51 protein-coding genes (2 of these 51 cut by a window edge) are annotated in these 56,539 nt (G+C 71.8%); 18 read left to right on the top strand and 33 right to left on the bottom strand.

Annotated elements, in window-relative coordinates:
* Both OG622_RS39935 and OG622_RS39930 read right to left on the bottom strand, forming a co-directional pair.
* Positions 1 to 848 carry the 5' portion of a hypothetical protein gene (locus OG622_RS39935; protein WP_371581515.1) on the bottom strand. 676 nt of this gene lie to the left of the window's left edge, so the window shows 848 of its 1,524 coding nt (coding positions 1-848); its start codon is at positions 846 to 848; its stop codon lies beyond the left edge, outside the window.
* 201 nt (positions 849 to 1,049) lie between these two features.
* Positions 1,050 to 1,454: a DUF5997 family protein gene (locus OG622_RS39930; RefSeq protein ID WP_371581514.1), complete on the bottom strand. Its 405-nt coding sequence runs from the start codon at positions 1,452 to 1,454 to the stop codon at positions 1,050 to 1,052.
* A gap of 201 nt (positions 1,455 to 1,655) precedes the next feature.
* On the opposite strand from OG622_RS39930, the gene OG622_RS39925 reads away from it, so the two are divergent.
* A complete protein-coding gene (locus tag OG622_RS39925) occupies positions 1,656 to 2,408 on the top strand; it encodes a LysR substrate-binding domain-containing protein (protein WP_371581513.1) in 753 nt (250 codons plus the stop codon).
* A 64-nt stretch (positions 2,409 to 2,472) separates the two neighbouring features.
* Here the strand turns inward: OG622_RS39925 and OG622_RS39920 are convergent, their stop codons facing one another.
* From OG622_RS39920 to OG622_RS39905, 4 genes are all read right to left on the bottom strand, one after another.
* Positions 2,473 to 4,956, bottom strand: a complete 2,484-nt coding sequence (locus OG622_RS39920; RefSeq protein WP_371581512.1) for an alpha-L-arabinofuranosidase C-terminal domain-containing protein — start codon at positions 4,954 to 4,956, stop codon at positions 2,473 to 2,475.
* Between the two features lie 452 nt (positions 4,957 to 5,408).
* On the bottom strand, positions 5,409 to 5,984 hold the full coding sequence (locus OG622_RS39915; RefSeq protein WP_371581511.1) for a histidine phosphatase family protein: 576 nt from the start codon (positions 5,982 to 5,984) through the stop codon (positions 5,409 to 5,411).
* Between the two features lie 106 nt (positions 5,985 to 6,090).
* Positions 6,091 to 6,537: a GNAT family N-acetyltransferase gene (locus tag OG622_RS39910; RefSeq protein ID WP_371581509.1), complete on the bottom strand. Its 447-nt coding sequence runs from the start codon at positions 6,535 to 6,537 to the stop codon at positions 6,091 to 6,093.
* 17 nt (positions 6,538 to 6,554) lie between these two features.
* Positions 6,555 to 7,997 carry a PLP-dependent aminotransferase family protein gene (locus OG622_RS39905; RefSeq protein ID WP_371581507.1) on the bottom strand — a complete coding sequence of 481 codons (1,443 nt, stop codon included), beginning with the start codon at positions 7,995 to 7,997 and terminating at the stop codon, positions 6,555 to 6,557.
* Here OG622_RS39905 and OG622_RS39900 point away from each other — a divergent pair.
* Both OG622_RS39900 and OG622_RS39895 read left to right on the top strand, forming a co-directional pair.
* Positions 7,996 to 9,054, top strand: coding sequence for a DMT family transporter (locus tag OG622_RS39900; protein ID WP_371581505.1), 1,059 nt, complete (start codon positions 7,996 to 7,998; stop codon positions 9,052 to 9,054). The genes OG622_RS39905 and OG622_RS39900 overlap by 2 nt on opposite strands.
* Positions 9,055 to 9,155: 101 nt before the next feature.
* Entirely contained in the window at positions 9,156 to 9,353 is a 198-nt protein-coding gene (locus OG622_RS39895; protein WP_351405586.1) for a DUF1918 domain-containing protein, read from the top strand.
* A 28-nt stretch (positions 9,354 to 9,381) separates the two neighbouring features.
* Here OG622_RS39895 and OG622_RS39890 read toward each other — a convergent pair whose 3' ends face one another.
* Positions 9,382 to 10,620 (bottom strand): glycoside hydrolase family 10 protein, encoded by a 1,239-nt coding sequence (locus OG622_RS39890; RefSeq protein ID WP_371581502.1) that lies wholly within the window; start codon positions 10,618 to 10,620, stop codon positions 9,382 to 9,384.
* A 193-nt stretch (positions 10,621 to 10,813) separates the two neighbouring features.
* On the opposite strand from OG622_RS39890, the gene OG622_RS39885 reads away from it, so the two are divergent.
* Entirely contained in the window at positions 10,814 to 11,674 is an 861-nt protein-coding gene (locus tag OG622_RS39885; protein ID WP_371581501.1) for a 3-hydroxybutyryl-CoA dehydrogenase, read from the top strand.
* A gap of 220 nt (positions 11,675 to 11,894) precedes the next feature.
* Complete coding sequence (locus tag OG622_RS39880) at positions 11,895 to 12,152, top strand: hypothetical protein (RefSeq protein WP_371581499.1); 258 nt, start codon at positions 11,895 to 11,897, stop codon at positions 12,150 to 12,152.
* Positions 12,153 to 12,180: 28 nt separating this feature from the next.
* Here the strand turns inward: OG622_RS39880 and OG622_RS39875 are convergent, their stop codons facing one another.
* The 10 genes from OG622_RS39875 to infC all read right to left on the bottom strand — a co-directional run bounded on the left by OG622_RS39875 (position 12,181) and on the right by infC (position 23,340).
* On the bottom strand, positions 12,181 to 12,726 hold the full coding sequence (locus OG622_RS39875) for an NUDIX domain-containing protein (RefSeq protein ID WP_371581497.1): 546 nt from the start codon (positions 12,724 to 12,726) through the stop codon (positions 12,181 to 12,183).
* 98 nt (positions 12,727 to 12,824) lie between these two features.
* Positions 12,825 to 14,165, bottom strand: coding sequence for a transcriptional regulator (locus tag OG622_RS39870; protein WP_371581495.1), 1,341 nt, complete (start codon positions 14,163 to 14,165; stop codon positions 12,825 to 12,827).
* A 210-nt stretch (positions 14,166 to 14,375) separates the two neighbouring features.
* Positions 14,376 to 15,362: a PP2C family protein-serine/threonine phosphatase gene (locus tag OG622_RS39865; RefSeq protein ID WP_371581493.1), complete on the bottom strand. Its 987-nt coding sequence runs from the start codon at positions 15,360 to 15,362 to the stop codon at positions 14,376 to 14,378.
* A gap of 322 nt (positions 15,363 to 15,684) precedes the next feature.
* Entirely contained in the window at positions 15,685 to 18,198 is a 2,514-nt protein-coding gene (gene pheT, locus OG622_RS39860; protein WP_371581491.1) for a phenylalanine--tRNA ligase subunit beta, read from the bottom strand.
* Positions 18,198 to 19,319 carry a phenylalanine--tRNA ligase subunit alpha gene (gene pheS, locus OG622_RS39855; protein WP_371581489.1) on the bottom strand — a complete coding sequence of 374 codons (1,122 nt, stop codon included), beginning with the start codon at positions 19,317 to 19,319 and terminating at the stop codon, positions 18,198 to 18,200. Before pheS ends, pheT begins: the two co-directional genes overlap by 1 nt.
* A gap of 152 nt (positions 19,320 to 19,471) precedes the next feature.
* On the bottom strand, positions 19,472 to 20,608 hold the full coding sequence (locus tag OG622_RS39850) for an ATP-binding protein (RefSeq protein WP_371581487.1): 1,137 nt from the start codon (positions 20,606 to 20,608) through the stop codon (positions 19,472 to 19,474).
* A 53-nt stretch (positions 20,609 to 20,661) separates the two neighbouring features.
* Positions 20,662 to 21,504, bottom strand: coding sequence for a TrmH family RNA methyltransferase (locus OG622_RS39845; protein WP_371581485.1), 843 nt, complete (start codon positions 21,502 to 21,504; stop codon positions 20,662 to 20,664).
* Between the two features lie 276 nt (positions 21,505 to 21,780).
* A complete protein-coding gene (rplT, locus tag OG622_RS39840) occupies positions 21,781 to 22,164 on the bottom strand; it encodes a 50S ribosomal protein L20 (protein ID WP_057580434.1) in 384 nt (127 codons plus the stop codon).
* A 113-nt stretch (positions 22,165 to 22,277) separates the two neighbouring features.
* On the bottom strand, positions 22,278 to 22,472 hold the full coding sequence (gene rpmI / locus OG622_RS39835; RefSeq protein WP_037701701.1) for a 50S ribosomal protein L35: 195 nt from the start codon (positions 22,470 to 22,472) through the stop codon (positions 22,278 to 22,280).
* Between the two features lie 130 nt (positions 22,473 to 22,602).
* Entirely contained in the window at positions 22,603 to 23,340 is a 738-nt protein-coding gene (infC, locus tag OG622_RS39830; RefSeq protein ID WP_371584366.1) for a translation initiation factor IF-3, read from the bottom strand.
* A gap of 372 nt (positions 23,341 to 23,712) precedes the next feature.
* Between infC and OG622_RS39825 the strand changes: the two genes are divergently transcribed.
* Positions 23,713 to 24,069, top strand: a complete 357-nt coding sequence (locus tag OG622_RS39825; protein WP_371581482.1) for a DUF1844 domain-containing protein — start codon at positions 23,713 to 23,715, stop codon at positions 24,067 to 24,069.
* 16 nt (positions 24,070 to 24,085) lie between these two features.
* Here the strand turns inward: OG622_RS39825 and OG622_RS39820 are convergent, their stop codons facing one another.
* Positions 24,086 to 24,817 (bottom strand): SseB family protein, encoded by a 732-nt coding sequence (locus tag OG622_RS39820; protein WP_371581481.1) that lies wholly within the window; start codon positions 24,815 to 24,817, stop codon positions 24,086 to 24,088.
* Positions 24,818 to 24,966: 149 nt separating this feature from the next.
* Here OG622_RS39820 and OG622_RS39815 point away from each other — a divergent pair, with 149 nt between their 5' ends.
* Entirely contained in the window at positions 24,967 to 26,061 is a 1,095-nt protein-coding gene (locus tag OG622_RS39815) for a serine hydrolase (protein ID WP_371581480.1), read from the top strand.
* Positions 26,062 to 26,070: 9 nt separating this feature from the next.
* Here OG622_RS39815 and mycP read toward each other — a convergent pair whose 3' ends face one another.
* The gene (mycP, locus tag OG622_RS39810; protein ID WP_371584365.1) at positions 26,071 to 27,288 is read right to left on the bottom strand and encodes a type VII secretion-associated serine protease mycosin; all 1,218 of its coding nucleotides are present in this window, start codon (positions 27,286 to 27,288) and stop codon (positions 26,071 to 26,073) included.
* 89 nt (positions 27,289 to 27,377) lie between these two features.
* A complete protein-coding gene (locus OG622_RS39805) occupies positions 27,378 to 29,201 on the bottom strand; it encodes a hypothetical protein (protein WP_371581478.1) in 1,824 nt (607 codons plus the stop codon).
* Positions 29,202 to 29,978: 777 nt separating this feature from the next.
* Between OG622_RS39805 and OG622_RS39800 the strand changes: the two genes are divergently transcribed.
* The gene (locus tag OG622_RS39800) at positions 29,979 to 31,181 is read left to right on the top strand and encodes an amino acid deaminase/aldolase (RefSeq protein WP_371581477.1); all 1,203 of its coding nucleotides are present in this window, start codon (positions 29,979 to 29,981) and stop codon (positions 31,179 to 31,181) included.
* Between the two features lie 114 nt (positions 31,182 to 31,295).
* On the opposite strand, the gene OG622_RS39795 is transcribed toward OG622_RS39800, so the two are convergent.
* The 4 genes from OG622_RS39795 to OG622_RS39780 form a co-directional block, all read right to left on the bottom strand.
* Positions 31,296 to 32,234: a DUF2510 domain-containing protein gene (locus OG622_RS39795; RefSeq protein WP_371581476.1), complete on the bottom strand. Its 939-nt coding sequence runs from the start codon at positions 32,232 to 32,234 to the stop codon at positions 31,296 to 31,298.
* Positions 32,235 to 32,277: 43 nt separating this feature from the next.
* Positions 32,278 to 33,060: a 3-oxoacyl-ACP reductase gene (locus OG622_RS39790; RefSeq protein ID WP_371581475.1), complete on the bottom strand. Its 783-nt coding sequence runs from the start codon at positions 33,058 to 33,060 to the stop codon at positions 32,278 to 32,280.
* Positions 33,057 to 34,451, bottom strand: a complete 1,395-nt coding sequence (locus OG622_RS39785; protein WP_371581474.1) for an aldehyde dehydrogenase — start codon at positions 34,449 to 34,451, stop codon at positions 33,057 to 33,059. The genes OG622_RS39790 and OG622_RS39785 overlap by 4 nt, the downstream gene beginning before the upstream one ends.
* Before the next feature lie 141 nt (positions 34,452 to 34,592).
* Positions 34,593 to 35,951 carry a glutamine synthetase family protein gene (locus tag OG622_RS39780; RefSeq protein ID WP_371581473.1) on the bottom strand — a complete coding sequence of 453 codons (1,359 nt, stop codon included), beginning with the start codon at positions 35,949 to 35,951 and terminating at the stop codon, positions 34,593 to 34,595.
* A gap of 105 nt (positions 35,952 to 36,056) precedes the next feature.
* On the opposite strand from OG622_RS39780, the gene OG622_RS39775 reads away from it, so the two are divergent.
* The 3 genes from OG622_RS39775 (at position 36,057) to OG622_RS39765 (ending at position 39,207) form a co-directional block, all read left to right on the top strand.
* Complete coding sequence (locus OG622_RS39775) at positions 36,057 to 36,803, top strand: FadR/GntR family transcriptional regulator (RefSeq protein WP_371581472.1); 747 nt, start codon at positions 36,057 to 36,059, stop codon at positions 36,801 to 36,803.
* 135 nt (positions 36,804 to 36,938) lie between these two features.
* Positions 36,939 to 38,378 (top strand): ethanolamine permease, encoded by a 1,440-nt coding sequence (gene eat, locus OG622_RS39770; RefSeq protein ID WP_371581471.1) that lies wholly within the window; start codon positions 36,939 to 36,941, stop codon positions 38,376 to 38,378.
* Positions 38,379 to 38,514: 136 nt separating this feature from the next.
* A complete protein-coding gene (locus tag OG622_RS39765) occupies positions 38,515 to 39,207 on the top strand; it encodes a gamma-glutamyl-gamma-aminobutyrate hydrolase family protein (protein WP_371581470.1) in 693 nt (230 codons plus the stop codon).
* A gap of 107 nt (positions 39,208 to 39,314) precedes the next feature.
* Here OG622_RS39765 and OG622_RS39760 read toward each other — a convergent pair whose 3' ends face one another.
* Entirely contained in the window at positions 39,315 to 40,241 is a 927-nt protein-coding gene (locus OG622_RS39760) for a LysR family transcriptional regulator (RefSeq protein ID WP_371581469.1), read from the bottom strand.
* Positions 40,242 to 40,404: 163 nt separating this feature from the next.
* Between OG622_RS39760 and OG622_RS39755 the strand changes: the two genes are divergently transcribed.
* Positions 40,405 to 41,652 (top strand): TDT family transporter, encoded by a 1,248-nt coding sequence (locus tag OG622_RS39755; protein ID WP_371581468.1) that lies wholly within the window; start codon positions 40,405 to 40,407, stop codon positions 41,650 to 41,652.
* Here the strand turns inward: OG622_RS39755 and OG622_RS39750 are convergent.
* Both OG622_RS39750 and OG622_RS39745 read right to left on the bottom strand, forming a co-directional pair.
* Complete coding sequence (locus OG622_RS39750) at positions 41,579 to 42,331, bottom strand: helical backbone metal receptor (protein ID WP_371584364.1); 753 nt, start codon at positions 42,329 to 42,331, stop codon at positions 41,579 to 41,581. The genes OG622_RS39755 and OG622_RS39750 overlap by 74 nt on opposite strands.
* A gap of 7 nt (positions 42,332 to 42,338) precedes the next feature.
* A complete protein-coding gene (locus OG622_RS39745) occupies positions 42,339 to 42,920 on the bottom strand; it encodes a helix-turn-helix domain-containing protein (protein ID WP_371581467.1) in 582 nt (193 codons plus the stop codon).
* Positions 42,921 to 43,846: 926 nt separating this feature from the next.
* Between OG622_RS39745 and OG622_RS39740 the strand changes: the two genes are divergently transcribed.
* The 3 genes from OG622_RS39740 (at position 43,847) to OG622_RS39730 (ending at position 47,800) form a co-directional block, all read left to right on the top strand.
* Positions 43,847 to 44,776 carry a 5'-3' exonuclease H3TH domain-containing protein gene (locus OG622_RS39740; protein ID WP_371584363.1) on the top strand — a complete coding sequence of 310 codons (930 nt, stop codon included), beginning with the start codon at positions 43,847 to 43,849 and terminating at the stop codon, positions 44,774 to 44,776.
* A 173-nt stretch (positions 44,777 to 44,949) separates the two neighbouring features.
* The gene (locus tag OG622_RS39735) at positions 44,950 to 45,795 is read left to right on the top strand and encodes a siderophore-interacting protein (RefSeq protein ID WP_371581466.1); all 846 of its coding nucleotides are present in this window, start codon (positions 44,950 to 44,952) and stop codon (positions 45,793 to 45,795) included.
* A gap of 391 nt (positions 45,796 to 46,186) precedes the next feature.
* Positions 46,187 to 47,800: a serine hydrolase gene (locus OG622_RS39730; RefSeq protein WP_371581465.1), complete on the top strand. Its 1,614-nt coding sequence runs from the start codon at positions 46,187 to 46,189 to the stop codon at positions 47,798 to 47,800.
* Here the strand turns inward: OG622_RS39730 and OG622_RS39725 are convergent.
* Positions 47,787 to 48,587: an N-formylglutamate amidohydrolase gene (locus OG622_RS39725; protein ID WP_371581464.1), complete on the bottom strand. Its 801-nt coding sequence runs from the start codon at positions 48,585 to 48,587 to the stop codon at positions 47,787 to 47,789. The two genes, OG622_RS39730 and OG622_RS39725, sit on opposite strands and share 14 nt — an antisense overlap.
* A gap of 259 nt (positions 48,588 to 48,846) precedes the next feature.
* Here OG622_RS39725 and OG622_RS39720 point away from each other — a divergent pair, with 259 nt between their 5' ends.
* The 3 genes from OG622_RS39720 to OG622_RS39710 all read left to right on the top strand — a co-directional run bounded on the left by OG622_RS39720 (position 48,847) and on the right by OG622_RS39710 (position 52,976).
* Positions 48,847 to 50,397, top strand: a complete 1,551-nt coding sequence (locus OG622_RS39720; RefSeq protein ID WP_371581463.1) for an amino acid permease — start codon at positions 48,847 to 48,849, stop codon at positions 50,395 to 50,397.
* A gap of 458 nt (positions 50,398 to 50,855) precedes the next feature.
* A complete protein-coding gene (locus OG622_RS39715) occupies positions 50,856 to 51,941 on the top strand; it encodes a hypothetical protein (RefSeq protein ID WP_371581462.1) in 1,086 nt (361 codons plus the stop codon).
* Between the two features lie 93 nt (positions 51,942 to 52,034).
* The gene (locus OG622_RS39710; RefSeq protein WP_371581461.1) at positions 52,035 to 52,976 is read left to right on the top strand and encodes an RluA family pseudouridine synthase; all 942 of its coding nucleotides are present in this window, start codon (positions 52,035 to 52,037) and stop codon (positions 52,974 to 52,976) included.
* A gap of 71 nt (positions 52,977 to 53,047) precedes the next feature.
* Here the strand turns inward: OG622_RS39710 and OG622_RS39705 are convergent, their stop codons facing one another.
* The 5 genes from OG622_RS39705 to OG622_RS39685 form a co-directional block, all read right to left on the bottom strand.
* Entirely contained in the window at positions 53,048 to 54,520 is a 1,473-nt protein-coding gene (locus tag OG622_RS39705) for a cytochrome P450 (protein WP_371581460.1), read from the bottom strand.
* 125 nt (positions 54,521 to 54,645) lie between these two features.
* Entirely contained in the window at positions 54,646 to 55,296 is a 651-nt protein-coding gene (locus tag OG622_RS39700) for an ATP/GTP-binding protein (RefSeq protein WP_371581459.1), read from the bottom strand.
* Positions 55,277 to 55,705 (bottom strand): DUF742 domain-containing protein, encoded by a 429-nt coding sequence (locus OG622_RS39695; protein WP_371581458.1) that lies wholly within the window; start codon positions 55,703 to 55,705, stop codon positions 55,277 to 55,279. Before OG622_RS39695 ends, OG622_RS39700 begins: the two co-directional genes overlap by 20 nt.
* Positions 55,702 to 56,109 carry a roadblock/LC7 domain-containing protein gene (locus tag OG622_RS39690; protein ID WP_037701766.1) on the bottom strand — a complete coding sequence of 136 codons (408 nt, stop codon included), beginning with the start codon at positions 56,107 to 56,109 and terminating at the stop codon, positions 55,702 to 55,704. The genes OG622_RS39695 and OG622_RS39690 overlap by 4 nt, the downstream gene beginning before the upstream one ends.
* Positions 56,106 to 56,539, bottom strand: the end of a protein-coding gene (locus tag OG622_RS39685) for a sensor histidine kinase (protein WP_371581457.1). Its footprint extends 1,219 nt past the window's final position; 434 of the gene's 1,653 nt are visible here — the last part of the coding sequence; its start codon lies off the right edge, out of view; its stop codon occupies positions 56,106 to 56,108. Before OG622_RS39685 ends, OG622_RS39690 begins: the two co-directional genes overlap by 4 nt.

The following is a 56,539-nucleotide window of genomic DNA, read 5'->3' as shown; positions in this document are numbered from 1 at the left end:
TTCTCGGCGAGGTCGGCACGGGCACCGGGCGTGGGATCCACGGCGAGCCGCGCGTACGCCTCCGGGGGCAGACCGGGACGGGCGGCGAGCACCCACCGCAGCCGCATCGACGGGTGGTCGGCGAAGCCCGCGACCGCCTGGGCCGGTGTGGCCGGGTTCTCCAGGGCCGCCCACAGCATGTCGTGCGCGGTGGATTCGTGGGAGCCGTCGCAGGAGGCGCCCGGCCGCAGATCGCAGTCGGGCCGCACGCAGTCCGGGCTGTGCGTGAACGGCGGCTCCTCGCGGTCGCAGACCAGGCAGCGCCGCGCGGGCGGCAGCCCCTCGCCGCTGACGAGCGCCGCCAGCACGTCCGGCGGCGTCGCCTCGTTGACCGCCACGGCCCGGCGGACCTCGGCGTGCGGATGTTCCGCGAGCCGGGCGGCCACGTCCGACGCGGCCCACAGGGCGAGTTCCGCGACGACCCGTACGTCCGGGTCCGCGGCGAGTGTCTCCACCACCTCCGGAGGCAGGCCGGGGCAGGAAGCCAGCTTCTCCCGGTGCTCGACCTCCGGATCCGCCGCGAGGAGGCGAGCCCACTCCGGGGGGCCGACGCCCTCGTCGAGCAGGGCCAGGGCGACGCGCGGCTGTGCCGTGGGATCGACGTCAGCGGCGGTCAGTCTGCCCGTGTACGCCAGCAGCACACCGTTCCCCTCGTCCCGCGAGGCCAGCGTGACCGCCTGAACCCGGCTGAGGTCGGCACGGCCGGCGAGGTCGTGGTCGACGTCGGCGTCCGCCACCGCGATCAGCCGGTCGACCAGCTCGGACGGCAGGGCGGGGTTGGCGGCGAGTCCGCACAGGAGATGGTTCACGCAGGGCATCCTGCCCGGCCCTCCGGCCGCGCGGCTCATGGATTTTCGCCGGACGACAGTCATGGCGGGCGGCTCGGGCGGGCGGCTCGGGCGGGCGGCTCGGGCGGGCGGCTCGCCCGAGGCGGGCGTTCAATTCGCCGGGTGCGGGCGTTCAGTTGGCCAGGTGCCGCCGAGTGTCCCGGCGGAACTCGGTGGACCGGGTCAGGAACGGCGGTCGTCCGACTGGGCCGACCGCTCCGCTTCGCGCTGCTTGAGGCGGGCGCCTTCCTTGCGGACCTCGGCCTGGGTGGCGCGCTCCTTCCGCAGCCACTCGGGGCTGTCCTGCCTCAGCGCCTCGATCTGCTCGGTGGTGAGGGCCTCGGTGACTCCGCCGCGCGCGAGCCCGGCGATGGAGACGCCCAGCCTCTCGGCGACCACCGGGCGGGGGTGCGGGCCGTTGCGGCGCAGTTCCTCCAGCCAGGCGGGCGGGTCCGTCTGGAGCGCGGTCAGCTCGGCGCGCGTGACGACGCCCTCCTGGAACTCGGCGGGGGTGGCCTGGAGGTACACACCCAGCTTCTTCGCCGCGGTGGCGGGCTTCATGGTCTGGGTGGTCTGGTGCGACGTCATGAGGTCAAGGGTATCGACCATGTGCCCGACCGCCGACCACGACCGCCGACCGGGCCGTCGCCGCACCCGTGGCAGACGCCGTACCCATGACCGTCCACCGGCCGTCGCCGGCACCAGGCCGTCGCCGTACCGTGGCCGACGACCGGGGATCTGGCCGCCCGCGATGACCGAGCCCGTGTCCCCGCCCGTTAGCCTGGTCATGTGACAGGTTCGGAAGCATCCCCTTCGTTCCGGCTCGCGTACGTCCCGGGAGTGACGCCCACCAAGTGGGTGCGGATCTGGAACGAGCGGTTGCCCGACGTCCCCCTGACCCTCCTCCAGGTGTCCGCCACCGAGGCGTTCGGCGTGCTGCGGGGCGGCGGTGCCGACGCCGGTTTCGTACGGCTGCCGGTGGACGACACCGACCTCAGCGCGATCCCCCTCTACACCGAGACCACGGTGGTCGTGGTCCCCAAGGACCACGTCGTCGCGGCGGTCGACGAGGTGAGCGCCGAGGACCTGGCGGACGAGGTCGTGCTGCATCCGCTCGACGACACCCTCGACTGGGAGCGTCCGCCGGGAGAGCCGGCGTTCGAGCGTCCCGCCACCACGGTGGACGCGATCGAACTGGTGGCGGCCGGGATCGGGCTGCTCGTCGTCCCGCAGTCGCTCGCCCGGCTCCATCACCGCAAGGACCTCACCTACCGCCCGGTCACGGACGCCCCCGAGTCCCGCATCGCCCTGTGCTGGCCGCAGGACGCGACCACCGACCTGGTCGAGGACCTCATCGGCATCGTCCGGGGCCGCACGGTCAACAGCTCACGCGGCCGTGCCAAGGCCCCGGAGGAGAAGCAGCCCCCGAAGGCCAAGCACCCGCGCCGGCCCACGACGGGCAAGCCGACCGCCCGAAACCCCCGCAGCGGCAAGAACCCGAAGAGCGGCGGCAAGGCCGGAAAGCCCCGCCGCCGCTCCTGAGCCGGCGGCCCCTGACGGGGCCGCCGGTCCGACCTGGCTCACCGACCCCGGGCCGCCCCGAACATCACCGCTCTCTGATCCGCAGGAACGTCACAGAGTTGGCCGGAAACGTGTAGCTGAACTCCCCGGCCACCCCGCTGAACGTGGACGTCACCGGCGCAACAGGCGTGGCCGTCTCCGTGTTCACCGCGTCCGGCGCAGCCGAAAGCGTGGTCACCCGGGCCTTGGAGCGCACCTTCGCATCCCCGAGGTCGATCGCCGTACGCGCCGCCGAGGCCTGCGCGTTGACGACCTTGACGATGAGCTCACCCGTCTCGGCGTCACGCGTCACCACCTGCCGGAACGGCTCCGCCGGCTTGTCGTCGGTGAAGCTGCCCCACTCCTTGCCGTCGAGGAGCAGGGTCACCTGCCGCCCCCGCACCTTGACCTCGACGTCGTACGTGCGGCCCGTCTCGATCGTGCCCGGCTTGGAGATCAGCGAGGACTTGCCGCCGTCCACGGCCTGCTCGACCGCGCTGGTGGTGTTGTTCCAGCCGCCGAGGTTCCACCAGTAGTAGTTGCCCGTGTCCTTGACACCGAAGGCGACGAGGAAGCCCTCCTTGCCGGACTTCTTGGTGGCCTTCACCTTCAGGTCGTAGTCGTGCCAGGCGGTGTCACCGGCCGAGACCATGGTGTTCTCGGCGGCCACGTCGGTCTGCACGTACTGTCCGTCCTGGATGCTCCAGCTGCCCCTGCCGGTGTGGGTCCACTTCGAGGCGTCACCGCCGAAGTCGTCGGTGAGCAGGCTCGCGCCGTCCGCCGAGGTCACCTTCACGTCGTCGTACGCCGCCGTCGTCGCCCAGGTGGAGAGACCGACGGCTCCGGTGATCGGGCCGGAGAGGGCCGGCGTGCCGGTGGCCGTCGACGGCACGACGCGGTCCCCGACGTTGTTCATGAAGAGCTTCTGGGTCTCGTAGTTGGCGGAGTTCCACGACGCCTGGTTGTTGAACCAGATCATGTCGGGGCTCCACTGCACGTAGTCCTCGTTGGCGAGGAGCGGCGCGTAGGAGGCGAGCTTCACGATGTCGGCGTTGCGCTCCAGGCCGGTCATGAAAGCGGCTTCGGAGAGGGCGTTCTTGAAGGCGTTGCCCTGGGAGGCGTACTCGCCGAGGAAGACCTTCGGGCCGCTTCGGTCGTAGGAGTCGTAGCGGTCGTTGTTCTGGAGGAACCACTGCGGGCTGTTGTAGTAGTGCTCGTCGACCAGGTCGACGTTCGCCTCGCGGTTCAGCTTCCACGCGGTGTCGAAGGTGGTGCCCGTGTCGTCGGGGCCGGAGTTCGAGACCACCGTGATGTCGGGGTACTTCGCCTCGATGGCGGCCCGGAACTTCTGGAAGCGGGCGAAGAACTCGTTCGGCAGGTTCTCCTCGTTGCCGACGCCGAGATGGGTGAGGTGGAAGGGCTCCGGGTGGCCCATCTGCGCCCGCTTCTTGCCCCATTCGCTGGTCACGGGCCCGTTGGCGAACTCGATGAGGTCGAGAGTGTCCTGGATGTGCCGCTGGAGCAGGGCCTCGTCGTCGGTGGCCCTGTTCTGGCCGCAGCCGGTGACGAGGGCGGGCACCACGGGCAGCGGCATCGCGCCGATGTCCTCGGAGAACTGGAAGTACTCGTAGTAGCCGAGGCCGTAACTCTGGTTGTAGCCCCAGAAGTTGGAGTTCGTGGCGCGCGTCTCGACCGGGCCGATGGTGTCCTTCCACTGGTACGAGCGCTTGCGCTCCCAGTTCGAGGCCGCGCTGTAGTCCTGCATGGAGCCGGTGTTGACGAGGCAGCCGCCGGGGAAGCGGACGAAGCCCGGCTTCAGCGCGGCGATCTTCTCCGCGAGGTCCTCACGCAGACCGTTCTTGTGGCCCTTGTAGGTGTCGCGCGGGAAGAGGGAGACCTCGTCGAGGGCGGCGGCGCCGGCGGAGGAGACGGTCAGACGGCCGTCGGAGCTGGTCCGCGTCGCCTTGAAACGGGCCTTGTACTTGGCCCAGCCGCCGTTGACCGCGACCTGGTGGGCCTCGGCCAGCGTGCCGTCGGCGTCCTGGAGGGTGACGGTCAGCGTCGTACGGCTCTCGGCGCGCGCCCACACCGAGAAGTTGTACCTCTTGCCCTCTTCGACGCGGACCCCCGTGTTGTAGCCGGCGTTGGTGACGGAGGCACCGGCGCCCAAGGAGAGGTAGTTGCGGTTGCGCTCGTTGAGGCGGCCGGTGTCGTTCACCACCTGCGCGGTGCCGTCGACGGACCAGGAGGTGAGAGGGGTGTAGGCACGGTTGTCGGCGGTCGAGTACTCGAAGGACCGGTTCTGCACGAGTTCGGCGTACAGACCGCCGTCGGCGGCCCGGTTGATGTCCTCGAAGAAGACGCCGTACATCGTGTCGTCGATCTTCGCGCCGTCGGCGGACGGGTCGACGGTGATCGCATAGTCGGTGACGTCCTCGGCGTGCGCGGGGGCCGGGACGGAGGCGGTCGCCACCAGGAAGGCGGTGGCGGTGAGGCCGAGTCTCCAACGGGTGCGGGTGCTGCGTGACATGGATACTCCGCGGCTCGGGTGAGGTCTGGCGTAGTTCGAAATATCAGACAATGATCAGCACATCGAACGGCAACATAGGGAGGTGACCGAGACAGCGTCAACGGGTCGCACAGCACCGAAAGTGTCGGAAGTGAAGGACGGGTGGATGCTTTCCTGCCAGTTCCCGATGCACCGGCGCACCTCCCCGGAGGGTGGCGGGTCCAGCGGTCCGTGCGGGGTCCCGCGAGCGGGCGGAAGGGGAGGTCACGGGGACGTCCGTTTTCAGCCAGTCGGGCGCCGGCGGTCTCCTCCACCGGGAACCTGAACTTTCACCTGGCGAAGCGTCCCCGCACCCCTCCGATCGCGCCGGTCACGCCGGTCACGCCGGTCACGCCGGTCACGCCGGTCACGCCGGTCACGCCGGTCACACACACGAACGCAGGCGAACGCAGGCGTCGAGAGCTTGGGCCGACCTACTGCGCGGTCCCCAGCCGCAGGTTCCAGCGGCCCGCGTGGCCCGCGACCGTGACCGTCGACAAGGGGCGGATGTCCATGTTCCAGTACGACGACGGCGGGGCCTTGAGCGCGTAGACGAGGGCGGCGCGCAGCACGGACGGCTCGGCCACGGCGACGATACGGCCGCCCTCGCCCACGGGTCGGGTTTCGAGCCAGTCGCCTATGCGGGAGATGAAGGCGATCAGCGACTCGCCGCCGTGCGGATTGGAGCGCGGGTCGGCGAGCCAGGCGTCCACGGCCGAGGGCTCCCGGGCCATGGCCTCGCCGAGCGTGAAGCCGCGCCAGCGGCCCATGTCGCAGTCCCGAAGCGCGGGCTGGCCCAGCGGCGCGTAGCCGAGGGCGTCACCGGTGGCCCGGCTGCGGGGTGTGGGTGAGCAGTAGCGCAGCTCGGCCGCCGCCAGCGGCACCAGCTCATGGGCGACGCGCTGCACTTCGTCCCAGCCGGCCTGGTCCAGCGGCCGGTCGTCCTCGAAACGCTCCGCGAGCAGCGAGGAGCAGCGCGCGGCGGCGACGAACGTGACCCGAAATGGCATGCCGCGATGGTGGAACGGTGGACTGCGCAGGTCAAGAGGCGTCACTCAGGAGTTACCCGGGGTATCCGCCGCTCACCGCGGGTACTCGTCGCCGCACCCGGCACCCTCATTCGAACACGAGCGCCATCCACTGGTCCGGCTTGGCGAGCGGCTCGAACCCGAGCTTCGCGTAGACGCCGTGCGCGTCGTGCGTGGCGAGCAGGACGCGCCGCAGCCCGTACGTCCGCAGGTGCTCGCGCACTGCCGCGACCAGGGCGGTGCCCAGCCCCTTTCCGCGCGCCGACGGGTCGACGTACACATCGCAGAGCCACGCGAACGTGGCCCGGTCGGTCACCACCCGCGCGTACGCCACCTGCTCCCCCGAACCCGCCTCGTACACCCCGAAGTTGAGGGATCCGCGGATCGCACTCTCGTGCTTCTCGCGGGAGCGATCGAGGGCCCAGTACGCGTCGGTGGACAGCCAGTGGTGGACCCGTCCGACGTCGATGCGGTCGGGGTCGTCGGACATCTCGTAGCCCTCGGGCAGGCCGGGCAGGGTCGACTCGTCGCTCATGGCTGGACGCTCGCAGGTCAGAAGCCCGCTGTCGAACCCTTTACGGCCGCCCTCAGCCGCCCTACCCCTTCCGCGATCTCCCCCGCGCCCGCGACACCGGCGAAGCTCAACCGGAGGTGTCCGGCCGGGGGTTCGGCACTGAAGTAGGGGCGACCGGGGGTGACCGCCACGCCCGCGCGGAGCGCGGCGGCGACCAGCGCGGGCTCGTCGGTGCCGTCGGGGAGGCGCAGCCACAGGTGGTAGCCGCCCGAGGGGATGTGGGGCAGGGCGAGTTCGGGCAGGCGCATCCGAAGCTCGGCGGTCAGCGTGTCCCGGCGGTTCCTCAACTCCCTGGAGACCGCCCGGAGATGGCGGGGCCAGGCGGGTGAGCCGACGAGTTCGAGGGCGGCCTCCTGGAGGGGGCGCGGTACGAAGAAGGTGTCGACGACCTGGATGGCGCGCAGCCGTTCCAGAACCGGGCCCCGGGCGGCCAGGGCGCCCACCCGGAAGCTGGGTGAGGTCGCCTTGGTCAGGGAGGAGACGTGCACGACCACGCCGTCGGGATCGTCGGCCGCCAGCGGCCCGGGCAGCGGTCCGGCGTCCTCGTGCACGAGACGGCGTACGAAGTCGTCCTCCACGACGAAGGCCCCCGCCTCGCGGGCGATCCGCAGCACCTCACCCCTGCGGTCGGCCGACAGGACGGCACCGGTGGGGTTCTGGAAGAGCGGCTGGCAGACGAAGACCCGGGCGCCGGACGCCCTGAACGCGTCGGCGAGGAGGGCGGGTCTGACCCCGTCCGCGTCCACCGGCACCGGAACGGGCCGCAGCCCGGCCGCCCGTGCGATCGCCAGCATGCCCGGGTAGGTGGGCGACTCGACCAGGACGGGCGCCCCGGGCGGCGCGAGGGCACGCAGGGCGGTGGTCAGGGCGGACTGGCCGCCCGCCGCGACGATCACCTCGGCGGCGGTGATCGCCCCGCCGATGCTCCGCGCGAACCACTCGCGCAGCTCCGGCACGCCCTCGACCGGCGGTCGCGCCCACACCCCTGGCCGCCGTCCGGCTCTCGACAGAGCCGCGCCCATGGCCTGTTCCGGCTGCAGCGACGGGTGCAGATAGCCGCTGTTGAACTCGATCACGCCGGGTGGCGGAGAGGCGAGCGAGACCAGCACTCCGGAGGCGTCCACCGTGCGGGGCGACGGCTCGGCGCTGCCGTCCGCGCTCAGCGCGACCTCCTGCCAGGACGTGTCCCCCACGGCCGCCCGGCCCTCACGTGGCCGCGCCCGGAAGGCGCCCGCCCCCGGCCGGGTCACCACGAGCCCCTCGGCGGCCAGCTGCGCCAAAGCCCGCGAGACGGTCACCGGGCTCACCCGGAAACGTTCGACGAGCGCCCGGCTCGACGGCAGCTTTCCACCGGGTGAGTAGCGGTTCAGCTCGCTCCGCAGCTGTTCCGCCAGTTCTCTGCCACTGCTACGCTCTTGCATGAGAGTAGAGAGTAGCGCTATCGCCCGAGGTTCAGTAGCGGTGGACAGCGGCCCGGAGGGCAGCGGGCCGCGACCGGCGCATACCGGGCCACGACCGGTCACCTCCGGAATCCGCCCCTCCGACGCCACCGGCGCCAGCCCGGCCGCGCCCGGGACCGACCACCGCGCCCGCACCGGCGGCACTCTCCAGGCAGCCCTCGGCGTCACCGCCTTCTCCCTCACCTTCCCGGCCACCGCCTGGGGCCTGGAGGGTTTCGGCCCCTGGTCCCTCGTCGCCGTGCGCAGCGTCCTCGCCGCCGTCATCGCGGGGATCTGCCTGCTGGCGGTGGGGGTCCCCTCGCGCGGGCGCGGCCGACCGTGGAGGGTGCGACCGCCCGGCCGTCGGCACTGGGCGGGACTCGCGGTCGTGGCCGCCGGTGTCGTGGTGGGCTTCCCGCTGCTGACGACGCTCGCGCTGCAGACCTCGACCACCGCGCACGCCGCCGTCGTGGTCGGCCTGCTCCCGCTGACGACCGCCCTGTTCTCGGCGCTGCGCATGGGCACCCGCCCCTCGCGCACCTTCTGGACCGCCGCCCTCGCCGGGGCCGCCGCCGTCCTCGCGTTCACCGTGACACAGAGCGGCGGCGCCCTCACGAAGGCCGACCTCTACCTCTTCGTCGCCCTGCTGGTGTGCGCGGCCGGCTACACCGAGGGCGGCCGGCTGGCCCGGGTGATGCCGGGCTGGCAGGTCATCGGCTGGGCCCTGGTGCTCTGTCTGCCGCTGAGCGTGCCGGGCACCCTGCTGGCCCTGTCGTACGAGCCGGTCCAGCTGACCGCGCACAGTGTGGCCGGGCTGCTGTGGGTGGCGGCCGGGTCCCAGTTCCTGGGGCTGGTCGTCTGGTACCGGGGCATGGCGGCGATCGGCATACCGAAGGCCAGCCAGTTGCAGCTGGCGCAGCCGCTGCTCACACTGGTGTGGGCGGTGCTGCTCCTCGGTGAGCAGCTCACCCCGGCCGCGCCCCTGACGGCCGCCGCCGTGCTGGTCTGCATCGCGGTCACCCAGCGCTCCTCCGCCTGAGAGCGTCTGAGAGCCCGTTACGCACACCGGTTCAACCGGCGCCGCCCGCAATAGACTGCGGTCACGGATTGCCACTCTTGTGCGAGACGAGGAGGCCCCCGATGCAGGCAGCTGTAGGCGACACCCTGCTGGTGCACGGCAGGACCGTCGGGCACCACGACCGGACCGCGCAGGTCCTGGAGGTGCTCGGCCAGAACGGGAACCCGCCCTACCGGGTCAGGTTCGAGGACGACGGGCACGAGGCGCTGATGGCCCCGGGCCCGGACACCGTCGTCCGTCACCCCGGGGACCCGAGGTAATCACCCCGCGTCCCTTCACCCGGTCTGGTCAGCGTGGTGGTTCCGCCGGCCGCTGATAGTGGTCGGCGACCACCCGTGCCATCGCACCGATCCCGTCGAGCCCCACCTCCTTGGCCGAGAAGAAGACATGTCCGCGCGCCTCCGGGACGTCGCGGGCCAGGGTGAGGTGCGCCGACAGCTCGGCCGGGTCCTGCCAGGCAGCGGGCTGCGCCGGGTCGCCCGCCTTGTACAGGGCCTCCCCGATGTACAGCCGCGTCCCGCTGCCCCGGGCGGTCTCGGCCCACCAGGGCAGCAGCTTGGCGTAGTCGGCGGCGGCGAAGCCGATGTTCCAGTACAGCTGCGGCACGAGGTAGTCGATCCAGTTCTCCTGGACCCATTTCCGTGTGTCCGCGTACAGATCGTCGTACGTCTGCACGCCCGCCCGGGTGTCCGAGCCGCGCACGTCGGTCGCGGCGTTGCGCCACACACCGAAGGGGCTGATCCCGAACTGTGTGCCGGGGCGGATCACCTTGATCTCCGCCGCCGTCTCCCGCACCAGTTTGTCGATGTTGTCACGCCGCCAGGCCGCCCGGTTGGGGAAACTCCCGCCGTGCCCGTCGTAGGCCGCGTCGTCGTTGAAGACCTGGCCCGCCACCGGGTACGGGTAGAAGTAGTCGTCGAAGTGCACGGCGTCGACCGGGTACTTCCGTACGGCGTCGAGCATGGCCTCCCGCACGAAGGCGCGGACGGCGGGGATGCCCGGGTTGTAGTGGAGCTTGCCACCGTAGGGGACGACCCAGTCGGGGTTCTTCCGGGCCGGGTGCGAGGCGACGAGACGGCTCGGGTCGGTGTGGAGGGCGATCCGGTACGGGTTGAACCAGGCGTGCAGTTCGAGCCCCCGGGCGTGGGCCTCCTCGACCGCCGTGCCCAGCGGGTCCCAGCCGGGGTTCTTGCCCTGAGTACCGGTGAGGTACTGCGACCAGGGCTCGTGCGGGGAGGGCCAGAGCGCGTCGGCGGTGGGGCGGACCTGGAAGATCACCGCGTTGAGGCGGCGGGCCACTGCGGTGTCGAGGTGGGCCAGGAGTTCGGCGCGCTGCTTGGCGGCGGACAGACCGGGCGCGGAGGGCCAGTCCCGGTTGACGACGGTGGCCAGCCACATGCCGCGCATCTCGCCCTCGGCAGCCCTGCGGCGGGGACTCGGCTCCCCGCCGGCGATGGCGGTACCGGCCACACCGCCGGCCGCCACGAGTGTCGCCGCCGCGGTCGCCCAGAACGCCCGTCGTGACATCCGTGGCTTCCTATGCATCGCCGTCCTCCGCGTACGCTTCCCACGCGTCCGCCCCGTCGCGGACCGCTCCCCGGCCAGCCTTCCATGTGACACCCGGAATACTGATCAGTAGGCGTCGCGGGTAACGTGCAGGTTTGGCACAGGCCCACACCAGGGGTGTCTGCCAGGGACGTAGACCAGCGAAAGGGACGATGTGACCGACATCGAGCGAGTCGGAATCGTGGGCTGTGGCCAGATGGGGGCGGGTATCGCCGAGGTGTGCGCCCGCGCCGGACTGGACGTGAAGGTCGCCGAGACCAGTGGCGAGGCCCTGGAGATCGGCCGTACCCGGCTGTTCAACTCCCTGTCCAAGGCGGCCGAGCGCGGCAAGATCACCGAGGCGGAGCGGGACGAGACGCAGGCGCGCCTCAGCTTCACCACCGACCTCGGCGAGTTCGCCGACCGTGACCTCGTCATCGAGGCGGTCGTGGAGAACGAGCAGGTGAAGACCCAGATCTTCCAGGTGCTCGACCAGGTGGTGACCCGCCCGGACGCGATCCTCGCCTCGAACACCTCCTCCATCCCGCTGGTGAAGCTCGCGGTCGCCACCTCGCGGCCCGACCACGTCATCGGCATCCACTTCTTCAACCCGGCCCCGGTGCAGAAGCTCGTCGAGCTGATCCCGGCGCTCACCACCTCCGAGGGCACCCTCGGCCGGGCGCAGCTGTTCGCCGAGAAGGTGCTCGGCAAGCACTCCGTACGCGCCCAGGACCGTTCGGGCTTCGTCGTCAACGCGCTGCTCGTGCCGTATCTGCTCTCCGCGATCCGGATGTTCGAGTCGGGCATAGCGGGCCGCGAGGACATCGACAACGGCATGGAGCTGGGCTGCGCCCACCCGATGGGCCCGTTGAAGCTCTCCGACCTGATCGGCCTGGACACCGTCGTCTCCATCGCCAACTCGATGTACGAGGAGTACAAGGAGCCGCTGTACGCCGCTCCCCCGCTGCTCCAGCGCATGGTGGACGCAGGGAGGCTCGGCCGGAAGTCGGGGTCGGGTTTCTACTCGTACGCCTGATCAGTCGTCCGCCTGATTCCCCAAAGGCCGTTACGGACGGTCAGTTGTTTCCTCGAACGGGCCCGGCACCGGAGAACGATGCCGGGCCCGTCGTATTCACACACCGTGTGCGCGGCGGACACGCATATGCCTTCCGCACACTCTCCCCACACGCCCACCAGGCGAGTTGACTTCACGTGCGCATGCAAGGGATGGAACAACTACAGAAAGGAGCGGACTCGTGGCCATCGACCCCGAGCATCCCGTGCACCACGGCGAACTCGCAGAGTTACGCCGCCGCCTGGATGTGGCGCACACACGCGTCGAAGGAGGGCTGACCCTGTTGAGCCACCGCGCCGAACAGAGCGCCAAGGAACTGGACGACCTGAACACCCGGGTCGTCACCCTGGAGCACTCCCGCTGGCCTCTGCCCGCGGTGGCGGCCCTCACGGCCCTGGGCGCCCTGGTGGTGTCCGTCTGGCAGGTGCTGGGCCGCTAGCTTCGCCGGGCGGGACGCGAGGGGGCGTTCAGAGCCTGGCGTCCTGCCCGAGACGCAGATGGTGCAGCAGGAGCAGGGCGGCCGCCATGTTGGCGGCCGGGACCTCGCCGCGGGCGACCATGTCGGGAACGAGCTTGAGGGGAACCCATTCCCTGCGGTCCGACTCGAAGTCGTCCACCGGGTGACCGACATACGCGCCCTCGTCGGCCCAGTAGATGTGGTGACGGGCGTCGGTGAGCCCGTTGGAGGGCTCGACGCTCAGCAGGTGGCGCAGAGGCCCCGGCCGCCATCCGGTCTCCTCCTCCAGTTCGCGGGCGGCCGCCTCGGCGATGGCTTCGCCGTCCTCGACGACGCCCGCCGCGAGCTCCCACCCCCAGCTGTCGGTGATGAAGCGGTGCCGCCACAGCAGCAGCACCTCGTTGGCCTCGTTGATCACGGTGGCCACGGCCACGGGCCGCAGCCGTATAAGGAAGTGATCGAGGCGCCGCCCGTCCGGCAACGCGACATCTGCGAGATTGACGCTGAACCAGCGGTTCGAGTACACAGTTTGTTCGCTCTGTTTCGTCCACTGCATGGTTCTGCCACCTTCCGCCGAGTAAGTGGCAATATCGCAGCAGGAGCTGGGTGACAGCAGGCGCACAGCCGGTGCACGGCCGCACCCGGCGCACGGCGTCAGAGCGGTACGCGCAGTGCTCCGTCGATGAGTTCGGCGGCTTCGGAGGTCCCCGCGCCGCCGCTGCGCACGAGGTGTTCGCGTACCGCCCGCAGTCTGTCACGCAGGCGCATGGACTCCATTCCCCGTGCCCGCTCGGCCATTTCCACGGCGGTGGCCACCGCCTTGTCCGCGTTGCCCTGCCGCAGCTCGATCTGGCTGAGCATCGCGAGCCGGTGCACGCGCCCCCGGTCGTGCGCCGGGGTGTCGACGGCGGCCACGGCGTGCTCCGCCGCGGCCGTCAGGTCGCCGAGGCTGAGCAACGCCTCCGCCACCTGGACGTTCACCAGGCCCGGCTGGACATAGCCGGTCTCATCGGGTTCATGACCGCGCCGGATGTGCTCGGCGGCCTGCTCGGCCCGCCGGATGCAGGACAGGGCACTCGTGCCGTCGCCCAGGTGCGCGTACGCCTTCGCCTGCATCGCGTAGAGGTCGGAGGCGAGCGCCGGGGTGATGTGCTTGCCCGCGGTGCGCAGCGCCGCCTCGGCGAAGGCGACGGCCTGCCGGTGCTCCCGCATGAACAGCGACTGGTTGACGAGCAGCGCGATGACGTACGCCCCGAGCCCTCGGTCCCCGCTGGCCTTCGCCAGCCGCAGCGCCTGGTGGAAGTAGCGCTGGGCCAGCCCGTGGGCGTCGGAGTCGTACGCGCAGATCCCGGCGATCGCCACCAGCCCGCCGGTGGCCCGGTGCAGTTGGCGTCCGGTGGCGTCGGTGTAGCTGCCCCGCAGCAGCGGCGCGGCCTCCGCGTTGAGGAACCCGACGATCCGGGTGCGGGTGGCGACGCCCCCGGCCTTGCGGTACATCTGCTCGTAGTGCGTACGGGCCGAGCGCAGCATCTCGATGTCGGCCATGCTGACGCGGTGCCGTCCACCACGGGACACATCGACGTCCTCCGGCGGGTTCTCCCACTCCCAGACGGGCATCACGGCGGGCGTCCCGGTGACGGCGGGCGCACCGAGGACGTGCGCGCGCTGCTGTTCGTCGGAGCGCCACAGGGCGGTGGCGCGCTCCACGAAGCCGGAGAGCCCGGCGCCGTGCTGGGAGATCAGCTCGCCGGGCACACCGAGCCCGATGTCGTCGAGGGCGACCGTCCGGTGCAGCCGCCCGGCGAGCACCTCACAGATCAGGTCGGGCACCTGGCCGCGCGGCCGCTGCCCCTTCAACCACCGGGCCACGGCGGTGTGTTCGTATCTCAGCGCCAGCCCACGGGCCCGCCCCGCCTGGTTGACGTGTGCGGCGAGACCGGCGTGGGAGATACCGGCCTCGTCGAGGATCGCGTCGAGCAGGGTGTTGGGCTGCATGGAGGCCCTCCGGTGGCTCGGTGCCGGCGAGTGGCAGCGTAGCGCCTCCCCTTTCACACGGGGTGTGAGCGGAATACCCGAATTCGGGCCGTGTGCGCGCTGTCGCGGAGAGTGTCGGACCGGTTGACTGAAATGCCTCGCAAGAGGCCGGCCGGGCCGTCGGCTCCCCCTCCTACAGCGCGGTGGCCCGGCCGGGCGGACCGGGGGCGACTACGGGGCCGGAGCGACGGGTGGACTGTCGGCCGTCGGCGCGTGGGGGCTGATCGCGCCCCGCGGCGGAGCCGCGGATTGATGCAGCCCCGCGCCCCGAAGAACCGGAGTACGGCTGATGAGGCGGTCGTTGCGAAGCACCAGTATCGCGATGTCATCCTTGGGCCTGCCTCCTGCGTGGCGGAGGAGTTGGGTGAACACCCCTCGCAGTACGGAGTGGGGGGAGATCGGCTGGGCCCTCACCGCGCGCGTCAACGCGGTCGCCAGGGGGAAGAAGCGGCCCTGCCCGTCCCTCGCGTCCTCCACCCCGTCCGTGTGGAGGAACAGGGCCTCGCCCGGGAGGAGTTGACCGCAGGCGGTGACGGGGAGCTCGGCGGGCAGCGGGAAGAGGCCGAGCGGGGGCATGGGGTCGGCGCAGGCGACAGGTGCCGCCCGGCCGACGCCGAGCAGGTAGGGCCAGGGGTGGCCGCAGTTGAGGGCGTGGAGTTCGCCGTCGGGGGCGATCTCCAGGAGGAGGACGGTCACGAAGTCCTCGGTGTCCTCGGTGTCCTCGGTACGGGCACGGTCGCGGAGGTGCCGGGCGAGGGAGCGGTCGAGACGGGCCAGGACCCCGGCGAGTTCGGCCTCGTCGTGGACGGCCTCGCGGAAGCTGCCCAGCACGGCGGCGACGGTGCCGACGGCGGCGAGGCCATGCCCTCGTACGTCACCCATCACCACCCGCACGCCGTGCTCGGTGGCGATCACCTCGTACAGGTCGCCGCCGACGCTCGCGCCCCGGTCGGCGGAGAGCTGCGCGGCGGCGGTGGCCAGCCCGTCGATCCGTGCGGGCAGTGGCCGCAGCAGCAGGCTCCGCGCGGCGCCCGCGACCTCGCGCGCCTGCCGCACTTCCCGCAGCATCACCTGCCTGACGTGCAGCAGCAGCCCGGTGCCGACCGCGAGGCACACGGCACCGCCGGCGATCCGGGCACCGATCAGCGCCCTCCGCACGGACCGCCGACCGGAGAGACCACGCCCCCGGTACGGCGCCCGCCGAGGAGCCCCAGCCCTGATTCGAATCATGCCGTTGGCCCCCCATCAGGCCCGGACAGCGTGTACGGCCCCGAAAGGCCGGTCCGATTCTGTCCACCGCATGCCCGGATTGGGGAGATCACCCGCAGTTGTCACTCGAATGAGTGAGGTGTCTGCGGAGAGGGCTCGTTGGGGGGCGTGGAGGACTTGCCCCCCTCACAAGGGGCGTGGGGAACCGCGCGACCAGCCACGACGAACCCGCAGCCGCCCTCAACGCGCAGTCCCCCACCCCCTGGGCGCCCTAACTACGAAGCACGGCCCCCGTACGCTCGCCCGCGAGGGCGACCGCCGCGTCCCGGGCCGCCGAAGCCTCGTCGACGGTCAGCGTGCGATCCCCGGCCCTGAAGCGGAGGGCGTACGCCAGCGACTTCCGCCCGTCACCCAACTGCTCCGCGTTCTCGTAGACGTCGAACAGCCGGATGCCCTCCAGCAGTTCACCCGCACCCTCACGCAGCGCGGCCTCCACGTCGGCGTGCGGCACGAACGCGTCGACCACCAGCGCGACATCCTGCGTGGCGACGGGGAACGACGAGATGCTCGGCGCCTGCGGGGTGCTGGCCCCCACCTGCTCCAGCGCGTCCACGTCGATCTCCATCGCGGCGGTACGGGCCGGCAGCCCGAGCGCCTTGAGCACGCGCGGGTGCAGCTCACCGGCGTGGCCGACGACCCGCTCGGTGCCGTCCACGACGACCACGAACTCGGCGCACCGGCCCGGGTGCCAGGGACCGTACTGCCCCTTGCGGACGACCAGTTCGGCACCGGCCTCGCGCGCGATCGCGCGCCCCGCCTCGACGGTGTCGGCCCAGTCCGCCGGACGGCCCTTGCCCCACCAACCGGCCTGCTCACGGGCTCCGGCGACGACGACGGCGACGTGACGCGGCTGCTCGGGCAGCGCGGCGTTCAGCGTCGCGATCTCCTCGTCGGTGGGCCGGCGGTCGACCGGCAGCGCGACGGCGACGCGCTGCTCCGCGCGCGGGAGGAACACCAGCCCGGTCTCGAACAGGGCCAGGTCGTGCGAGCCCCGCCCGTCGTTGCGTCGCAGCGCACCGAGCAGGCCCGGCAGCAGCGTCGTACGGAGCGCGGGCTCCTCGTCGTTGAGCGGGTTGGTCAGCTTGACGACACGGCGGGCCGGGTCGTCGGCGTCCAGGCCGAGCTGGTCGAAGACCTGCTCGGCGATGAACGGGTAGTTGGGCGCCTCGACGTATCCGGCGCCGGCCAGCGCCCGGCCGACCCGGCGGTGCAGCCGCTGCCGGTGGGTCAGGCCACGGCCCGAGGGGGGCTTGGGGAGCGTGGAGGGCAGGTTCTCGTAGCCCTCCAGACGGATGACCTCCTCGGCGAGGTCGTTGACCTCGGCAAGGTCGGGCCGCCAGGACGGCACGGTGACGATCAGGTCGTCCTTCCCGTAGACGTCGCAGCCGACCTCCTGGAGGCGGCGTACGACGGTCTCGCGGCCGTAGTCGACGCCCGCGACCCTGTCCGGGTGGTTCGCCGGGACGGTGATCGTGTGCGGCGCGGACGGGGCGGTCACCTCGGTGACGCCCGCGTCGGCCGTGCCGCCCGCGAGGAGCACCAGCAGGTCGACGGTGCGCTGGGCGGCGGCGGCCGCTGCCAGCGGGTCGACGCCGCGCTCGAAGCGGCGGGACGCCTCCGAGGACAGCTTGTGCCGGCGGGCCGTGCGCGCGATGGCGACCTGGTCGAAGTGGGCGGCCTCGATGACGACGTCGGCCGAGGCGTTCTCCAGATCGTCGTGGTCGGCGATCTCGGTGTTGGCGCCGCCCATGACCCCGGCGAGGCCGATGGGGCCGCGCTCGTCGGTGATCACCAGATCCTCGGCGTGCAGGGTGCGGGTGGTGCCGTCGAGGGTGACGATCTTCTCGCCCTCCTCGGCCCGGCGCACACCGATCGTGCCCTGGACGAGGGAGCGGTCGTAGGCGTGCAGCGGCTGGCCCAGCTCCATCATCACGTAGTTGGTGATGTCGACGGCGAGCGAGATCGGGCGCATGCCGACCTTCTGCAGTCGGCGCTTGAGCCAGATCGGGGAGCGCGTCTCGGGGTCGAGCCCGGTGACGGTGCGGGCGGTGAAGCGGTCGCAGCCGAGCGGGTCGGCGACCTGGACGGGGTGGCCGAACGCGTTCGGGCCCGGCACGTCCAGGAGCGCCGGGTCACGCAGCGGCAGACCATAGGCGATGGCTGTCTCGCGGGCGACGCCCCGGATCGACAGGCAGTCGCCGCGGTTGGCGGTGACGGCGATGTCGAGGACCTCGTCGACGAGCTCCAGCAGCTCGACGGCGTCCTTGCCGACCTCGGTCTCCGGCGGCAGCACGATGATGCCCTTGGTGCCGTCGTCGCCCATGCCCAGCTCGTCGCTGGAGCAGATCATGCCGTGCGAGTTGCGGCCGTACGTCTTGCGGGCGGAAATGGCGAAGCCGCCGGGCAGTTCGGCGCCGGGGAGGACGACCACGACCTTGTCGCCCACCGCGAAGTTGCGCGCGCCGCAGACGATCTCCTGCGGCTCGCCGGTGCCGTTGGCGGTGCCGACGTCGACGGTGCAGAAGCGGATCGGCTTCTTGAACTCCGTCAGCTCCTCGATGGTCAGCACCCGGCCGACGACGAGGGGGCCCTTGAGGCCGTCGCCGAGCTGCTCGACCGACTCGACCTCCAGGCCGGCGGAGATGAGCTTGGCCTGGACGTCACGGCCGGTCTGGTTGGCCGGCAGGTCGACGTACTCCCGCAGCCAGGAAAGCGGGACCCGCATCAGATCTCCATCCCGAACGGCCGGGTGAACCGGACGTCACCCTCGACCATGTCTCGCATGTCTTCGACGTTGTGGCGGAACATCAGCATCCGCTCGATGCCGAACCCGAAGGCGAATCCGCTGTACTTCTCGGGGTCGACGCCGCAGGCGGTGAGCACCTTGGGGTTGACCATGCCGCAGCCGCCGAGTTCGATCCAGCCCTCGCTGGAGCAGGTACGGCAGGGGCGGTCGGGGTTGCCGACGGACTCGCCGCGGCAGACGTAGCACACCATGTCCATCTCGGCGGACGGCTCGGTGAACGGGAAGAAGTTCGGCCGCAGCCGGGTCTTCATGCCCTCGCCGAACAGGGCCTGGACCATGTGGTCCATCGTGCCCTTGAGGTCGGCCATGGTGAGGCCCTCGTCGACGGCCAGCAGCTCGACCTGGCGGAAGACCGGGGTGTGCGTGGCGTCCAGCTCGTCGGTGCGGTAGACGACGCCGGGACAGATCACGTACACCGGCAGCTCGCGGTCGAGCAGGGAGCGGATCTGCACGGGCGAGGTGTGGGTGCGCAGCACGACGCCGGACTCGGTGCCGCCCTCGGGGCCCTGCACGAAGAAGGTGTCGGCCTCGCCCCGGGCCGGGTGGTCCGGGCCGATGTTGAGGGCGTCGAAGTTGAACCACTCGGCCTCGACCTGGGGGCCCTCGGCGACCTCGTAGCCCATGGCCACGAAGATGTCCTCGATGCGCTCCGACAGGGTGGTGAGCGGGTGGCGGGCGCCGGCCGGCACGCGGTCGTACGGCAGCGTGACGTCCACGGCCTCCTCGACGAGCACCCGGGCGTCGCGCTCGGCCTCCAGCTCGGTCTGGCGGGCGGCGAGGCCCTTGTTCACCGCGCCCCGGGCCTGGCCGACCAGCTTGCCCGCGGTGGCCTTGGCCTGCGGGGGCAGGGCGCCGATCTCGCGGTTGGCGAGGGCCAGCGGAGAGGTGCCGCCGGTGTGGGCGACCTTGGCCTCCTGGAGTGCGTCGAGGGAGTCCGCGGCGGTGAAGGCGGCGAGCGCCTCGTCCCGCATGCGCTCGATCTCTTCCGGTTTCAAGGCCTCGACCTCTACAGGGTCGTACGACTTATTCGGTGCCGACATCTCTTCCCGTACTTCCGGTTGGCTGGCTGAAGGTCCCCGTCACAGCGACTCGCGGACGACCCGTCTCCGCTGTTGGGACACGTTTGTGGGACGCATAGGTGCCAAAGGCCGAGTCTAACGGGGTGGGGGGTGAACGAACGCGCCCGTGGTGCTCAGGCCAGATAGGCCGGGGCCGCCACGGGCAGCGTAAATCGGAACTCGGCGCCGCCGACGGGGGCGCGTCCGACCGTGATGGTGCCGCCGTGGGCTTCGACGATGCCCTTGACGATGTACAGCCCGAGGCCGGTGCCGCCGCGCTTGCTGCCCCGCCAGAAGCGGGTGAAGACGCGGTTCATGGACTCCTCCGGGATGCCACTGCCCTCGTCGCTCACCGTGACCGACGTACCGGTGTCCTCCCCCTCCCGGGGGGACGCCGTGGGCATGACGTCAATCGTGACGGTTCCCTCGCCGTGCCGCACCGCATTTTCCAGCAGGTTGCTGAGCACCTGGTCGATCTTGTCCGGGTCGGCCCACAGGGCGGGCAGCGGCTGCTCGATCCGCAGCAGGAACCGGTCGGCGGGCTGGCCCGCGGCGACGTACGCCTGGATGTGCCGTCCGACGGCCGCGCCTATGTCCACGGGCTGCCTGCGCACTTCGAGCCGCCCGGAGTCGATCCTGGAGATGTCCAGCAGTTCGGCGATGAGCCGCGTGACCCGGTTGGCGTCGGCGTCCACGGTCTCCAGCATCAGCTTCTTCTGGTCGTCCGTGAACCGCTCCCACTTGGCGAGCAGCGTCGCGGTGAACCCCTTGACCGACGTCAGCGGCGACCGCAGTTCATGGGCCACGGTGGCGATCAGTTCGGCGTGGCTGCGCTCGGTGCGGCGCCGGGCCTCGGTGTCGCGCAGGGAGACGACGACCCGGCGGACGGGGCCCTTCGGCTCCGTCCGGATGTAGCGGGCCGACACGAGGATCTCGCGCGCCCCGGGCAGGAGCAGGTTCCGCTCGGGCTGTCCGACCCGGATCGCGAGCCCCCCGTACGGGTCGGTCAGCTGCCACCAGCGGCGGCCTTCGAGGTCTTCTAAGGGGAGGGCCCATTCGAGGGGGCGGCCGAGGGCCTCGGCGGCGGGGGTGGCGGTGATCCGGGCGGCGGCGGCGTTGAAGCAGATCACGCGGCCGTTCTCGTCGGCCACGACCAGTCCGTCGGGGAGGTCGTCGGGGTCGATACCGAGCTCGGCGAGATCATCCTGCCGGGCCGCGGAGGTGGCGAGCACGTCCCGTGCCCCCAGTGCGCTGCTCGTGCCGACCCTCATCCCCGTACCCCACCTCTCGCGTTGTGCAGTGGGCCCCCGAGCCCGTCACCCTACTAGCTGGGCGTGACGGTGCGGCACCCTCCGAAGGCGCGCTGTGCACGGGCGGACGCGTAGAGACATACGGCGGCGGCGGTCGCCAGGTTCAGGCTTTCCGCCTTTCCGTGGATCGGTACGCGTACGACGGCGTCGGCCAGCTCCCGCGTCTCCTCGGGCAGCCCCCACGCCTCGTTCCCGAACACCCAGGCCGTGGGTCCGCCCATGGTCCCCTTGTCCAGCTCGTCGTCGAGGTCGTCCTGCCCCGCACCGTCGGCGGCGAGAATGCGCACCCCGGCGTCCTTGAGCCCCGCCACGGCCTCCTCGACGGGCACACCGACGGCGACGGGCAGGTGGAACAGCGACCCGACAGAGGCGCGCACGGCCTTGGGGTTGTAGAGGTCCACGGACGCGTCGGTGAGCACGACGGCCTCGGCCCCGGCGGCGTCGGCGCAGCGCAGTACGGTGCCGGCGTTACCGGGGTCACGGACGTGGGCGAGCACGGCGACGAGCTTGGGACGGCTCTTCAGGATCTCCTCGAAGGGGGTGTCGAGGAACCGGCAGATCCCGACGAGGCCCTGCGGGGTGACGGTGGTGGAGATGTCGGCGACGACCGCCTCGTCGGCGAGGTGCACGCGGGCGCCGGCCGCGCGGGCCACCGCGACGATGTCGGCGTACCGATCCGCGGCCTCGACCGTGGCGAACAGCTCGACCAGTGTGTCCGCGTGCCCGGCGGCCTCCCGCACGGCCTGCGGCCCCTCCGCCAGGAACAGGCGGTCCTTCCCCCGGGAGTTCCGCTTCGCGAGCCGCCGGGCGGCGGAGACACGGGCGGAGCGCGGGGAGATCAACTCGGGGGCGGGCATGGGTCACCTTTTGGATCGGAGAGCTCGGGGGGTTCGTTTCGTTGGCGAGCGCGGGTCCGGTGGTGGCTGGTCGCGCGGTTCCCCGCGCCCCTGAAGGACAACGGCCCTGGCGGGCCGAAAAGCGCGGGCGCAGCCCCGCTTTTCAGGGGCGCGGGGAACTGCGCGAGAAGCCCCACGCACCCGCACCCGACAACGCACCCAGAACGCCCGGACCCGCAGGCGGCGAGCACCTGCGGGTCCGGTTCACAACACACGCGGCTCGAGCCGGCGCGAGCGTCACGCAGCCTTGGGCGCGTTCACGTCCGCAGGCAGTGCCTTCTGCGCCACCTCGACCAGCGCGGCGAACGCGGTGGCGTCGTTGACGGCCAGCTCCGCGAGGATCTTGCGGTCCACCTCGATGTTGGCGGCCTTCAGACCCTGGATGAGGCGGTTGTACGTCATGCCGTTCTGGCGGGCCGCAGCGTTGATGCGCTGGATCCACAGCTGACGGAAGTCGCCCTTGCGCTTCTTGCGGTCGTTGTAGTTGTAGACGAGCGAGTGGGTGACCTGCTCCTTGGCCTTGCGGTACAGGCGCGAACGCTGACCGCGGTAGCCGGAGGCGGCTTCGAGAATCGCCCGGCGCTTCTTGTGGGCGTTGACTGCCCGCTTGACGCGTGCCACTTTTTGACTCCTTGTAGCGGGGCCGTGGTGTCCTCACACGACCCGAAATCGATTGGGTCCCGGTCCTGACGTACGTACGGCGCGCTTCGATCGGTTGATCAGGCGCCGTAGTGTCACTTGCCGAGAAGCTTCTTGATCTTCGCGGCGTCGCCCGGGGCCATCTCGGCGTTGCCGGTGAGGCGACGCGTCACGCGGGACGACTTGTGCTCGAGGTAGTGGCGCTTGCCGGCGCGCTCACGGAGCACCTTGCCGGAGCCGGTGATCTTGAAGCGCTTGCTGGCACCGCTGTGCGACTTGTTCTTCGGCATAGCGCCGTTCTCTCCTCGTCAGTGGCGTTCCGGTGCCCGGTCGCGAAACCGGGCACGACGGAACGTCATTTCTATCGGTTGACACCCTGGACGGTGTCCAGGGTTTCCCCCGGACTCGCGTCCTGGGGACTTACGCCTCGGCAGGCTCCTCGGCCGGCGCCTCGGCCTCGACGTGCTCCACGTCGGTGTCCTCGGCGTCGGTGTCCTCGGCGTCGGTGAACTCGGCGTCGGCGAACTCGCTCTCGGCGGCGTTCTGTGACTTGCCGGGGTTGGCCTTCGCTTCCGCCTTGCGGGCTTCCTGCGCCTGCCGGGCCTCGGCCATCGCCTCGGTCTTCTTCTTGTGCGGACCGAGAACCATGATCATGTTCCGGCCGTCCTGCTTCGGGTTCGACTCGATGAACCCGAGGTCCTCGACGTCCGTTGCGAGCCGCTGCAGCAGTCGGTAGCCCAGCTCGGGCCGGGACTGCTCGCGACCACGGAACATGATCGTGATCTTGACCTTGTCGCCCTGCTTGAGGAACCGGACGACGTGACCCTTTTTGGTGTCGTAGTCGTGCGGGTCGATCTTCGGCCGGAGCTTCATTTCCTTGATGACCGTGTGCGCCTGGTTCTTGCGCGCCTCACGGGCCTTCATGGCCGACTCGTACTTGAACTTCCCGTAGTCCATGAGCTTGCAGACCGGCGGGCGCGCGCTCGCCGCCACCTCGACCAGGTCGAGGTCGTACTCCTGCGCAAGCTCCAGGGCCTTGGCAAGCGGAACAATCCCGACCTGCTCGCCGCTGGGACCGACAAGTCGCACTTCGGGAACGCGAATCCGGTCGTTGATGCGGGGCTCGGTGCTGATGGATCCTCCTCGGTAGCACCACACGCCGGTCTGGCGGACCGCCGTGTTATGTCTGGTTGACATAGAGACCAACCGTCAGGAGCCATGAAAAATGCCCCGGACGGGACACAGGCGGGGCTCCTTGTACTGCCGGAGCACCGCCGCGGGTGTACCGCGGGGCGCAAACTCGGACGACTCCACCGTCCGTACGGAACGGTGGGGGCCGTCTGACCGGGTGACCTGCCGTCCCGGGGGGACAGTCAGGTGGGAGTTCGGAGCCTCCACTTGCGGGCCGGACACACAGGTGTCCAGCCGGTCGTTGGCACCACCATACCGGGTTGAAACCTGACGTGCCAATCGGAGTGCGGTGGGCTCCCGCAGGTCGGGGCGGACGCGCCGGGGCCTATCGTGTGGGGCATGAGTGAGACCCCTCCTGAGAACCCCGACTTCGACTCGATGACCCGCGACATCGCCGAGGTCCCCGCGGTCGAGGTGATCGTGACGGTCGCCGTCAACCTGATGAGCGCCGCCGCGGTGAAGCTCGGCCTGACGGAGGAGGGCGACAAGTACAAGGACCTGGACGAGGCCCGCAAGCTGGTCGCCGCCCTCGCCGGTCTGCTGGACGCGTCCGCGACCGAGATCAGTTCCTTCCACGCCGCCCCGCTGCGCGACGGTCTGAAGTCGCTGCAGCTGGCGTTCCGCGAGGCGTCGGTCGTCCCGGACGAGCCGGGTCAGGGCCCGGGCGAGAAGTACACGGGTCCGGTCTACGGCTAGGCCTTCGGTCCCGCTCTCACTGGCGTACGTACAAGGGCTCGCCCGGTGGCGTCGCCCCGGCCGGCAGCAGTGCCAGGTCGAGGCCGCGTACCAGGCGGGCCCGCAGTGTCTCGTCGGCGGCGAGGCGGCCCGCCACGGACCGCGCGGCCTCGGCCGGGCCCGCGGACGGGTCGAGGACGAGGGCGAGGGTGCCGTCGGCCTGGCCGGGGCCGAGGTGGGCGCGGAGCACGGCCGGTTCGGCGGCGACGGCGGAGCGTACGGCGTCGAGGACGGCGGGATCGGCGAGCGGGTCGGTGGTGGTGCGTCCCTCGGCGAGCGCGAGCAGGGCACGGCCGGTCAGCTCGTAGGGGACGGGGCCCGCGAGGTCGAGGACGATCGTGTCGGCCTTCTCGTGCGCCGCGGCCTGCAGGGCCTGGTGCAGGGGTACGGCGACGGGGCGGGCGGCGGGGTCCCAGCGGGCCAGGGAGTCGGTGGAGGTGAAGGCGGGCAGAGCGGTGCGGCCGCCTGCCTTCAGGGTGGGGACGGCCATGTCGCTGGTCTTCTCGCGGCGCAGTCCGTTCTCGTCCGTCTCGACCTCGCCGAGCACGGCCACGACGGGGACGAGCAGCCGGGCGCCCTTGAGGGCTTCGAGGACGGGGCCCACGGCGGTCCGGTCCTCGGCCCAGGCGGCGAGCGCGGCGCTCAGCCGGGGGTCGGCGGAGCCGTCGTCGTCGGAGAAGCCGGGGTCGGGAATGTTCTTGTTCGCCACGGTCGTCGACCCTATCGGGGGAAGTCTCCCGGGCTTTCGGCAGGCCGGAAACGTGATGGTCACATCACTCACGGTTTTCTCAGCTTTCCCTGACAAGCATCTAACAATCGCCTAACCACACGCACAGCGCGGCACAGAACCATCGCTGCATGCCCTCATCCAGAGCTCGTCGCCGCGCCCGCCCGTCCGGGCGCCGTCCGCTCGTCCACGTCGCGCTCGCCGCGCTCGTCCTGGTGGGCGGCACGGCCGCCGGGTCGGTGTACATGAGGGCCCAGGCGCTGGACGGCGGGGGCTCCGCCGTATCGTCGTCGGCGTCATCGTCGGTATCGCCCTCGGCCTCCGCTTCCACGGCGCCGGGCGTGGAAGCCATCGCTGAGGAGGCCTCGGTGGAACCTGTGGCAGCGCCCGAGGTGGACCATGACGCGCTGCTCGCGGCGGCCCTGGCGGACGTGACCGTCGAGGACGGGGCGGCGGTGTCCGTGGCCGTGCTCGACGTGGCGTCCGGGGACTCGGCCGGGTACGGGGACGCGCGGTTCGACACCGCCAGCATCGTGAAGGCGGACATCCTGGCGGCGCTGCTGCTCCAGGCGCAGGACGCGGGCCGGCAGCTCACCGCGCCGGAGAGGACGTACGCCTCCGCGATGATCCGTGACAGCGACAACGTCTCCGCGACGGCCCTGTGGAAGGCCATCGGGCAGGCGGGCGGCCTCGACGCCGCGAACGAGCGGCTCGGGCTGACGGACACCGAGGGCGGCGACGGTCTGTACTGGGGTCTCACCCAGACCACGGCGGCCGATCAACTCGTCCTGCTCCGGCAGGTGTTCGGGGACGACGACACGTCCGAGCTGAGCGAGGCCTCGCGGGCGTACGTCCAGGAGCTGATGGGGCGGATCACGCAGGGGCAGGACTGGGGTGTCTCGGCGGCGGCGTCGGGTGGGGCCCCGGGGTCCGGATTCGCGCTGAAGAACGGGTGGTTGCCGCGTACCGCCACCGGGCTGTGGGACATCAACAGCGTCGGCCGGGTCACGGTGGACGCGCGGGAGTACCTGGTCGCGGTGGTGTCGAACGGCAGCACGACGAAGGCGAAGGGAATCTCGCTGGTCGAGGCGGCGGCGAAGGCGGCCGTCTCGGTGTTCGGGGACACGAAGGCCACGACGGACATGACAGACGCGGTGGACGCGGCGGGCACCGTGGATCCGACGGCCACGGCCACGGCCTCGGCGGGGGCGGCCACCAGTTCGTAGACGCCGGATTCAGATGACGTACTCGTCCGGCCGGCCGCGACCGCGTCCGCGCCAGACCAGCACCGCGGTGACCAGGAGGACCACGCCGAGACCGCCCGCGGCGGGGGCGGTCCAGCCGACGGTCGTTTCCTCCTCCTCTGCCGGGTCCGGGCCGGAGCCGAAGTACTTGCCGCCGTACGACGCGGTCTTGAGGTCGTCGGACGTGAGCTTGCCGCCCTCCGCGATGGCGGCCGCCGGGTCGACGAAGCCGAAGCCCCGGGAGTCGTCGCGACCGCCGACGGGGGCTTCGCGGGCGGTGCTCTCCAGGAGGCGTTTGACCTGGGCGGGGGTCAGGCTCGGGTGGGCCGCCTTGATGAGGGCGGCGGCGCCGGAGACGAAGGCCGCGGCGGCGCTGGTGCCCCAGCCCTCGTAGTACTTGCGGTCGGGGTCGGCGATGACGACGTCGACGCCGGGGGCGCTGACGGTGGCGTACCAGCGGCGGGTGGAGAACGGGGCGCGGTCGCCGTCCTCGTCGACGGCGGTCACCGCGACCACGCCCGGGTAGGCCGCCGGGTAGGAGATGTGGTCGCCCTTGGCGCCGCCGTTGCCGGCCGAGGCGACGACGATCGAGCCCTTGGCCAGGGCGTACTGGACGGCGGCGTCCTCGGAGGGTTCCGGGTGGGCGGACTCGGAGTCGTCGCCGAGGGAGAGGTTGATGACGTCGACGCCCTGGTCGGCGGCCCAGCGGATGCCCTCGGCGAGGGCGTTGCCACGGGTGCTGCGGGCCTTGGAGCGGGCCGCGTCCTTGTCTTCGAGGATGACGCGGATGGGGAGGATTCTCGCCTCGGGGGCGACGCCGAGGACGCCGTCGGCGTTGTTCACGCCGTGTCCGTGTCCGGCGATGATCCCTGCCATGGCGGTGCCGTGCCGGGCCCAGGGGCGGTCGCCGCGCGAGGCCCCGAAGCCGACCATGTCCTTGGTCGGCAGGACGTTGCCGACCAGGTCCGGGTGCTCGTCGTCGACGCCCGTGTCGAGGACCGCGACGGTGATACCGGCCCCCTTCGTCGTACGCCACGCCTCCTGCGCGTGCATCGCCCCCAACGCCCACTGCTGATCCCGGATGCCGTCGGCGTGCGCGACGGTGGACGGCAGGAGGGCCAGGGAGGCGGCGAGGGGGACGCCAAGGAGGCCGAGGCGCAGGGGGCGGCGGTGGCGCGGGACACTCCGGCCGGCTCGGGTCGCGACCAGGGGCGTGGTCCGCGCGGGCGCCGCGGGGTGCGCGGCTCCACCGACGGCCTCGGCCTTCGCGGCTGTCGTGGCCGTCTCGGGTTCGGCGTTCATGAAGGCTGCTCCGTGGCGGACGCGGCGGTCTTGCGCAGGCCGCGTTCGATGCGGTCGGCGAGGCCCTTCGCCTCGTGGCCGAGACCGGACTGGGCGGGGGCGGTGGTGGCGCCGGACTTCATCGCGTCCGCGGCCGACTGCGGTTCGGAGACGGTGCGGCCGTCGGCGAAGCCCGAGACGGCGTAGACGACGACGGGGACGTCGGTGAGGACGGAGATCGTCCAGGAGGCCCGCTGTTCGTCGCCGAACCCGGCGGCGACGGTGTCCTCGGCGGCGTACCCCCGGGGCATCAGGTCGGTACGGCGGTCGAGACCGTCCTTCGCGAAGCGGTCCCTGAGCGCGGCCATGGCGGCGGCGTCGGTCCTGGTGAACATCAGGCCGACGGTGGTGACGTTGCTGTGGGTCGCGTCGGTGTAGGTGGCGCGCAGTAGTCGCAGGCAGCCGACGGGGGCGAGGGCCTTGCGCAGCAGCGGGTCGAAGGCGTCCGCGCAACCGCTGTCACGCGCGACGGCGACCCGGGTCCAGACGCGGTCGGTGCCGCCGGGCCCGGCGCCCTCGCCCTGCACGGTGGGCGGGAACAACGTGTCGACGGGTACGCCGTGCCACAGCTGCCCGGCCACCGCGAACGTGTCGCGGGAGCCGTCCGCCCCGTCCCCGGTGAGCCAACTCCCTGCCACCGCGCCGCCGATGAGCCCGAAGCCGAGCACCAGGCACGCGGCCACGGCCGCCGCCCGCGCCGTGGTGGGCCGCGGCTTGCGCCGACCGTCGTACGGCTCGGGCGGTGTCCACGGCGACGTGTCCGGCTGCGCGAGCGTCACGAAGGGTCGCCCGGCGGACGCCCCGAGGACTCCGTCGAGCGCTTCGGCGGACCGCCGGGACGAAGCCGACGGGGGTTGCCAGCCACCACCGGGGCGCTCGGGCGTGATGGGCCGCGGCCGAGGCGTCCCCTCGGGTCCTGTCTCCTCGGTCGGAGGGCGCCGGAGGGGCGAGGCCGGGGGCGGGACTGAGCCGCCGGACGCCGGTACGCCGTTGCGGGGCGCCGACTTCGAGGGCTGTCCGGCCGGGCGGGGGACCGTGCCGCCGGGGGTGGGGTCGGAGGGACAGGGTGAGCGGCCTCCGGTGGAAGGGGCGGAGAACCGAGGTGGAGCGCCGTCGGCGGGAGGGCCGGAAGGGCGGGGTGAGCGGCCGCCGAGGGGCGGAGCCGAGTCGGCGGCCCGGGCGCCCGAGGGCTGTGCGGCGTCCGTCCGCCGTCCGGCGTCGCGCACCGGGGGCGGGGTCCTGGGGAAACGCACCGCGGCCGGGGGCGGGGTGTCGTCCGGGCGACGAGCGGCCGGCGGACCGTCCGGGAAGCGGGCAGACGCCGTCGGCGGACCGTCCGGGAAATGAGTCGGAGCCGCCGGAGGAGCGTTCAGGAAACGGGTCCAGGCCGCCGGTGGGGAGTCCGGGAAACGGGCGGAGGCGGCCGGGGGCGGCGGGGTCGCCGGGGTGCCGCCGTTCTGGTTCGCGGTGCGCCGGAAGTCGGAGAAGCGCGGGTGTTCGGCGCGGCGCGGGGCGGTGGCACCGTCCGCGGCGGAACCACGCTCGGGGCTCTGACCCACCGGCCGAGCAGGACCACGCACGGGGCCCATCCCGGTCGGCCGGCCGGAGTCACGCGCCGGGGTGCGGCCGGGCACGGCCTGGCCGGAACCACGGGCGGGGGTGCGTTCCGCCGCCGTCTCACCCGAACCACGCGCGGGGTCGCGCCCGTCCGCCTGGCCGGAGCCTCGCGCGGGGCCGCCCTGGCTGCCGGAACTGCGGCTGTTCTCCACGGTGTTGGGCACATCCGCCGCACCCGGGTGCCGTCCGTCCCGAGTCACGCCCGGCGTCGGCGAAGGCGTCGCCGCGGGCGCCGAGGACGGGCGAGGCGGAGTGCTGGATCGCGCGGGCGCACCCGCCGCGGGTGGCTGGTGCGGGCGGCGTGGCAGGGTCGGACCGTTCCCGGTCGAGGGCGCGCGATCCGGGCGGGGCGGGGGAACCGAGGAGCCTCCCACGGGGCCGGGGCCGAGCGGAGGGACCGAGCCGGACGCTCCCGGTGCGGACGGACACGTACCCGGCGCGGACGCGTACGCCCCCGGCGCCGCGCCGTCGGACCGGGGCTCCCGTGACGGCCGCCGAGGCGGGGCGCCCTGCGTCACGGGGTTCGTTGTCGCGGCGTCCGCTGTCGTGGCGTCCGCTGTCGCGGTCGAGGTGTCGTGGTCCGGAGGTATGGACGGGCGGGGCGGGGCGGGCGGGCGTGGGGGGATGGAGGCACGACGCGCTTCCGTGCTCATGCACCCCCCGTTTCCTCGTCCCGGGCCGACCCGGAGGTCGTCCGGGCGTCCGACCGCCCGTGGGGAGCGATCGTCACGCATACCTGGGACACACCCCGCCGACGGTCCGCCAACACCACGGGCAAGCCATACCCGTGGCAGCGGATCCGCATCCCCGTCGAGGCCGTCCCTGCGTGCGCGTCACTCTACGGGCTGGCCCCGCTCGAACGGGAACCGATCCGTCGGCCCGCGGCTTCTGCCCGGAACGTCCCCCTACCCTGCGGTAATCATGTCTGGCAGGCTTCGTGCATGACTGCGCGCGCCGCCGACCGGGCCCGGTACGACCGGGCTACTGCTCATCTCGACGCACCTTTGGCGATCGTCGACCTCGACGCCTTCGACGCGAACGCCGACGACCTCCTCCGCAGGGCCGGCGGCAAGCCGATCCGCGTCGCGAGCAAGTCCGTTCGCTGCCGGGCACTCCTGGAGAGGGTCCTGGCTCGGGATGGCTTCCAGGGCATCATGTCGTTCACGCTCGCCGAGTCCCTGTGGCTGGCCCGTTCCGGGTTCGAGGACGTCCTCCTCGCCTACCCGTCGGCCGACCAGGAGGCCTTCGCCGAACTGGCGGGCGACCCGAAGCTCGCCGCCGCCGTGACCGTCATGGTCGACGACCCCGCCCAGCTCCAGCTGATCGACAACTCCCGGCGGGGCGGCACCGAAGTCGTGCGCGTCTGCCTGGAGTTGGACACCTCGCTGAAGCTGCTCGGCGGACGGGTGCGCGTCGGCGCCCTGCGCTCCCCGTTGCACTCCCCCGCGCAGGTCGGCGAGATGGCCCGCGCCGTCGCTGAGCGCCCGGGGTTCAAGCTGGTCGGGATCATGGCGTACGAGGGGCACATCGCCGGTGTCGGTGACTCGGTGGCCGGGCGGCCGCTGCGTTCCCGTGCCATCCGGCTGATGCAGGCCACCGCGAAGAAGGAACTGGCCGCGCGGCGGGCCGAAGTGGTGCGCGCCGTACGGCGGGTGGCGCCGGACCTGGAGTTCGTGAACGGCGGCGGCACGGGCAGTGTCCAGCACACGGCGGCGGAGGACGCGGTCACCGAGATCGGCGCCGGCTCCGGGCTCTACGTGCCCCGGCTGTTCGACAACTACACGTCGTTCAGCGGGCGTCCGGCCGCGCTGTTCGCCATGCCCGTCGTACGGCGCCCCGGTGTCGGGGTCGTCACCGTGCTGGGCGGCGGCTACCCGGCCTCCGGCGCGCCCGGCCCCGACCGGCTGCCGGTGCCGTATCTGCCCGAGGGGCTGAAGTACGACCCGCAGGAGGGCCCCGGCGAGGTGCAGACCCCGCTGCTCGGCGCGCCCGCGGACGACCTGCTGCTCGGCGACAAGGTGTGGTTCCGGCACGCCAAGGCCGGCGAGCTGTGCGAGCGGTTCGACGTGCTGCACCTGGTGGAGGGCGACGAGGTGACGGCGGCCGTGCCGACGTATCGCGGCGAGGGCCACACGTTCCTGTGAGCCGGCAGCGGCCGGAAGCCCCACTCGGGCTTCCGGCTCCGCGCGGAGTAGCACTCGGCTCCCGGCTCCGCGCGGAGCCCCACCAGGGTTTCCGCCCCGGCGCGTGAAGAAGGTTCACGAAGGGCCGAGGCTGCTGCCCACTCCCCCGCCCGTTTCCGTGTCCGCGTCGCCCACCGCTCGGATGCCCTCGACGATCTCGTCGATGTCGCCGACCGGCGGGCCGTCGTCGCCCGCGTCGACGGCGAACCGGACGAGGACCGGGGCCTCGGAGCCGCTGCTGGACGGGAAGACGAGGGACTGGACGTAGCCGCCGGGCCCGGCCCCGGTCGTGACGCGCCAGCGCACGTAGTAGCCGGCGCGGCCCGCGACGGCGACCGAACCGGAGGCGACGACCTCATGGCCGGTGATGCCGTTGTACGGGCGCCGGTCCAGTTCGTCGCGGTCGTACGCGTCGTTCGCCGCGTCCTCGATGTCGTTCTCGGCGAGGACCTTCGGGGACGTCTCGCTGCTGCCGGTGACGGTCCGCGAGACGACCGTGCCCGTGCGGCACAGACCGTTGTCGCCGGGGCAGTCGTAGATGCCGTCGTCCGTGACCAGGACCGCGTCGTCCTCGGCGGATCCGTCGCCGTTCTCCCAGCCGTCGGGGATCGGGAAGGCGATGCCGTTGAGGTCGTCCACGACGGTGTTCGGGTCGCCGGACGGGGACGCGGTGGCGGACTTCGTGGGGGACGGGCTGTCGCTCCCGTCGGCGTCGGAGGTCGGGGAGCTCGTCGCCGTCCTCGTCTCCTGGCCGCCGTCGCCACCGCCGTCGCCGCCGAGCAGGAGGACGCCGCCCGTGACCGCTCCGGCGACCAGGACGGCCCCGACGACGGCCAGGGCGACGACCTTGGTGCGTCCGAGGCCCTTGGCGCTGGGCGGCTGCGGCTGGAGCACCGGCGGCACGGGTTGGTCCGGCTGGCGGCGGTGGTCGGTCCACGCGGTCCCGTCCCACCAGCGTTCGGTGAGCGGGTAGGACGGGTCGCGGTACCAGCCGGGCGGCGGCGAACTGCTCATCCCGGCACTTTAATCACACCGACGTGCCGGTGTTCCGGTTGCCCTAGAGCGGGGTGACGTACGCGCCCGAGATACCGCCGTCGACCAGGAAGTCGGTGGCGTTGACGAAGGACGAGTCGTCGCTGGCGAGGAACGCGACGGCGGCCGCGATCTCGGTGGGCTCGGCGAACCGTCCGACCGGGATGTGCACGAGGCGGCGCGCGGCCCGCTCCGGGTCCTTCGCGAACAGCTCCTGCAGCAGCGGGGTGTTGACCGGACCCGGGCAGAGCGCGTTGACGCGGATGCCCTCCCGCGCGAACTGCACACCCAGTTCCCGCGACATGGCCAGCACACCACCCTTGGAGGCCGTGTACGAGATCTGGGAGGTCGCCGCGCCCATACGGGCCACGAAGGACGCGGTGTTGATGATCGAGCCCTTGCCCTGGCGGCGCATGTAGGGGATCGCGGCCTTGCAGCACAGGTACACGGAGGTCAGGTTGACCTCCTGGACCCGCTTCCATGCCTCCAGGCCGGTCTCCAGGATGGAGTCGTCGTCGGGCGGCGAGATGCCCGCGTTGTTGAACGCGATGTCGATGCTGCCGTAGGTGTCGTACGCGGTCTTGAAGAGCGCCTCGACCTGATCGGCGTCGGTGACGTCGACCTTCACGAAGAGCCCGCCGACCTCTTCGGCGGCCGCCTTGCCGCGCGCCTCGTCCAGGTCGCCGCAGACGACGTGCGCGCCTTCGGCGGCCAGTCGGCGCGCGGTGGCGAGGCCGATGCCGCTGCCGGCACCGGTGATGACGGCGGTGCGGCCGACCAGGCGGCGGCAGATGTTTTCTGAGGTCACTGTGCGGGGCCCTCCGTGCTGATGAAGACGTTCTTGGTCTCGGTGAAGGCGGTCAGGGCGTCCGGGCCGAGTTCACGACCGATACCGGACTGTTTGAAGCCGCCGAAGGGGGTCGAGTAGCGGACGCTGGAGTGGGAGTTGACGGACAGGTTGCCCGCGCGGACGGCCTGGGAGACGCGCAGCGCGCGGCCGACGTCCCTGGTCCAGATGGAGCCGGAGAGGCCGTACGGGCTGTCGTTGGCGAGCCGGATCGCGTCGGCCTCGTCCTCGAAGGGGAGGACGACGGCGACGGGGCCGAAGACCTCCTCGGCGGCCACGCGGGCGCCGGGCTCGACGCCGGTGAGGACGGTCGGCGGGAACCAGAAACCGGGGCCCTCGGGGGCCTTGCCCCGGATGCCGGGCGCGTCCGGGTCGACGTACGAACGGACGCGGTCCAGCTGGACCCTGGAGATGAGCGGGCCCATCTGGGTGGCCTCGTCGGCCGGGTCGCCGACGCGGACGGACTCGATGCCGGGGGCGAGGAGGTCGAGGAAGCGGTCGTAGGCGGAGCGCTGGACGAGAATGCGGGTGCGGGCGCAGCAGTCCTGGCCGGAGTTGTCGAGGAACGACATGGGGGCTGCCGCGGCGGCGGCTTCGAGGTCGGAGTCGGCGAAGACGATGTTGGGGCTCTTGCCGCCGAGTTCGAGGGTGACGCGCTTCAGCAGCGCCGAGCCCTTCGCCAACACCTGTTTGCCCACGGCCGTCGACCCGGTGAAGACGATCTTCGCGACGCCGGGGTGCTCGACGAGGGCGTTGCCGGTGACGCGGCCGTGGCCGGGCAGCACCTGGAACAGGCCCTCGGGGAGTCCCGCCTCGCGGCCCAGCTCGGCGAGGCGGAGCGCGGTGAGCGGCGTCGTCTCGGCGGGCTTGAGGATCACCGCGTTGCCGGCCGCGAGCGCGGGGGCGACGCCCCAGGCCGCGATGGGCATCGGGAAGTTCCAGGGGGCGATCACGCCGACGACACCGAGCGGTTCGAGGAAGGTGACGTTGAGACCGCCGGCCACCGGGATCTGGCGGCCGGTGAGCCGCTCCACGCCGCCCGCCGCGTAGTCGAGCAGGTCCCGGACGTTGCCGGCCTCCCAGCGGGCGTTGCCGATGGTGTGCCCGGCCTCCCGGACCTCAAGGAGGGCCAGCTCCTCCAGGTGTTCGTCCACGGTCGTGGCGAAGCGGCGCAGCAGCCGGGCACGGTCGGCGGGGGCCGTGGCGGCCCACCGCCGCTGGACCCCGGTCGCCAGGGCCACGGCCGCGTCGACGTCCGCCGCGCCGGCGGCCGGAACGGTGGCGACGACCTCCTCGGTGGCGGGGTTCAGTACCTGGAGCTGCTGCTCGTACTTCTGGGACTGCTCGGACAAGACAGGACCTCTCACAGCAGGTGCGTCACAAGAGCGGGTGCGTCACGGGCGTCTCGGTGACTCACGGGCGTGGTCGGTGACGCATGGGCGTGTTCGGTGACGCATGGGCGTGTTCGGTGACGCATGGGCGTGTTCGGTGACTCACAGACGTTCGAAGGAACGGCGCAGCTCCCAGTCGGTCACGGCGGAGTCGAAGGCGGCCAGCTCGACGCGGGCCATGTTCCGGTAGTGCGCGACGACCTCGTCGCCGAAGGCGGCCTTGGCGATGGGGCTGTTCTCCCACAGCTCGGCGGCCTCGCGGAGGGTGGTCGGCACCTGGTCGTAACCGGCGGCGTACGCGTTCCCCGTGCACACCTCCGGCAGTTCGAGCTTCTGCTCGATGCCGTACAGCCCGGCCGCGATCAGTCCGGCGACGGCGAGGTGCGGGTTGACGTCACCGCCGGGGAGGCGGTTCTCGAAGCGCATGGAGCGGCCGTGGCCGACGACCCGCAGGGCGCAGGTCCGGTTGTCGTAGCCCCAGGCCACGGCGGTCGGCGCGAAGGAGCCCGGCTGGAACCGCTTGTACGAGTTGATGTTGGGCGCGTAGAGCAGCGAGAAGTCGCGGAGCGCGGCGAGCTGTCCGGCGAGGAAGTGGCGCATGACCGGCGACATGTCGTGGCCGTCGGCCATGACGTTGGTGCCGTCCGCGTCCGCCAGGGACAGGTGGATGTGACAGGAGTTGCCCTCGCGCTCGTTGAACTTCGCCATGAAGGTGAGCGAGACGCCCTCCTGCGAGGCGATCTCCTTGGCGCCGGTCTTGTAGACCGCGTGCTGGTCGCAGGTGACCAGGGCCTCGTCGTACTTGAAGACGATCTCGTGCTGCCCGGGGTTGCACTCGCCCTTGGCGGACTCGACGGTCAGCCCGGCGGCCTCCATGTCGTTGCGGATCCGGCGCAGCAGGGGCTCGATGCGCCCCGTGCCGAGGACCGAGTAGTCGATGTTGTACTGGTTCGCCGGGGTCAGACCCTTGTAACCGGCGTCCCAGGCCTGCTCGTAGGTGTCCTTGAAGACGATGAACTCCAGCTCGGTGCCCACGTTGGCCGTGTAGCCCAGTTCGGCGAGGCGCTCCAGCTGGCGGCGCAGGATCTGGCGGGGCGCGGCGACGACCGGTGAGCCGTCGTTCCAGGCGAGGTCGGCGATCAGCATCGCCGTGCCCTCGTTCCACGGCACCCGGCGCAGGGTGCTGAGGTCCGGGTGCATGGCGAAGTCGCCGTAGCCGCGGTCCCAGGAGGACATCGTGTAGCCGTCGACGGTGTTCATCTCGGTGTCGACGGCGAGCAGGTAGTTGCAGCCCTCGGTGCCGTGGGCGAGCACGTCGTCGAGGAAGAAGCGCGCGGCGAACCGCTTGCCCTGGAGGCGCCCTTGCATGTCGGGGAAGGCCAGGACGACAGTGTCGATCTCACCGCCCGCGACGAGGGTGTGCAGTTCCTCGACGGTGAGCGGGGGTGTGCGGTCTGCCACGGGAAAGCCTCCTAGAAGCTTCTTCGGCCACCCCGGAGGCATTCAGCCATCCGGGAGCCATAAGGTATTACCCGTAACCATTAGTTGGGAAGGGGCAACGGCCACATGTCGCAGACAGGAGCGGAACCGGGCACTCCCTGGGCCGACGACCGGCTGGCGTCCGTGCTGCGGCCGGTGCGGGCGGGCAACGGCTTCGAGGAGGCCCTGGAGCAGATCATGCAGGTCGTCCGGCTCGGCCTGGTGCCGGGCGGCGAACGGCTGCCTGCGGAACGCGAGTTGGCCGAGCGGCTCGGGATCAGCCGGGTGACGCTGCGCGAGGTGCTCAAGGTGCTGCAGGACCAGGGCCTGATAGAGGCGCGGCGCGGGCGGTACGGAGGGACGTTCGTGCTGCCACGCGTCGACACCCCGGGCGAGGACGAGCTGCGCCGCCGCCTGAAGGGCATCGACGTCGAGGACACCCTGCGCTTCCGCGAGGTGCTGGAGGTGGGCGCGGCGGGATTGTGCGCGGCACACGGTCTGACCAGCGAAGAGGTCGACAGGCTGCGTGCGGCCCTGGCCCGCACGCACAACGCGCCGCTCACGGAGTACCGCCGCCTGGACACCCTCCTGCACCTCACCCTCGCCGAGCTGTCCGGCTCCCCGTCGCTCGCCGGTCAGTACGCGGCCGTCCGCGCCGGGGTCAACGACCTGCTCGACTGCATCCCGCTGCTGGTACGGAACCTGGAGCACTCCCAGCAGCAGCACGCGGCCCTGGTGGAGGCCATTCTCGACGAGGACGCCGAGGCCGCGCGGGAGATCATGCGGGAGCACTGCTCCGGTACGGCGGCCCTGCTGCGCGGCTTCCTCGGGTGAGGCCGCACACCCGGATGGACACGGTTCCGCCCCGCGGAAGAGCACGATTTACGCTCGCTTAACGCAAGGGTATTGCTTTCGGCCACCCACCCCACAAAGGTATGGATCCATTCCTTTGAGTGGGGAGAGTGTGCCATGTCCCTGAAAGCCACGGACGCCGCCGACGCGGCTGACGACTACCTGGAGCGCCGAACGCTCCGCCGGGGCAGCGCCGGCTGGGTACTGCTGACCGGCCTCGGCGTCGCCTATGTCGTCTCCGGAGACTTCTCCGGCTGGAACCTCGGCCTCGCCAAGGGCGGCTTCGGCGGTCTGGCGATCGCCACGGTGCTCATGGGCACCATGTACGCCTGCTTGGTCTTCGCCCTCGCCGAACTGTCCGCGATCCTGCCCACGGCGGGCGGCGGCTACGGCTTCGCGCGCCGGGCGCTCGGCCCGTGGGGCGGCTTCCTGACCGGCACGGCGATCCTGATCGAGTACGTGCTCGCGCCCGCCGCCATCGTGATATTCATCGGCGACTACGTCGAGTCGCTGGGTCTCTTCGGCCTGACGTCGAGCTGGCCGGTCTATCTCGTCTGCTTCGCGATCTTCATCGGCATCCACCTGTGGGGTGTCGGCGAGGCGCTGATCGTCACCTTCGTCGTCACCGGCTTCGCGGTCTTCGCGCTGATCGTCTTCGCCCTGGGCGCACTGCCCGACTTCAGCGTGTCCTCGCTCCACGACATCCCGGTCGACGCCTCCGCTCTCGGCGCGAACTCCTGGCTGCCCATGGGACTGCTCGGCATCTGGGCGGCGTTCCCGTTCGGCATGTGGTTCTTCCTGGGCGTCGAGGGTGTGCCGCTGGCCGCGGAGGAGACCAAGGACCCGGCCCGTACGCTGCCGAAGGCGATCCGCTGGTCGATGGGCGTCCTCGTCGTGCTGGCCGTGATCACCTTCCTCACCGCGGCCGGGGCGCGCGGCTCCGCCGCCATCCAGGACGCCGGCAACCCGCTCGTCGAGGCGCTCCAGCCGGACGGCAAGGCCACCGCGCTCAGCCGCTTCGTCAACTACGCCGGACTGGCCGGCCTCGTCGCCTCGTTCTTCTCCCTGATCTACGCCGGCTCCCGGCAGCTGTTCGCCCTCTCCCGGGCCGGCTACCTCCCCCGGGTCCTCTCCCTCACCAGCAGCCGCAAGGCGCCGTACCTGGGCCTGCTGGTGCCGGGCACGATCGGCTTCGCGCTGGCCGCCGCCACCGGCGACAGCCTCCGGATGCTGAACATCGCCGTCTTCGGCGCCACGATCAGCTACGCCCTGATGTCCCTGTCGCACATCGTCCTGCGCCGCCGGGAGCCGGAGCTGGAGCGGCCGTACCGCACGCCGGGCGGGATCCTGACCTCCTCGGTCGCCCTCGTCCTCGCGTGCTCGGCGCTGGTGGCGACCTTCCTGGTGGACGTGACGGCCGCGATCATCGCGCTCGTCGTGTACGCGGTCGCGGCGGCGTACTTCGGGTTCTACAGCCGTAAGCACCTGGTGGCGAAGGCACCGGAGGAGGAATTCGCCGCGCTGGCCGCCGCCGAGGCAGAGTTGGCGCGGGACTGATCGCGCCGCGCCACGAATGCCGTACAACCAGTGCGGAGGCGGCACGGGACCCGTCATCCCGTTCCATGGGTCCCACCAGTTCCACCAGTTTGACCAGTTCCATGAGTTCCATGAGTTCCATGAGTAGGGAGCAGGCGTGACCAGGCCGCTGATCGGTGTGAGTACGTATCTGGAGTCCGGCGCGCGCTGGGGCGTCTGGGAGCTGGAGGCTGCCCTGCTGCCGGTCGGTTACCCCCGGCTCGTGCAGGCGGCGGGCGGCGTCGCCGCGATGCTGCCGCCGGACGACCCGTCGTACGCCGTCGATGCGGTCGCCCGTCTCGACGGCCTGGTCATCGCGGGCGGGCCCGACGTGGACCCCGCCCTCTACGGCGCCGTGCGCTCCCCGCGTTGCGGCCCGCCCGCGCCCGCGCGCGACGCGTGGGAGCTGGCCCTGATCCGGGCGGCGCTGGACACCGGCACGCCGCTGCTCGGCATCTGCCGCGGCATGCAGCTCCTGAACGTCGCTCTCGGCGGCACGCTGATCCAGCACCTCGACGACCACGTCGTCGAGGTCGGCGTCTTCGGCCGCCACCCCGTGAAGCCCGTACCCGGCACGCGGTACGCGGACATCGACGCCGAGGAGACCGGCGTCCCGACCTACCACCACCAGGCGGTCGACCGACTCGGTGCCGGCCTGCTGGCCTCTGCCTACGCCTCCGACGGCACGATCGAGGCCATCGAACTGCCCGACCCCGCCTGGGTCCTGGGCGTCCAGTGGCACCCCGAGATGGGCGAGGACGTCCGGGTGATGCGCGCCCTCACGGAGGCGGCGTCCTGCCGGGTTCTCTGACGCATCACCCCCGCCCCCAGCCACCACGACGCAGCCGCGCTGGGGGGCGAAGGGGCGCAGCCCTTGGGGGATGGGACGGTAAGGGCGGCGGGGGCGGGAAACAGCCCTCAGCCGCCGGTCGCGGACCCCCGTGTGAGCCCCAGCAGATCCCGTGCCGGGCCCGTGGGGCGATGCCCCGTCGGCCAGACCGCCCGCAGGGCCCGCCGCAGGCGTACGCCGTCCACGGGGATGCGGACCAGGCGGCGGGCGGAGAGCTCCTCACCGAGGGCCAGCTCGCTCAGGACGGCCGGGCCCGCGCCGCTCAGCGCGGAGGACTTGACGGCCGTGGTGGAGGACAGCTCGATGAGGGGACGGGCCAGGCTGCCGAGCGCGGCCTCCAGGACCTGCCGTGTGCCGGAGCCCTTCTCCCGGAGGATCAACGGCGTGGAGGCCAGTTCGGCCGCGTCCAGCGGCTTGCGTCGGCGGGCCCAGGGATGGCTGGGCGCGGTCACGACGATCAGGTGGTCATGGGCGATCACGGCCGCGTCCAGCCCGGCCGGGACGGTCGGCCCCTCGACGAACCCCAGGTCGGCCTCGTCCGCGAGCAACCGCTCCGCGACGACCGTCGAGTTGCCCGCGAGGAGCGACACCGCCGTGTCCGGACGCGCGGTGCGCAGCGCGATGAGCCAGCCGGGCAGCAGATACTCGGCGATGGTCATGCTCGCGGCGACCCGGAGCCGGGAGTCGCGCCGGTCCCGCAGCGCCTGCGCGCCCACGTCGAACACCTCGGCCGCCTCGACGATCCGCCGGGCCCAGTCCGTGACGAGCGCGCCCGCGTCGGTGAGCCGGGACCCGCGCGGCGACCGGTCGACCAGGGCGACGCCCAGCTGCCGTTCCATCGAGCGGATCCGGCTGCTCGCGGCCGGCTGGGTGATCCCCGTCTCCCGCGCCGCCCGCCCGAGCGAGCCCAGCCGGGCCACGGCCAGCAGCAGTTCGAGCGCCCCGAGATCCGGCACCCGATGGGCCAGCCCGCCTCGCCCCTCGCTCTCACTCATAACCCAAGCTTATGCCCCCATACAACCGAACTCCCTGGTGGGCCCCGCGCGGCAGCGGGACGCTCGAAACATGGCCACCGCAGTCCGACCAGAGCAACCGGCGCATTCGACCCGAGAGGTCCGTTCAGCAGGTCCGGCACAAGAGCTCCACCCAGCCCGTACGGTGCAACAGACCGGTTCGGCCGGATCGGCGCAACAGACCGGCTCGGCTCGGTCGGCTCGTCCGGCTCCCTCGTCAGCGGCTCCCTCATCAACGGCTCTCCCCGACCCGCGCACCCGACCCCGGCCCCGCTCGCGCCCCCGCCTCCCCGCCCTTCGTCACCTCGGCCCCAACTGGTACGCCCCGGTCATGGGCACCGCGATCGTGGCGTCCGCCGGTGCCGGGCTCCCCCTGGGCGTCCCGGGCCGGCGGACCGTCTGCGCGGCGGTCTGGGCGCTCGCGCTCGTCGCTCTGGTCGCCCTCCTGGGCGCCCGCGCCCTGCACTGGACCCACCACCGCGACCAGGCCCGCACCCACCTTCTCGACCCGGCCGTGGCCCCCTTCTACGGATGTCTCTCCATGGCACTGCTGGCCGTGGGCGGCGGTGCCCTCGTCGTCGGCCGGGACTGGATCGGGGTCCGGGCGGCCGTAGCCCTCGATGTCGTACTCTTCGGCGCCGGGACGGCCGTGGGCCTGGTCGCCGCCGTCGTCGTGCCGTACCTGATGGTCGTCCGCCACCGCGTCGAGCCGGGCCAGGTCACCCCCGTACTGCTCCTCCCCCTCGTCGCGCCCATGGTGTCCGCCGCGCTCGGACCGCTGCTCGTCCCCCATCTGCCTCCCGGGCAGGCCCGGCAGACGCTGCTGTTCGGCTGTCTCGCGCTGTTCGGGCTGAGCCTGCTGGCGACGCTGCTCGTGCTGCCGCTGGTGTTCGGCCGACTGGTCACGGTGGGGCCGCTGCCGCTCGCCCTCACCCCGAGTCTGTTCCTGGTCCTGGGGCCGCTGGGGCAGTCGACCACCGCCGTCGGCAATCTCGCCGACGCGGCCCCCGGCGCCGTACCGGCCCCGTACCCGCCCGGCTTCGCCGCGTTCGCCGTCCTCTACGGCGTGCCCGTCATGGGCTTCGCGCTGCTCTGGCTCGCGCTCGCCGCGGCGCTGGTCGTGCGGGCCCGGCGGCGGGGCATGGGGTTCTCGATGGCGTGGTGGGCGTTCACCTTCCCGGTCGGCACGTGTGCGACCGGCGCGGAGGGGCTGGCCCGGCACACGGGGCTCGTCGCCCTCGACGTCCTCGCCGTCGCGCTGTACGGGCTGCTGCTGGTGGCCTGGGTGACGGCCGCCGCGTCCACCGCGCGCGGGCTGGTCAGCGGCGAGCTGCTCGCAGCGCCGCGCCCAGCACCCGCGGCGCCTCGGCCAACGACGGCCCGTACCAGGTGAGATGACGGCCGCTCAGCAACGCGCACGGCAGCCCGGGGAACGCCTCCGGGCCGTCGTCGGCGGTGAAGAGGTACGGCTCGTCGGGCAGGACCACGACATCGGGGGCGGCGGCCCGCAGCTCCTCGACGGGGACCCGGGGGTAGCGCTCCGCGTGCCCGGCGTACAGATTGTCCACCCCGAGCCGGGCGAGCACGTCACCGGCGAAGGTGTCCCGGCCGACGACCATCCACGGCCGGCGCCAGACGGGCACCACGGCGGTCGTACGACGGCCGGGTGTCAGCGGGCCGGCCGACGCGTCCGGCGGCCCGGACCACGCCGACTCCGCCTCGTCCAGCCAGCGCGGCCGGGACCGGGCGCCGCAGGCACGCAGCACGCGGTCCAGTTCGGTGAAGGCGCCCGGCACATCCCGTACCTCGGTGACGAGGACCTCGACGCCCGCCTCCCGCAGAGCGGTCAGGTCGGGCTCGCGGTTCTCCTCCTCGTTGGCGATCACGAGGTCCGGGGCGAGGCGGGCGATGACGTCGGTCCTGGGGTTCTTGGTCCCGCCGACCCTGACGACATCAAGATCACCCGGCTGGCCGCACCAGTCGGTGGCGCCTACCAGCACGCCGGGCAGCGAGACGGCGACGGCCTCCGTCAGGGACGGGACGAGGGAGACGACGCGGGACCCGGAGCGCACCACGACGTCACGCGCCCTGGCGGTGACGGTCCTCCAGGGCCTCGATGTGGTCGGCGACGGCCACCACGATCACCCGGGTCTCCGGCTCGGTGGCCCGCCAGCGGTGCCGTACGCCACCGGACATGTACAGCGTGTCGCCGCGGCCGAGGCGGTGGGCGCGGCCCTCGGCCTCGACCTCGACCGCGCCGTCGACGACGTACATCAGCTCGTCGTTGCGGTGCTGGACCTCGCGGCCCTCGTCGTGGTCGCCGGTGAACTCCATGGCGTGCAGCTGGTGGTGACCGCGCACCAGGGAGCGCGAGCAGGAATCGGGAGGCGTGAAACCGTCCTCGTCGGCGGCGCGTACGACGTCGACACTGCACGCCGGGTCGGCCGCGGCGAGCAGTTCGACGGCGGTGGTGCCGAGGGCGTCGGCGATGCGGTCCAGGGAGGGCCTGCTGGGGCGGGCCCGTTCGTTCTCCACCTGGCTGAGGAAGGGGACCGACAGGCCGCTGCGCTCGGCCACGACGGCGAGGGTGAGCTCATGTGCCCGGCGCCGCCGCCGGACGGCCGCGCCCACCCGAAGGGGCTGTTCTTTGTGGTCGCCCATCGCTCCGGCTCCCTCCTTCGCTCGTCGGTCGGCTCACGGACGCCCACCGGGTGGGCTCGCGAACGCTTACTGGTCCGGTACGGATGCCCACCCGTCCGGCACTCATCGGGCGCGCTTCTCCTGAAGAGTTCTCTGCACCCTACGCATGTTCGGCAAACCGTTTCATGCGCCCGTCACATCCCTGTAAACCGGCAGGGGGCCCATGCTCACACTTCACGCCAGTGGAACCACTGTCCCACCTCCGCTTCCGCGGCCCCCTCACGCGGCACGGAAGGGGGAGCCGCCGCCACGACGACTGCGCGGGGTGGCCCGTCCGGCACACCCCGTCACCGGATCGCCGGTGTACGTCCGGCGCGTGCCGAGGTCGTCCCGCGCAGCCACGACACGGTCCGAACGGTCACCGGGCCCGTTGCCCCCGTCGCGAAGTCATCTGCCGTGGGACGGAGTTGGAACGCACCGGGAACGGAGTCGGCGACCCGCGCGAGACCCGCCCACCTGCCGGAAGGGCCCCGGAAATCGGTGGCCGGGGCCACCCCGTGGTTGTCCGGATCTGTCTCGTACGCCAGTACGTGACCACTCTCGCCCGTTCGGAGCGGCTCCGCACGGCGGAGCCCCGGCTCGGCCACTTCACGCGGGGGCCGTCTCGGCGACGATCCCCGGATGCGCGTCGATCCAGTTCTGGGCGCCCCCGTCCGGTTCGTCTTCTGGTACGCGCGGTCCAACCGGGCCGACATCGCGGAGGTGTTGGACTTGAGGGCGCCGACCCTCCAGCGACCGTGCCCTCGGGAGTGAAGCCGCGCTGCTGGAGAATCCCCTTTGCGGGCCACTCAGATGCCGATGGGCACCGCGATCGCGAAGATGGTCGCGCGGGAGCGTGAACCGCGCGCGCTTGCGTCGGGAGCCGCGTGTCGGTGGTGTACGGCATGATGCGGGGCGTGACCCGACGCCTGATGCTTCTCGACACCGCTTCGCTGTACTTCCGCGCCTACTTCGGGGTGCCGGATTCCGTGAAGGCCCCGGACGGCACACCGGTGAACGCCGTGCGCGGGCTGCTCGAGTTCATCGACCGGCTGGTCAAGGACCACCGGCCGACGGACCTGGTGGCGTGCATGGACGCGGACTGGCGGCCGCAGTGGCGGGTCGACCTGATCCCCTCCTACAAGGCGCACCGCGTCGCCGAGGAGCGCGCGGCCGGGCCGGACGAGGAGGAGGTGCCGGACACCCTGTCGCCGCAGGTGCCGATCATCGAAGCGGTGCTGGACGCCCTCGGCATCGCGCGCGTGGGCGTCGCCGGGTACGAGGCGGACGACGTGATCGGCACCTTCACCGCCCTGGCGAAGGACCCGGTCGACATCGTCACCGGCGACCGCGACCTGTACCAACTGGTCGACGACGGGCGCGGGGTGCGCGTGCTGTATCCGCTGAAGGGCGTGGGCACACTGCAGCTGACCGACGAGGCGTGGCTGCGCGAGAAGTACGGGGTCGTCGGGCGCGGGTACGCGGATCTGGCCCTGTTGCGCGGCGACCCGAGCGACGGGCTGCCGGGCGTGCCGGGCATCGGTGAGAAGACGGCGGCGAAGCTGCTCGACCAGTTCGGCGACCTGGCCGGGATCATGGCCGCGGTCGACGACCCGACGGCGAAGCTCACGCCTTCGCAGCGCAAGAGGCTCGACGAGGCGCGCCCCTATGTGGCGGTCGCGCCCAAGGTGGTGCTGGTGGCGGCCGACGTACCCTTGCCGGACGTCGACACGGCTCTGCCGCGCGAACCGCGGGACCCGGCGGCGCTGGAGGCACTCGCGGCGCGCTGGGGACTCGGTGGATCGCTGCGACGGCTGCTCACGACCCTGCAGGCGTGAGGTGGACGCCCCGCGGACGGGGCGTACGCCGGAGGGTGGGGTGACACTCCGGTGGTGAGGACGGTGAGGCGCGATTCACATCGTGAAGTCCTCGCTCACGCCACATGCGTAGGTGTTAACAAGGGGGAGATGATAACTTAGGTGAGCCTTACTAGGTTTTTTGGGAGGCCGTCATGGCAGAGCGTCCGGTACGCAGGGCCCCGAAGCCCCACTCCGCGCGAGTCGTCCGCACCGAGCGGCTCACCCCACACATGCAGCGCGTCGTACTCGGTGGCGACGGCCTCGCCGAGTTCTCCCCGCGCGGCAGCACCGATCACTACGTGAAGCTCCTGTTCGGCCCCGAGGGTGTCACCTACCCGGAGCCCTTCGACATCGAGCGGATCCGCGCGGAGTTCCCCCGGGACCAGTGGCCCGTGACCCGGACGTACACCGTGCGCGCCTGGGATTCCGAACTGGCCGAGCTGACCCTCGACTTCGTGCTCCACGGCGACGAGGGCATCGCCGGCCCCTGGGCCACCCGCGTCCAGCCGGGCGAGCTGGTCCGTTTCCTCGGCCCCGGTGGTGCCTACGCTCCCGATCCGGAGGCCGACTGGCATCTCCTCGTCGGCGACGAGAGCGCCCTGCCGGCGATCGGCGCCTCCCTGGAGGCCCTCCCCGACGGCGCCCGCGTCCACGCGATCGTCGAGGTCGCCGGCCCCGAGGAGGAGCAGAAGATCAACTCCGATGCGGAGGTCGTCTGGCTGCACCGGGGCGACCGGCCCGTCGGCGCCGCCCTGGTCGAGGCCGTCCGCGCGCTGCGGTTCCCCGAGGGCCGGATGCACGCCTTCGTCCACGGCGAGGCGGGTTTCGTGAAGGAGCTGCGCCGCCTGCTGCGCGTCGAACTCGCCGTCCCCCGCGAGGACTTGTCGATCTCCGGCTACTGGCGCCTCGGCCACGACGAGGACGGCTGGCAGGCCGCGAAGAAGGCGTGGAACGCAAGCGTCGAGGCGGAGCAGGAGGGCACGCCGCCGACTGCGTGACCCACGCTCGGGGCCTGGCGACCCGGCCGACGCGACCCCGTACGAGGGTGGCTGCGCGCACGGCTTCGTGCGCCCCCGGCCACCACCCCGCGCAACCACACGGGCGACCGGCGGCCCGGCCCGCGTAACCCGCTCAGGGCCCGGCGACCGGCGGGCGCGACGACGCCGTACGAGTTCGGCCACACGCGACCTCGTACGGCCCGGCGACCTACCGCATGACTCCACGGGGCGCCAGTAGGCCAGCCGACAGGCCCCCAGTGGCCCGGCCCACGGGGCCCCGGCAGCACGGTCCACGTGACCCGTGCGGTTCGGCAACCCCGCCCGCGCGCCCCCGCTGCCGGACCCCCTGCCTCCGCAGGACAAAGCCCGACTCACCCGTTTGAATGAATCCATGGCTGTTCGGCACACGACGGCACGCGGAGGCAGGGTCCGGGGCGCGACGGCCCTGGCCGCGCTCCTCGTCCTCGGCGGTGCCCCGTACGGCATCGGTACCGCCTCCGCCGCTCCCCCGCCGCAGCCGCCGCCCCGGCTCACGCAGGAGGACGTCGACCGGGCGGTCGACGCCCTCGACGGCATCGTCGAGCGCGGCATGGACCGGACCGGGGTGCCCGGGGTCTCGGTGGCCGTCGTCCACAAGGACCAGGTCGTCCACCTGGACGGCTACGGCAAGCGGCACGTCGGCCAGGACGGCCGGGTCGACCCGGACACCGTGTTCCAACTGGCCTCCCTCTCGAAACCGCTGGCCTCGACCGTGGTCGCCGGGGCCATCGGCGACAAGATCGTCGACTGGGACGACCCGGTGGCCGAACACCTCCCCGGCTTCGCCCTCAAGGCCCCCTGGGTGACCGACCACGTCACCTTGGCCGACCTCTTCTCCCACCGCAGCGGCCTGCCCGACCACGCCGGGGATCTCCTGGAGGACCTCGGCTACGACCGCGACTACATCCTCGAACACCTCCGTCTGGAGCCCCTGACGCCGTTCCGCGCGAGCTACGCGTACACCAACTTCGGCCTCACGGCGGCGGGTCAGGCCGTCGCCGACGCCGCCGGGACGAGCTGGGAGAAGCTCTCCGAGGACATCCTCTACAAGCCGGCCGGCATGGATGCCACCAGCTCCCGCTTCAGCGACTACGAGGGCGCGAACAACAAGGCCTTCGCCCACGTCCGTGAGGACGGCGCCGAGAGCGGGAACACCGGCGACTGGGAGGCGCGGTACGTACGGGACGCCGATGCCCAGTCCCCGGCGGGCGGTGCGAGCTCCACGGCCCGCGACCTCTCCCTCTGGCTGCGGCTCCAGCTCGCCAACGGCGAGCTGGACGGCGACCGCGTCATCGCCGCCGATCCCCTCGAACGCACCCACGCCCCCGCGATCGTCTCCGCCCCGCCGCCCGCACCGGCGGGCCGTGCCGGCTTCTACGGCCTCGGCTGGAACGTCTCCTACGACGACCTCGGCCGTCTCCGCCTGAGCCACACCGGCGCATTCGCCCTCGGTGCCCACACGAACGTCACGATGCTGCCCGGCGAACAGCTCGGCATCGCCGTCCTCACCAACGGCGCACCCGTCGGCCTGGCCGACGCCGTCTCGCTCGACTTCCTCGACACGGCCCAGCACGGCAAGCCGACCGAGGACTGGCTGGACCTGGCCGGCCAGATCTACGAGCAGGAGGCCCAGAAGTCCCGCTCCCCCACCGACTACTCCAAGCCCCCGGACGACGCCTCCGACGCCCGCGCCGACTCCACCTGCACGGGCACCTACGCCAACCCGTACTACGGCCCCGTCACGGTCACCGAGACCAACGGCGACCTGACCATGCGCCTCGGCCCGAAGCCCACGACCTTCCGCCTGACCCACTACGCGGGCGACACGTTCTCCTTCGACACGGTGGGCGAGAACGCCAGCGGCCCGTCGGGCGTGACCTTCAAGGGCGACGAGAACGGCAGGGCGACATCGGTGACGATCGAGGCGTTCGACGAGACCGGGCTGGGGACGTTCAGACGGTCGTGAGTACGTCCACCAACCGGGCCAGCGCGTCCGCGACCACCCTCACTCCCGGCCCCGCCGCCCCACCCGGCTCGCTCATGTAGACATCCCGGCGGATCTCGATCATCAGGGCCGTCACCCGCGCATCGTGCCCGTAGTACTCCAGCGGGACGTACGCGCCCCCGAAGGGACTGTCGACGCCGGTGCCGCCGAACCCGGCGAACGCGTCCTCGGCGGCGGCAAGCAGGCCGGCCGGGGTGTGGAAGGGGTCGGTTCCCAGGCAGACGGGCGGCCGGGGGCCGTCGCCGTGCAGTTCGTAGGGCAGGGGCTCGCTCGGGTACGAGTGGACGTCGACGATCACGGCCCGGCCCACGGCCTCCAGCCGGTCCCTCACGGCGGCGGTCATGGCGGCGGCGTACGGGTGGAAGTAGCGGTCGACGAGGGGCTGTCCGTCGTGAGCGACCCCTCGAAGGGCCTCCCGATGCGTGGTCCTCGTGTAGACCGCCCCCATCCCCACCGCCAGCATCTCCTCCCGCTCGTCCGGGAACCGCTCGGGGTCGATCACGAGCCGGGACAGCCGGTTCACGAACCGCCAGGGGCGTGCGGCCGACCGCTCGGCGGCCCGCTCCGCGATCAGGTCCGTGTACGCGTCGGTGATGTGGTCCAACTCCCGCTCCAGCGCGGCATCGTCGAGCACGATCCCGTCCCGGACGCCCGCCGGGATCACCCGTGAAGCGTGCGGCACGTGCAGCAGCACGGGTGACTCGTGCGCGCCCGAAAGGAGCCGGTAGGAGGGCGACGCGTCATTCATCCGTGGATCCTCGCACAGGGTCGCCGGCGCGCCCGACGGCGAGGACCGACGACGCACGCACTCCCTCGCCGAACCCCTCACTCACCTCTCCTGCCCCCAACTGCGCACCCCCGCGACGGTCGTGAGGATTTGGGCTCGCCCCGGACACGGTCGCGTGACACGTGCGACACAGGCCTCCCCTAATTTCTGTCGCCCGACAGGAATTCGCGCCACTCGGGCGCGAATGCTCGCGCCGCTCGTGCGAAAGCAGGTTGCCGCCATGACGAGCACCGCCCACGATGTCCGTCCGGAGCCACCCCACTCCCCCGACGACCGCTCCCTGACCGAGTTCGGCTACCGCCAGGAACTGCACCGCAGTCTGCGCGGGTACGCCTCGTTCGCCGCCGGTTTCTCCTTCATCTCGGTCCTCACGACCGTCTTCCAGTTCTTCGCCTTCGGGTACGCCTTCGGCGGCCCGGTCTTCTTCTGGACCTGGCCGGCGGTGCTGATCGGCCAGCTGCTGGTGGCCGCGTGCTTCGCGGAGCTCGCGGCGCGCTACCCGATATCGGGCGCGATCTATCAGTGGTCGTCCCGGCTGTCCAACCCGACGTTCGGCTGGTTCGCCGGCTGGATCATGGTGATCGGGCAGATCGTGGTGGTCGCGGCGGCCGCGCTCGCGCTGCAGATGGTGATGCCCGCGATCTGGTCGGGCTTCCAGATCGTGGGCGGCGACCCGGCACCCACCACGGCGACGGGCGCGGCGAACGCGGCCGTCCTGGGCGTGATCCTGCTGGCCCTCACCACGTTCGTGAACGTCCTCGACAACCGGGTGCTGTCCGTGGTCAACCGGGTCGGCGTGACCGCCGAGATCATCGGCGCGATCCTGATCATCGTCCTCCTGCTCACCCACTCCGAGCGCTCCCCCGGCATCACCTTCCACACCACCGAGGGCAGCACCGACCTCCTCGGCGCCCTGCTGGTGGGCTCGTTCATGGCGGCGTACGTGATGATCGGCTTCGACAGCGCGGGCGAGATGAGCGAGGAGACCCACCACCCCCGCCGCACCGCGCCCCGCACGATCCTGACGGCACTCGGCGCGGCCGGCCTGCTCGGCGGTCTCCTCGTCCTGGCCGGTCTGCTCGCCGCGCCCAGCCTCACCGACGGCAGGCTGGGCGTGGACGGCCTGAGCTATGTGCTGACCAGCAGCCTCGGCGACGGAGTGGGCCGCTTCCTGCTGGCCGACGTGGTGGTGGCGATCGCCGTGGCCACGCTCGCGATCCAGACGTCGGCCTGCCGCATGCTCTTCTCGATGGCCCGCGACGGCCGGCTCCCCTTCGCCGGGTCGCTCTCCAGGGTCAACCCGCGCACGGGCATGCCCACCGCCCCCGCCCTGGTCGTCGGCGTCCTCGCCGCCGCCCTGCTGCTCCTCAACTTCGCCTCGCCGGAGGCGTTCCTGGCCATCGGCACCACCTGCATCGTGATGCTGTACCTGGCGTACGCGATGGTCACCGGCCCGCTCCTGGTACGGCGCCTGAAGGGCACCCTCCCCTCCGGCGGCACCGACGAGACCGGCAAGCCCCTCTTCTCCCTCGGCCGTTGGGGCACCCCCGTCAACGCCCTCGCTCTCCTCTACGGCCTCTTCATGACCGCCAACCTGGCCTGGCCCCGCGCCGAGGTCTACGACCCCGCAGGCGGTCACTGGTACTTCCAGTGGTTCACCCTTCTGTTCCTGCTCACCACGGTGGCCCTCGGCCTCCTCTACCACCTGACGCGGACCCGACGGATGCGCGCCACTGGGGAATCCACTCCGGCGGCGCCGGGTCAACCGTGACAATCAAACAGTCGTGATCGAAGCAGGGGACAACTCCAGCCAACCTGCGTATCATTCATGACAAATTTTCAACCGAATGCGCCCCTTATGTGCCGCAGTACGCTCGCCGTACGCCCCTTCACGGCGACCGGCCGTCGCCCGCACGCTGGGATTGCAGCCAGAAGTGGGGACTTCTTGCGGAGGCTCGGGCTATGGCATCAAATGGCGTTGACGTCTCGATGGTTACCCCGGACATGCTCGCTTGGAAGGGCTCTGCGCAAGAAGCTCTCGAGCAGCTGTCAGGCACGAGGGGGATTCAGGAGCTGCTGCACCGGTCGCACGAACTCTGGTGCGGACCGGCTTGCGATCGCGGTTTGACGTGTTCGTTCCTTCACTACCCGCGGAGCCCGGCGAAAACCGTCCGTCCCGCGGCCACGAGGTCCCGTTACAACAAGCAGACCGCTCACCTGTACGCCGTCATGGGTGAGCACGGGTACGCCGGCCCGGTCGCCCAGTGCCACGAGGTGAATGTGTGGCCACTGCTGGAGAAGGTCACAGAGCGGTGGGACACCGTACAGGCACGAGGTGGCAGGACTCCCGAGCACTATGCCGACTGGACGAAGAAGCACGATGTGAAGGCCGCCGACACGGTGTCCCGCGCCTGCCGGGACACCGTCCAGTGGATGGCCTGCTGGTGCGGTGAGCGGTTCGGCGCGGACCCGTTGGGGCTCCACTACATAGCCTTCGCCACCGTCATCGACGACATCTGCATACCCCCGCTCGATCTGGTCGGTGGCCGCTTTCGCATGTACGGCCGATCCGTGCCCGACCTGGTGCGGGCGATGGACGCGGCCGGCTGGGGGCGCGACGCGGTCCACGCGCTGCTGTCGCTGGTCCGGCAGGCCATCGTCCAGTACGCGGAGAAGATGGACTTCCTGCCGGGGGACGAACACGTCGGGCTCCAGGACGCGCTGAACGACTCGCCGAACATGTGGGACGGGGTCATGTTCCGGGGCAACACCGGAAACGCGTACGGGACCGCCATCATGGTGGCCCGCAACAGCGCGACGGGCCCCGTGTCCTTCCCCTGGCTCATGGACAGCGCGCTCTGCGACTGCCTCTCCATGGATCTGTGCAAGTCCACGCTCGGCATCTACTCGGCGGACGACCACCAGCCGACGTCGAGCAAACACCGGACGGAGGAGCGCAAGGCCAGCTACCGGTCGATCTACCTCGACCTGATCGACGATCTGGTCTTCACCGGCGCACCCGAGCCACTGGTCCACTTCGGCCGCAGCGGTTTCCTCTTCGTGCAGATCCAGGACCGGTATCAGGAGCGCCGCCAGGGGAGGCGGTTCCCGCTGGCTCCGCCGATGGTCCGCGAGCTCGAACGGCTCTTCGGCGAGGTGCCGACGGACCCATGGCTCGACGAGGCGTTCACCGCGGCCAATCGCATCCGGCTCGCCGGGCCGCACGGCCCCACCCGCCCGCAGGAAGTCGAGCAGTCCCACCGTCTCCACCCGAGCCCACGGCAGGACCCGCAGACCACACGACTCCTCGCCTGAACAAGCGTGCCGGACCCCGGGCCGAGCCGAACCGAGCCGGACCGGACAGAGCCGAACCGGGCCGAGCCAGGGCCGCTCGTATGCTTGATCGTGATGAGACGCCGCAACCCGTCCCCGCCCTCTCCCCTGCCGCAGCGCGACGGGGTGGACCCGGTGCGGGTGCGGTTGCCTGTCGGGGACGCGTGGGCGACCGTACGGGATCATCTCGTGGCGCGGCTCTCGGCCGGGGCCGGGGTGATCGACGAGATGCTCGACGCGGGACTGATCGTGGACGTCACCGGGCGTCCGGTGCCGCGGGACATGGCGTACGTGCCGGGCATGTCCGTGTGGTTCCACCGGGAGCTGCCCGACGAGGAACGGGTGCCGTTCTCGATCGACGTCCTGTACCGGGACGAGCACGTGGTGGTGGCCGACAAGCCGCACTTCCTGGCCACCACCCCGCGCGGCAGCCATGTCACCGAGACGGCCCTGGCCAGGCTGCGCAGGGAGCTGGGCATCCCGGCACTCGGCGCGGCGCACCGGCTGGACCGGCTCACCGCCGGGGTGGTGCTGTTCACCGTGCGGCCCGAGGAACGCGGCGCGTACCAGTCGCTGTTCCGGGACAAGCGGGTGCGCAAGGAGTACGAGGCGGTCGCCCCGTACGACCCGGCGCTGGTTCTGCCCCGCACCGTGCGCAGCCGGATCGTCAAGGAGCGCGGGGTCATGGCGGCCTACGAGGTCGAGGGAGAGCCGAACGCCGTCAGCCGGGTCGAGTTGCTGGAGCACCGGGACGGGCGTGCCCGGTACCGGCTGGCGCCGAGTACCGGGCAGACGCACCAACTGCGGGTGCACATGAGCGCGTTGGGGTTGCCGATCCTCGGCGATCCCCTCTATCCGGTGGTCTCCCCGCCCGTGCCGGCCGGTGACTTCCGACGACCGCTCCAACTGCTGGCGCGGAGCCTCGCGTTCACCGACCCGGTCACAGGGCGCGAACACCGGTTCGTCAGCCCGCGCGAGCTGCGGGCCTGGTCCTCGTACGAGGGGTGGGCGACGTAACCGGGTACGAGGCGGGGGCGACGTAACCCGGGTACGAGGTGGGGGCGGCGTGGTCCCGGTGCCCGGTCGGCTCAGTTGCCGCCGAACCAGCGCAGGATGCGCCGGAACAGGCCCGGCCGAACGGCCGGTCCGGGCTGCGGTGCGGGCTCGGCCACCGTCACCGCGGGTTCCGGGGAGACGGCCTGCGGCAGCCGCGTGCCGCCCCGCCGCTGCTGTGGGGGCCTCGGCGGCACCGGGTTGACGGCGGGCCGCTGCATGACGTCCTGCGGGGGCCGCGGCACGAACGTCACGGGCAGTTCCACCAGATGCCGGTTGGAGATGGACTCCCGCCACCGCAGCTCGTCCTCCGGGCAGGAGAGCTGGATGTCCGGAACACGGGTCAGCAGCGCGTCGACGCCGACGTCGGCGATGGCGCGGCCGATGTCCTGGCCCGGGCACTCGTGGGGGCCGCCGCCGAAGGCGAGGTGCGAGCGGTTGCCCTGCATGTTCGCCTTGAGGTCGGGACGGACGCGGGGGTCGACGTTGCCCGGCGCCATGCCGAGGAGGAGTCCGTCGCCCTTGCGGATGCGCTGGCCGCCCAGCTCGGTCTCCTGCTTGGCGAAGTAGGCGAAGACGGTGCTGAACGGCGGTTCGTCCCACAGGGACTGCTCGACCGCCTCCGGCACGGTCATCTGGCCGCCCTTCAGCTGGGCGCGGAAGCCGGGATCGGTGAGCACCACGCGCAGCACGTTGGCGAGGAGGTTGGCGGTGGCCTCGTAGGCGGCGAGGAGCACCACGCGCAGGTGTTCCCTGACCTCGTCGTCGGTGAGCCCGGCCGGGTGCGTGATGAGGTGGCTGGTGAAGTCCTCCTGGGGCTGGGCCCGGCGGCGGGCGGTGAGCCGGTCCAGGGCCTCCATCACATAGGCGTGGCTGACGAGCGCGGTCTCGCTGCCCTTCAGACAGTCACGGGCGGAGTGCACCAGCCGTTCGTTGTACTCCTCGGGCATGCCGAGGATCTCGCACATCACCGCCATCGGCAGGTGTTCGGCGAACTGGCCGACCAGGTCGGCGCTGCCGTCCTCGCAGAACTTGTTGACGAGGTGCTGGGTCGCGCGGTTGATGTAGCGGCGGATGCCCCGGTGGTCGATGGTCGACATGGCGCCGGTGACCGCGCCGCGCAGCCGCAGGTGCTCGTCGCCCTCGGCGTGGGCGCAGATGGGCTGCCAGGCGAAGTGCGGCATGAGGGGGTGGTCGGGCTTGACCGCCCCCTCTCGCATGGGGTTCCACAACCGGGTGTCCTTGCAGAACTGCGACGGCGTACTCACCATGTGCAGGTTCTCCCCGTGCCCGAGCACCACCCAGACAGGCACGTCGTCGTGGAGCAGGGCGGGGGCCACCGACCCGTGTTCCGTGCGCAGTTTCTCGTACACGGCTCCCAGGTCCTCCGCCTCGGGGCCGTAGAGCCGGCGCAGTCCGCCGGCGCCCATGCCGTGGGCGGGGCAGCCGGGGGGCGGCACGAGCGTGGGGTCGTCCGTGCCGGTGAGGGAGTTTGATTCAGGCGTCACGGTGATCGCTTTCGAACTGAGGTGGATCCGGTGTCTGGAAAGTTGTGGGGCCGCACGAGTCGCATGGCCCGCATGGGCCGGATGGACCGTACGAGCCGCCGGGCCGTACAGGGGTCAGGCGCGAGTCATGCCGACGCCGCCCCCGATGCCGCCGCTCCCGTCCCCGCCCCCGACGTCGTCAGGGAGTGCAGGAAGGTCATGAGGGTCATCAGGACGTCCCTGCTGGACGCCCGGCGGCGTGCGTCGCAGCGGAGGATCGGGATCTCCCGGGCAAGGTCGAGGGCCTGACGCATTTCCTCGATGTCGTAGCGGGGCGCGTCCGGGAAGTCGTTGACCGCCACGACGAAGGGCACACCGCGCTCCTCCAGGCGGCCCATGACGTCGAAGCTGACCTCCAGCCGACGGGTGTCGACCAGGACGACCGCGCCGAGGGCGCCCTCGAACAGGCCGTTCCACAGGAACCAGAAGCGCTCCTGCCCGGGGGTGCCGAACAGATAGAGCACCAGCTCGTCCGTGACGCTGATGCGGCCGAAGTCCATGGCCACGGTGGTGGCCGTCTTGGACTTGGAGCCGAAGTTGTCGTCGACCCCGATGCCGGCCTGCGTCATGGTCTCCTCGGTCGTCAGCGGCCTGATCTCGCTGACGGACCCCACCATGGTCGTCTTGCCGACGCCGAAACCGCCCACGATCACGATCTTCGCCGCGGCCTGCGCGGTGTGCGGCAGGTGGTCCTCGGTCCGTGGACCCGTGATGGTGTCAGAGCTTTTGAAGTCCATGCATCACCGCTTCGAGGAGGGAACGGTCTGCCCGCGCCTGCCGGACGACCGGTGCGCGTGCCTGTACCAGTTCGGCCGTCAGCAGCTCGGTGAGCAGGACGGTCACCACGCTGATCGGCAGATTGAGATAGGCCGAGATCTCGGCCACGGACAGGGGTGCCTGGCAGATCCGGAGCAGCGCCGACTGCTCCGGAGCGGCCGACGGCGGCGGATCGGCGCGCGCCACGATTAACGTGACGAGGTCGATCGGAGCCCGCTCGCCGTCCTCGCCGGTGAGGATGTAGAGCCGCTCGGGCGGACGTCCCCCCGTCTCGGTCGTTTCGCTCGTGGGGTCGTCCTGGGGCGGCGGCGGGGGAGGCGGTTCGTGCTCGTGCTTGGGCTGGCGCCGCTGGCGACGCGGAGGCGTCATACGGTCTGCCCGTTCCGCCGCGGCGGACTGGTGAGGTGGGAGCCGATCCGGTCGACGAGGTCGCGCATGCGGTTGCTCATCAGTCCGGGCTCCGCGATCTCGTTGGCGAGCACCGCGAGATAGGCGTTGGAGCCGGCGGCCATCAGATAGAAGTAGCCTCCGTTGATCTCGATGATGACCATGCGCATGTGGCCGTCGCTCTGCGGGATCTCGTCGGCCACGGCGCCGGCCAGGCTCTGCAGTCCCGCGCAGGCCGCGGCGACCCGGTCGGCGGCGTCCGGGTCGCCGCCGTGGCGGGCGATCCGCAGGCCGTCGGCGGAGAGCACGACGATCTGCTGGATGCCGGGTACGCCGTCGGCCAGATCCTTCAGCAGCCAGTCGAAATTGGCCCGTCGCTGGATCACTTGAGGTCCCCCTCGTCGTCGGCCTCGGTGCGGGCCGGCTCGGTGTTCGCGGTATGTGCGGTGGACGCCGTCGGGTCGTCCGGATGGTTCCTGAAGGCGTTCGGGTCGGGGTCGCCCTTGAGTCCGGCCATGAACGCCTCGACCCACATGCCGGGCGGGGGCTGCTTCTTCTCCGGGTCGGGCTCCGGCTGCCACACCGGGGCGGCGGCCATGGCGGCCTCGGCCGCGGCCTCCGCGGCGGCGGCCTCGGCATAGCGCTGGCTGAGCGGGATCTTGTTCCGGCTGCGCCGCTGCGGCAGGCCGTTGGCCGTCCACTCGGTGACGACGGGGACGTCGTCCTCCATGTCCTGGCCCCCGCCCTGGCCCATGTCCTCCGCGGAACTCGGGATCCGCGGTCCGGTGGTCGGGCGACGGCGCTTCGCCTTGCGGT

The sequence above is a fragment of the Streptomyces sp. NBC_01314 genome, from assembly GCF_041435215.1.
Classification (GTDB): Bacteria; Actinomycetota; Actinomycetes; order Streptomycetales; family Streptomycetaceae; genus Streptomyces.
Note: the sequence above shows the minus strand (reverse complement) of the source record. Positions and strands in the feature narration are given on the sequence as shown.

What these genes read in the sequence shown, in the direction of transcription:
- OG622_RS39930 (WP_371581514.1), bottom strand. Translation starts at nt 1,454, where the DNA reads ATGACGTCGCACCAGACCACCCAGACCATGAAGCCCGCCACCGCGGCG.
- OG622_RS39920 (WP_371581512.1), bottom strand. Translation starts at nt 4,956, where the DNA reads ATGTCACGCAGCACCCGCACCCGTTGGAGACTCGGCCTCACCGCCACC.
- OG622_RS39915 (WP_371581511.1), bottom strand. Translation starts at nt 5,984, where the DNA reads ATGCCATTTCGGGTCACGTTCGTCGCCGCCGCGCGCTGCTCCTCGCTG.
- OG622_RS39910 (WP_371581509.1), bottom strand. Translation starts at nt 6,537, where the DNA reads ATGAGCGACGAGTCGACCCTGCCCGGCCTGCCCGAGGGCTACGAGATG.
- OG622_RS39900 (WP_371581505.1), top strand. Translation starts at nt 7,996, where the DNA reads ATGAGAGTAGAGAGTAGCGCTATCGCCCGAGGTTCAGTAGCGGTGGAC.
- OG622_RS39905 (WP_371581507.1), bottom strand. Translation starts at nt 7,997, where the DNA reads ATGCAAGAGCGTAGCAGTGGCAGAGAACTGGCGGAACAGCTGCGGAGC.
- OG622_RS39895 (WP_351405586.1), top strand. Translation starts at nt 9,156, where the DNA reads ATGCAGGCAGCTGTAGGCGACACCCTGCTGGTGCACGGCAGGACCGTC.
- OG622_RS39890 (WP_371581502.1), bottom strand. Translation starts at nt 10,620, where the DNA reads ATGTCACGACGGGCGTTCTGGGCGACCGCGGCGGCGACACTCGTGGCG.
- OG622_RS39875 (WP_371581497.1), bottom strand. Translation starts at nt 12,726, where the DNA reads ATGCAGTGGACGAAACAGAGCGAACAAACTGTGTACTCGAACCGCTGG.
- OG622_RS39870 (WP_371581495.1), bottom strand. Translation starts at nt 14,165, where the DNA reads ATGCAGCCCAACACCCTGCTCGACGCGATCCTCGACGAGGCCGGTATC.
- pheT (WP_371581491.1), bottom strand. Translation starts at nt 18,198, where the DNA reads ATGCGGGTCCCGCTTTCCTGGCTGCGGGAGTACGTCGACCTGCCGGCC.
- pheS (WP_371581489.1), bottom strand. Translation starts at nt 19,319, where the DNA reads ATGTCGGCACCGAATAAGTCGTACGACCCTGTAGAGGTCGAGGCCTTG.
- OG622_RS39850 (WP_371581487.1), bottom strand. Translation starts at nt 20,608, where the DNA reads ATGAGGGTCGGCACGAGCAGCGCACTGGGGGCACGGGACGTGCTCGCC.
- OG622_RS39845 (WP_371581485.1), bottom strand. Translation starts at nt 21,504, where the DNA reads ATGCCCGCCCCCGAGTTGATCTCCCCGCGCTCCGCCCGTGTCTCCGCC.
- rpmI (WP_037701701.1), bottom strand. Translation starts at nt 22,472, where the DNA reads ATGCCGAAGAACAAGTCGCACAGCGGTGCCAGCAAGCGCTTCAAGATC.
- OG622_RS39825 (WP_371581482.1), top strand. Translation starts at nt 23,713, where the DNA reads ATGAGTGAGACCCCTCCTGAGAACCCCGACTTCGACTCGATGACCCGC.
- OG622_RS39815 (WP_371581480.1), top strand. Translation starts at nt 24,967, where the DNA reads ATGCCCTCATCCAGAGCTCGTCGCCGCGCCCGCCCGTCCGGGCGCCGT.
- OG622_RS39800 (WP_371581477.1), top strand. Translation starts at nt 29,979, where the DNA reads ATGACTGCGCGCGCCGCCGACCGGGCCCGGTACGACCGGGCTACTGCT.
- OG622_RS39795 (WP_371581476.1), bottom strand. Translation starts at nt 32,234, where the DNA reads ATGAGCAGTTCGCCGCCGCCCGGCTGGTACCGCGACCCGTCCTACCCG.
- OG622_RS39775 (WP_371581472.1), top strand. Translation starts at nt 36,057, where the DNA reads ATGTCGCAGACAGGAGCGGAACCGGGCACTCCCTGGGCCGACGACCGG.
- eat (WP_371581471.1), top strand. Translation starts at nt 36,939, where the DNA reads ATGTCCCTGAAAGCCACGGACGCCGCCGACGCGGCTGACGACTACCTG.
- OG622_RS39760 (WP_371581469.1), bottom strand. Translation starts at nt 40,241, where the DNA reads ATGAGTGAGAGCGAGGGGCGAGGCGGGCTGGCCCATCGGGTGCCGGAT.
- OG622_RS39745 (WP_371581467.1), bottom strand. Translation starts at nt 42,920, where the DNA reads ATGGGCGACCACAAAGAACAGCCCCTTCGGGTGGGCGCGGCCGTCCGG.
- OG622_RS39740 (WP_371584363.1), top strand. Translation starts at nt 43,847, where the DNA reads ATGCGGGGCGTGACCCGACGCCTGATGCTTCTCGACACCGCTTCGCTG.
- OG622_RS39735 (WP_371581466.1), top strand. Translation starts at nt 44,950, where the DNA reads ATGGCAGAGCGTCCGGTACGCAGGGCCCCGAAGCCCCACTCCGCGCGA.
- OG622_RS39730 (WP_371581465.1), top strand. Translation starts at nt 46,187, where the DNA reads ATGGCTGTTCGGCACACGACGGCACGCGGAGGCAGGGTCCGGGGCGCG.
- OG622_RS39725 (WP_371581464.1), bottom strand. Translation starts at nt 48,587, where the DNA reads ATGAATGACGCGTCGCCCTCCTACCGGCTCCTTTCGGGCGCGCACGAG.
- OG622_RS39720 (WP_371581463.1), top strand. Translation starts at nt 48,847, where the DNA reads ATGACGAGCACCGCCCACGATGTCCGTCCGGAGCCACCCCACTCCCCC.
- OG622_RS39715 (WP_371581462.1), top strand. Translation starts at nt 50,856, where the DNA reads ATGGGTGAGCACGGGTACGCCGGCCCGGTCGCCCAGTGCCACGAGGTG.
- OG622_RS39710 (WP_371581461.1), top strand. Translation starts at nt 52,035, where the DNA reads ATGAGACGCCGCAACCCGTCCCCGCCCTCTCCCCTGCCGCAGCGCGAC.
- OG622_RS39700 (WP_371581459.1), bottom strand. Translation starts at nt 55,296, where the DNA reads ATGGACTTCAAAAGCTCTGACACCATCACGGGTCCACGGACCGAGGAC.
- OG622_RS39695 (WP_371581458.1), bottom strand. Translation starts at nt 55,705, where the DNA reads ATGACGCCTCCGCGTCGCCAGCGGCGCCAGCCCAAGCACGAGCACGAA.